This is a genomic window from Dysgonomonas sp. Marseille-Q5470, from assembly GCF_951230145.1.
Lineage (GTDB): Bacteria > Bacteroidota > Bacteroidia > Bacteroidales > Dysgonomonadaceae > Dysgonomonas.
On sequence record NZ_CATNVE010000002.1, the window covers coordinates 115,344 to 173,014 of the forward strand.

The 57,671-nt window shown below is 37.9% G+C and carries 51 protein-coding genes (2 of these 51 cut by a window edge); 21 read left to right on the forward strand and 30 right to left on the reverse strand.

Features of this window, described 5'->3' with window-relative positions; genetic code table 11:
* The 11 genes from QOX35_RS03765 to QOX35_RS03815 all read left to right on the forward strand — a co-directional run.
* Positions 1-497: the 3' portion of a Fur family transcriptional regulator gene (locus QOX35_RS03765; protein WP_283685844.1), read on the forward strand. 16 nt of this gene lie to the left of the window's left edge; the window shows 497 of its 513 coding nt (coding positions 17-513); its start codon lies beyond the left edge, outside the window; it ends in the stop codon at positions 495-497.
* A complete protein-coding gene (locus QOX35_RS03770) occupies positions 494-1,759 on the forward strand; it encodes an adenylosuccinate synthase (protein WP_135104756.1) in 1,266 nt (421 codons plus the stop codon). The genes QOX35_RS03765 and QOX35_RS03770 overlap by 4 nt, the downstream gene beginning before the upstream one ends.
* A 264-nt stretch (positions 1,760-2,023) precedes the next feature.
* A complete protein-coding gene (locus QOX35_RS03775) occupies positions 2,024-2,707 on the forward strand; it encodes a zinc metallopeptidase (protein ID WP_135104757.1) in 684 nt (227 codons plus the stop codon).
* A gap of 151 nt (positions 2,708-2,858) precedes the next feature.
* Positions 2,859-3,992, forward strand: coding sequence for a metallophosphoesterase (locus QOX35_RS03780; protein WP_283685845.1), 1,134 nt, complete (start codon positions 2,859-2,861; stop codon positions 3,990-3,992).
* On the forward strand, positions 3,989-5,182 hold the full coding sequence (locus QOX35_RS03785) for a metallophosphoesterase (protein ID WP_283685846.1): 1,194 nt from the start codon (positions 3,989-3,991) through the stop codon (positions 5,180-5,182). The genes QOX35_RS03780 and QOX35_RS03785 overlap by 4 nt, the downstream gene beginning before the upstream one ends.
* A 10-nt stretch (positions 5,183-5,192) precedes the next feature.
* Entirely contained in the window at positions 5,193-6,857 is a 1,665-nt protein-coding gene (gene recN / locus QOX35_RS03790) for a DNA repair protein RecN (protein ID WP_283686183.1), read from the forward strand.
* A gap of 5 nt (positions 6,858-6,862) precedes the next feature.
* Positions 6,863-7,966 (forward strand): DegT/DnrJ/EryC1/StrS family aminotransferase, encoded by a 1,104-nt coding sequence (locus tag QOX35_RS03795; protein WP_283685847.1) that lies wholly within the window; start codon positions 6,863-6,865, stop codon positions 7,964-7,966.
* 336 nt (positions 7,967-8,302) lie between these two features.
* Positions 8,303-9,646, forward strand: a complete 1,344-nt coding sequence (gene purB, locus QOX35_RS03800) for an adenylosuccinate lyase (RefSeq protein WP_135104762.1) — start codon at positions 8,303-8,305, stop codon at positions 9,644-9,646.
* A gap of 77 nt (positions 9,647-9,723) precedes the next feature.
* Positions 9,724-11,136: a pseudouridine synthase gene (locus tag QOX35_RS03805; protein ID WP_283685848.1), complete on the forward strand. Its 1,413-nt coding sequence runs from the start codon at positions 9,724-9,726 to the stop codon at positions 11,134-11,136.
* 99 nt (positions 11,137-11,235) lie between these two features.
* Complete coding sequence (gene asnS / locus QOX35_RS03810) at positions 11,236-12,636, forward strand: asparagine--tRNA ligase (RefSeq protein ID WP_283685849.1); 1,401 nt, start codon at positions 11,236-11,238, stop codon at positions 12,634-12,636.
* 126 nt (positions 12,637-12,762) lie between these two features.
* Positions 12,763-13,431 (forward strand): HD domain-containing protein, encoded by a 669-nt coding sequence (locus tag QOX35_RS03815; RefSeq protein ID WP_283685850.1) that lies wholly within the window; start codon positions 12,763-12,765, stop codon positions 13,429-13,431.
* Between the two features lie 71 nt (positions 13,432-13,502).
* Here QOX35_RS03815 and QOX35_RS03820 read toward each other — a convergent pair whose 3' ends face one another.
* The 6 genes from QOX35_RS03820 to lon all read right to left on the reverse strand — a co-directional run bounded on the left by QOX35_RS03820 (position 13,503) and on the right by lon (position 19,215).
* Entirely contained in the window at positions 13,503-13,754 is a 252-nt protein-coding gene (locus QOX35_RS03820) for a DUF4834 family protein (RefSeq protein ID WP_006843346.1), read from the reverse strand.
* A 128-nt stretch (positions 13,755-13,882) separates the two neighbouring features.
* Positions 13,883-14,461: a manganese efflux pump MntP gene (locus QOX35_RS03825; protein ID WP_283685851.1), complete on the reverse strand. Its 579-nt coding sequence runs from the start codon at positions 14,459-14,461 to the stop codon at positions 13,883-13,885.
* Positions 14,458-14,976 carry a nitroreductase family protein gene (locus tag QOX35_RS03830; RefSeq protein ID WP_283685852.1) on the reverse strand — a complete coding sequence of 173 codons (519 nt, stop codon included), beginning with the start codon at positions 14,974-14,976 and terminating at the stop codon, positions 14,458-14,460. Before QOX35_RS03830 ends, QOX35_RS03825 begins: the two co-directional genes overlap by 4 nt.
* A gap of 86 nt (positions 14,977-15,062) precedes the next feature.
* On the reverse strand, positions 15,063-16,013 hold the full coding sequence (locus tag QOX35_RS03835; RefSeq protein ID WP_283685853.1) for a glycosyltransferase family 2 protein: 951 nt from the start codon (positions 16,011-16,013) through the stop codon (positions 15,063-15,065).
* A 7-nt stretch (positions 16,014-16,020) separates the two neighbouring features.
* Entirely contained in the window at positions 16,021-16,575 is a 555-nt protein-coding gene (locus QOX35_RS03840) for a DUF4199 domain-containing protein (protein ID WP_135104769.1), read from the reverse strand.
* Between the two features lie 150 nt (positions 16,576-16,725).
* Positions 16,726-19,215 (reverse strand): endopeptidase La, encoded by a 2,490-nt coding sequence (gene lon / locus QOX35_RS03845; RefSeq protein ID WP_283685854.1) that lies wholly within the window; start codon positions 19,213-19,215, stop codon positions 16,726-16,728.
* A gap of 199 nt (positions 19,216-19,414) precedes the next feature.
* Between lon and QOX35_RS03850 the strand changes: the two genes are divergently transcribed.
* A complete protein-coding gene (locus QOX35_RS03850) occupies positions 19,415-20,125 on the forward strand; it encodes a tRNA1(Val) (adenine(37)-N6)-methyltransferase (protein WP_283685855.1) in 711 nt (236 codons plus the stop codon).
* A gap of 40 nt (positions 20,126-20,165) precedes the next feature.
* Here the strand turns inward: QOX35_RS03850 and QOX35_RS03855 are convergent, their stop codons facing one another.
* Genes QOX35_RS03855 through panC form a run of 3 tightly spaced genes read right to left on the reverse strand, consistent with a single transcriptional unit; the run spans position 20,166 to position 22,802 of the window.
* Complete coding sequence (locus QOX35_RS03855) at positions 20,166-21,521, reverse strand: MATE family efflux transporter (protein ID WP_283685856.1); 1,356 nt, start codon at positions 21,519-21,521, stop codon at positions 20,166-20,168.
* A gap of 60 nt (positions 21,522-21,581) precedes the next feature.
* Positions 21,582-21,935: an aspartate 1-decarboxylase gene (panD, locus tag QOX35_RS03860; RefSeq protein ID WP_006843338.1), complete on the reverse strand. Its 354-nt coding sequence runs from the start codon at positions 21,933-21,935 to the stop codon at positions 21,582-21,584.
* Between the two features lie 15 nt (positions 21,936-21,950).
* Positions 21,951-22,802, reverse strand: a complete 852-nt coding sequence (gene panC, locus QOX35_RS03865) for a pantoate--beta-alanine ligase (protein WP_283685857.1) — start codon at positions 22,800-22,802, stop codon at positions 21,951-21,953.
* 229 nt (positions 22,803-23,031) lie between these two features.
* Between panC and QOX35_RS03870 the strand changes: the two genes are divergently transcribed.
* The 5 genes from QOX35_RS03870 (at position 23,032) to QOX35_RS03890 (ending at position 29,189) form a co-directional block, all read left to right on the forward strand.
* Positions 23,032-23,838 (forward strand): glycogen/starch synthase, encoded by an 807-nt coding sequence (locus tag QOX35_RS03870; RefSeq protein WP_135104774.1) that lies wholly within the window; start codon positions 23,032-23,034, stop codon positions 23,836-23,838.
* 97 nt (positions 23,839-23,935) lie between these two features.
* Positions 23,936-25,351: a DUF4270 domain-containing protein gene (locus tag QOX35_RS03875; RefSeq protein ID WP_283685858.1), complete on the forward strand. Its 1,416-nt coding sequence runs from the start codon at positions 23,936-23,938 to the stop codon at positions 25,349-25,351.
* A 17-nt stretch (positions 25,352-25,368) separates the two neighbouring features.
* Entirely contained in the window at positions 25,369-25,749 is a 381-nt protein-coding gene (locus tag QOX35_RS03880; protein ID WP_283685859.1) for a DUF8478 family putative metalloprotein, read from the forward strand.
* 197 nt (positions 25,750-25,946) lie between these two features.
* Entirely contained in the window at positions 25,947-28,232 is a 2,286-nt protein-coding gene (locus tag QOX35_RS03885; RefSeq protein ID WP_283685860.1) for a TonB-dependent receptor, read from the forward strand.
* A gap of 309 nt (positions 28,233-28,541) precedes the next feature.
* Positions 28,542-29,189 (forward strand): LysE family translocator, encoded by a 648-nt coding sequence (locus QOX35_RS03890; protein WP_135104778.1) that lies wholly within the window; start codon positions 28,542-28,544, stop codon positions 29,187-29,189.
* A 12-nt stretch (positions 29,190-29,201) separates the two neighbouring features.
* On the opposite strand, the gene QOX35_RS03895 is transcribed toward QOX35_RS03890, so the two are convergent.
* The 6 genes from QOX35_RS03895 to QOX35_RS03920 form a co-directional block, all read right to left on the reverse strand.
* Complete coding sequence (locus tag QOX35_RS03895) at positions 29,202-30,584, reverse strand: DUF3329 domain-containing protein (protein ID WP_283685861.1); 1,383 nt, start codon at positions 30,582-30,584, stop codon at positions 29,202-29,204.
* Positions 30,585-30,678: 94 nt separating this feature from the next.
* Positions 30,679-33,222: an adenosylcobalamin-dependent ribonucleoside-diphosphate reductase gene (locus QOX35_RS03900; RefSeq protein WP_283685862.1), complete on the reverse strand. Its 2,544-nt coding sequence runs from the start codon at positions 33,220-33,222 to the stop codon at positions 30,679-30,681.
* Between the two features lie 328 nt (positions 33,223-33,550).
* Positions 33,551-34,306, reverse strand: a complete 756-nt coding sequence (locus tag QOX35_RS03905; RefSeq protein WP_135104781.1) for a zinc ribbon domain-containing protein — start codon at positions 34,304-34,306, stop codon at positions 33,551-33,553.
* Between the two features lie 111 nt (positions 34,307-34,417).
* Complete coding sequence (locus tag QOX35_RS03910; RefSeq protein WP_252638566.1) at positions 34,418-35,512, reverse strand: Nif3-like dinuclear metal center hexameric protein; 1,095 nt, start codon at positions 35,510-35,512, stop codon at positions 34,418-34,420.
* A gap of 151 nt (positions 35,513-35,663) precedes the next feature.
* Positions 35,664-36,800, reverse strand: coding sequence for a molecular chaperone DnaJ (gene dnaJ / locus QOX35_RS03915; RefSeq protein WP_283685863.1), 1,137 nt, complete (start codon positions 36,798-36,800; stop codon positions 35,664-35,666).
* Between the two features lie 15 nt (positions 36,801-36,815).
* Positions 36,816-37,370, reverse strand: a complete 555-nt coding sequence (locus QOX35_RS03920) for a nucleotide exchange factor GrpE (RefSeq protein ID WP_135104784.1) — start codon at positions 37,368-37,370, stop codon at positions 36,816-36,818.
* Positions 37,371-37,767: 397 nt separating this feature from the next.
* On the opposite strand from QOX35_RS03920, the gene QOX35_RS03925 reads away from it, so the two are divergent.
* Entirely contained in the window at positions 37,768-38,184 is a 417-nt protein-coding gene (locus QOX35_RS03925) for a hypothetical protein (protein ID WP_283685864.1), read from the forward strand.
* A gap of 581 nt (positions 38,185-38,765) precedes the next feature.
* Positions 38,766-40,595 carry an SLC13 family permease gene (locus QOX35_RS03930; protein ID WP_283686184.1) on the forward strand — a complete coding sequence of 610 codons (1,830 nt, stop codon included), beginning with the start codon at positions 38,766-38,768 and terminating at the stop codon, positions 40,593-40,595.
* Positions 40,596-40,601: 6 nt separating this feature from the next.
* Here the strand turns inward: QOX35_RS03930 and msrC are convergent, their stop codons facing one another.
* The 12 genes from msrC to QOX35_RS03990 form a co-directional block, all read right to left on the reverse strand.
* A complete protein-coding gene (msrC, locus tag QOX35_RS03935; RefSeq protein ID WP_283685865.1) occupies positions 40,602-41,084 on the reverse strand; it encodes a free L-methionine (R)-S-oxide reductase MsrC in 483 nt (160 codons plus the stop codon).
* On the reverse strand, positions 41,077-41,793 hold the full coding sequence (locus tag QOX35_RS03940; RefSeq protein WP_283685866.1) for a WecB/TagA/CpsF family glycosyltransferase: 717 nt from the start codon (positions 41,791-41,793) through the stop codon (positions 41,077-41,079). Before QOX35_RS03940 ends, msrC begins: the two co-directional genes overlap by 8 nt.
* A gap of 9 nt (positions 41,794-41,802) precedes the next feature.
* Entirely contained in the window at positions 41,803-42,954 is a 1,152-nt protein-coding gene (locus QOX35_RS03945) for a glycosyltransferase family 4 protein (protein WP_283685867.1), read from the reverse strand.
* A gap of 34 nt (positions 42,955-42,988) precedes the next feature.
* Positions 42,989-44,089 (reverse strand): glycosyltransferase family 4 protein, encoded by a 1,101-nt coding sequence (locus QOX35_RS03950; protein WP_283685868.1) that lies wholly within the window; start codon positions 44,087-44,089, stop codon positions 42,989-42,991.
* Positions 44,086-45,318, reverse strand: a complete 1,233-nt coding sequence (locus QOX35_RS03955; RefSeq protein WP_283685869.1) for a hypothetical protein — start codon at positions 45,316-45,318, stop codon at positions 44,086-44,088. Before QOX35_RS03955 ends, QOX35_RS03950 begins: the two co-directional genes overlap by 4 nt.
* A gap of 2 nt (positions 45,319-45,320) precedes the next feature.
* Positions 45,321-46,115, reverse strand: a complete 795-nt coding sequence (locus QOX35_RS03960) for a glycosyltransferase family 2 protein (RefSeq protein ID WP_283685870.1) — start codon at positions 46,113-46,115, stop codon at positions 45,321-45,323.
* On the reverse strand, positions 46,108-46,950 hold the full coding sequence (locus QOX35_RS03965; RefSeq protein ID WP_283685871.1) for an SGNH/GDSL hydrolase family protein: 843 nt from the start codon (positions 46,948-46,950) through the stop codon (positions 46,108-46,110). The genes QOX35_RS03960 and QOX35_RS03965 overlap by 8 nt, the downstream gene beginning before the upstream one ends.
* Entirely contained in the window at positions 46,943-47,671 is a 729-nt protein-coding gene (locus QOX35_RS03970; protein ID WP_283685872.1) for an acyltransferase, read from the reverse strand. Before QOX35_RS03970 ends, QOX35_RS03965 begins: the two co-directional genes overlap by 8 nt.
* A 15-nt stretch (positions 47,672-47,686) precedes the next feature.
* Entirely contained in the window at positions 47,687-49,051 is a 1,365-nt protein-coding gene (locus tag QOX35_RS03975; protein WP_283685873.1) for a lipopolysaccharide biosynthesis protein, read from the reverse strand.
* 62 nt (positions 49,052-49,113) lie between these two features.
* Positions 49,114-50,187: a Wzz/FepE/Etk N-terminal domain-containing protein gene (locus QOX35_RS03980; protein ID WP_283685874.1), complete on the reverse strand. Its 1,074-nt coding sequence runs from the start codon at positions 50,185-50,187 to the stop codon at positions 49,114-49,116.
* A gap of 1 nt (position 50,188) precedes the next feature.
* The gene (locus QOX35_RS03985) at positions 50,189-52,606 is read right to left on the reverse strand and encodes an SLBB domain-containing protein (RefSeq protein ID WP_283685875.1); all 2,418 of its coding nucleotides are present in this window, start codon (positions 52,604-52,606) and stop codon (positions 50,189-50,191) included.
* A 301-nt stretch (positions 52,607-52,907) separates the two neighbouring features.
* On the reverse strand, positions 52,908-53,498 hold the full coding sequence (locus QOX35_RS03990) for a D-sedoheptulose-7-phosphate isomerase (RefSeq protein ID WP_283685876.1): 591 nt from the start codon (positions 53,496-53,498) through the stop codon (positions 52,908-52,910).
* Positions 53,499-53,630: 132 nt separating this feature from the next.
* Between QOX35_RS03990 and QOX35_RS03995 the strand changes: the two genes are divergently transcribed.
* On the forward strand, positions 53,631-54,554 hold the full coding sequence (locus QOX35_RS03995; RefSeq protein ID WP_283685877.1) for an HU domain-containing protein: 924 nt from the start codon (positions 53,631-53,633) through the stop codon (positions 54,552-54,554).
* A gap of 72 nt (positions 54,555-54,626) precedes the next feature.
* Here the strand turns inward: QOX35_RS03995 and upp are convergent, their stop codons facing one another.
* The 3 genes from upp to QOX35_RS04010 form a co-directional block, all read right to left on the reverse strand.
* Complete coding sequence (gene upp, locus QOX35_RS04000; RefSeq protein WP_283685878.1) at positions 54,627-55,283, reverse strand: uracil phosphoribosyltransferase; 657 nt, start codon at positions 55,281-55,283, stop codon at positions 54,627-54,629.
* A gap of 63 nt (positions 55,284-55,346) precedes the next feature.
* Positions 55,347-56,093: a shikimate dehydrogenase family protein gene (locus tag QOX35_RS04005; RefSeq protein ID WP_283685879.1), complete on the reverse strand. Its 747-nt coding sequence runs from the start codon at positions 56,091-56,093 to the stop codon at positions 55,347-55,349.
* An 80-nt stretch (positions 56,094-56,173) separates the two neighbouring features.
* The gene (locus QOX35_RS04010) at positions 56,174-56,791 is read right to left on the reverse strand and encodes an OmpH/Skp family outer membrane protein (protein WP_006843300.1); all 618 of its coding nucleotides are present in this window, start codon (positions 56,789-56,791) and stop codon (positions 56,174-56,176) included.
* Positions 56,792-57,001: 210 nt separating this feature from the next.
* Between QOX35_RS04010 and QOX35_RS04015 the strand changes: the two genes are divergently transcribed.
* A protein-coding gene (locus tag QOX35_RS04015) for an aminoacyl-histidine dipeptidase (protein WP_283685880.1) crosses the window boundary here: on the forward strand, positions 57,002-57,671 show its start. 788 nt of this gene lie beyond the right edge of the window; 670 of the gene's 1,458 nt are visible here — the first part of the coding sequence; it begins with the start codon at positions 57,002-57,004; its stop codon lies beyond the right edge, outside the window.

The following is a 57,671-nucleotide window of genomic DNA, read 5'->3' on the forward strand; positions in this document are numbered from 1 at the left end:
TAAAAGACCAAGTTAAGAACGAATTCACAGATTATCTGAATTTAAACAAGCATCGTAAAACTCCCGAAAGATACGCAATACTGGATCACATCTATTCTACTAAAGGGCATTTCGATATGGACTCCCTTTACAATTCTATGAAGCAGTCGTGTTTTAGGGTTAGCCGAGCCACATTGTACAATACTATAGAGCTGTTGCTGGATTGTAATCTGGTAGTCAAGCATCAGTTTGGAGCAAATGTGTCTCAGTACGAACGTGCTTATGGAAATGAGAACCATGACCATCTGATCTGTCTTAGTTGCGGCGAGGTGAAAGAGCACAAAAATGGCAACCTGTTCACTCCTGCACAACAGAAAAAACTACAACGCTTCAAGGTTAGCTATTACAGCATGTATATTTATGGTATATGCAACAAATGTATGCGGGCTAAGAAGACCGAAGAAAAAAAGAATAAAGTAACAGAAAGTAAGAATACTCGTATTAATAAGAAAAAATGAAAGTAGATGTATTGCTCGGCCTGCAATGGGGCGACGAAGGTAAAGGAAAGATAGTAGATGTTCTAACGCCTGATTATGAAATTGTAGCCCGTTTTCAAGGTGGTCCAAATGCAGGGCATACACTTGAGTTTGAAGGCAAAAAGTATGTTCTCCGTTCAGTGCCATCCGGTATATTTCAGGGAAATAAACTGAATGTTATCGGCAACGGTGTTGTGCTCGATCCTGCTTTATTCAAAGGAGAAATAGAAGCATTGGAAAAATCGGGACATGATCTCAAATCGAGACTATATATCTCAAAGAAGGCTCATCTTATCCTTCCTACACACCGTTTGCTCGACGCATGCTACGAAGCATCGAAGGGAGACTCTAAGATAGGAACCACAGGTAAAGGTATTGGCCCTACATATACCGACAAGGTTAGCCGCAACGGCTTGCGTGTAGGCGATATTCTCCACAACTTTGAAGAAAAATACAATGCTGCCAAAGCAAAACATCTGAGAATTCTCAATCAATATAATTACGATACAAATGCGCTGGCTGATATCGAAAAAGAGTGGTTTGAAGGAGTGAAGAAACTCAAAGAATTTACTTTTATCGACAGCGAGCACTTTATAAATAATGCTACCAAGTCGGGCAAAAAAATATTGGCAGAAGGTGCACAAGGTACAATGTTGGATATCGACTTCGGGTCGTATCCGTTTGTTACTTCTTCCAATACAATTACAGCCGGAGCGTCTACAGGTCTGGGTGTTGCCCCTCGAAACATCGGTGAGGTGTATGGTATCTTCAAGGCATATTGTACACGCGTGGGTAGCGGGCCGTTTCCTACCGAACTGCATGATGCTACGGGAGATAAGTTGCGTGAATTCGGATTTGAGTTTGGCTCGGTAACAGGTCGTCCGCGTCGTTGCGGATGGATCGATCTGGTTGCATTGCGCTATGCTATAATGATAGATGGTGTGAGCCAGTTGATAATGATGAAGAGCGACGTGCTCGATACATTCGAAACTATAAAAGCCTGTGTGGCTTATGAAGTAAACGGAGAGAGAGTAACCGAATTCCCTTTCGAGATAGATGATAGTATCAAACCCATATATCAGGAAATGAAGGGCTGGAAAACCGATATGACAAAAATGCAGAAGGAAGACCAGTTCCCGAAAGAATTCAGCGATTATGTTGCATTCCTCGAAAAAGAACTGGGTGTGCCTATCCGTATTGTTTCGCTCGGACCTGACAGAGCGCAGACCATTATTCGTAAATAATTTCTGATAAGAAATATATCGACCTCTTTGTCATGCTGAATGAGAATAAGGCGTCTTGAAGATAGAAAAAGACGATTTTGTTTCATTCTGCATGACATTAGTTTTTTTAATAGAGCCGACTGAAACGAAAAATAAGTCAAATTTAATTAAGAAATGTGATTGTCATTCAAATACATTATATGACAAAAACTCAGGTGGCACATTTTTTGTTTAGTTACTAACAAGTAAATTAGTAGAAAAAATCATTTTAAAAAGAAATAGACTATGCCTATAGGTTGGATATTATTTGGACTAATAGCAATAGCCAGTTTTGCAGTTCAGCAGATGCTGAAAAGCAAGTTTAATAAGTACTCTAAAGTTCCGTTGAGTAGCGGAATGACAGGTCGTGATGTAGCCGAAAAGATGCTTCATGACAATGGAATTTATGATGTGAAAGTTGTATCTACAAGCGGTATGCTTTCGGATCACTACAACCCTGCCAATAAGACAGTCAACCTGAGCGAAGGTGTATATGCCAGCAATAGTGTGGCTGCTGCTGCCGTAGCTGCTCACGAATGTGGTCATGCGGTACAGCATGCTCACGAGTACGGACCGTTGAAAATGCGTTCGGCACTTGTACCTGTTGTAAGCTTTTCATCAAGCATTGTGATGTGGGTTATTCTTGCCGGAATATTTACGATTAATATATTCCCTGCCTTGATATGGATTGGTATTGCGCTTTTTGCAATGACAACGATATTCAGTTTTGTTACACTCCCTGTAGAGGTGAATGCCAGCAGCCGCGCTTTGGCATGGCTTAATACTGCCGGAGTGACAAATGTAAACAATCATGATATGGCAAAGGATGCTCTCAAATGGGCAGCTTATACCTATGTGATAGCAGCTATCGGCTCATTGGCTACACTTATATATTACATCATGATAGCCATGAGTGGCAGACGTAGCTAATCGTTTATACGATAGAAAGATATTCGAAAGAGTGGTCATTGGCGACTGCTCTTTTTTCACATAAACCGAAAGGTTAATAGCCCGTACTTTTTACCTATGCATCTTTTGCATCTGTATATACATACACACAATAAACGTATAAATGAAATCGATGTTTTTTATTATAGTATTTACAGTATACCTCTTAGCTAATTTTTATGTATTCAGGCACTTTTGGATTGCGATGCCTCCGAGTAATGTGGGGCGTATAGCACTTTTGTCGTTTGCGGTTATAGCGGTTACTTCATTTTTCATATCCTTCTTGATCGGGGACTCCTTACCGGTAGGGCTTACTTCGTTGCTATACAAAGTGGGCACAGCATGGTTTTTCATTCTTCTTTATTTCCTTATGATAATTGCTGCAAAGGATTTGCTGGGGCTTAGTAATAAGTTGCTGCACTTTATGCCGAGCGATTCCATTACCCGTTATACGAGAGACAACTGGGTTGGTCTGGGGCTCATGGTAGGCTTTGTTGCACTGCTGATGACCTGCGGCTATCTTAAATATCAGTGGAAAGTAAGAGTCGATCTTCCTGTTCAGATATATAAAACCTTTGGTGATACCATTTCGCCACGCTCGTTACGCATTGTTGCCATTACCGACCTGCATTTGGGGTATGGCATCGGTGAAAAAGAGTTTGAAAAATGGGTAGACCTAATAAATGCCGAAAATCCTGACATTGTACTCATTGCCGGAGATATTATCGACAATAGCGTGCGTCCGCTCAAAGAAGGGCATTTTGCAGAAGTTTTTCATAAGATAAAAGCACCGATGGGCATTTATGCTTGCCCCGGAAATCACGAGTATATAAGCGGAGCAAAAGAAAGCTTCGATTTTATTACAAAAGCAGGAGTACATCTCTTGCGTGATTCTGTAGCCGAGGTAGATAGTTGTTTTTACGTGGTTGGGAGAGACGATAAGTCTAACCCGAACCGCAAATCATTGAACGAGCTTGTCGCCGGGCTTGACCATACCAAGCCAATCATAATGCTCGATCATCAGCCTTATCACCTCGAAGAGGCTGAAGCCAACGGTATCGATATACAGATTTCGGGACATACCCACCAAGGGCAGGTGTGGCCTATATCGATGATTACCAAAAAGCTATATGAGAGAGATCATGGTTTTGTGAAAAAAGGGAATGCAAATATATACGTAAGTTCGGGTATTGGTCTTTGGGGCGGAAAATTCCGTATAGGTACACAATCCGAGTATGTTGTAATAGATGTGAATAAAAAGAAATGAGAGTCTTTTTCAATGCCATAATGATTCAGATATTCTTCAGTGCATACATCTACTGGAGAGGATGGCAGGCATTGCCCGATAAGAAGTATATTAAGATTCCCTACACTGCCATATATGTTGCAGAGTTGATAATATACTTTATCGGATTCTTTACCTCAAAACACTTATCGTTCGACGCTCTTCATACATTCGCCTGGACGGGTACAACGTGGATGTTGTTTACTATCTATATGACGTCATTGCTCTTATTGTATGATTTAGTGAAATATATAAATAAAAAGAAAAAAATATTTTCGCTCGATTTTGCAGCAAAAAAGCCCCGACTTGTTTATTTTTGTACAGCATTGCTTTTGGTAGTGGCTGTGATGTGGAATGGGAACTACCGATTCTGGCATCCTGTGATAACGGAGAAGAACCTCACGATAGAGAAGGATTCGCCCAATGTGAAAAACTTGCGCATCGTGGTAGCTACAGATATACATGCGGGATATCTGATCGACAAGAAAATTATTTCCATGTATGTGGATAAGATAATGGAGCAGAAACCCGACCTGATATTGTTGGTGGGTGATATTGTCGATTATGATGCCAAATCGCTATACGAGCAGCAAATGGAAACAGAGTTTCATCGGCTAAAAGCTCCTTATGGGGTGTATGCGTCTACAGGAAATCATGAGTATATAGAGCTGGACGAGCCTAAGGACGAAAAAATCTTGTGGTTGAGCCAAAAGGCCGGAATAAATGTTTTGCGTGATACTACTGTTATGATCGCAGATTCTTTCTATCTTGTAGGCAGGGAAGATGATATGTGTAAAAACCGTAAACAATTACCCGAAATAATGCAGGGGGTAGACAGGCAATATCCTGTCATTGTGATGAATCACGAGCCGCATCGCTTGCAGGAAGAGGTTGCAGCCGGTGCAGATATCGCTCTGTATGGTCATACGCACAACGGTCAGTTTTTTCCAAACAATGTGATTATGGCTGTTTCGTCTATGATATACAACTCGGGGATATTGCCGGAAAGCATTTCTTCCAAAATGAGGTTTATGTATGAGATTCCCTACGGATATAAGAAAAAAGGAGATACACACATATATGTGTCCTCCGGACTTGGATTGGCGGGACCTCAATACAGGATTGGCACAGTGTCGGAGATTGTAGTTCTCAATGTCAACTTTAGTAAATGATATATTAGCCATGCTAAGATCGCTATACATAAAAAATTATGCTTTGATAGACAGCCTCGAAATTGACTTCGAGCCTGGCTTTTCTGTTATTACCGGAGAAACAGGAGCCGGAAAGTCTATTATTCTGGGGGCACTGTCTCTTATACTTGGGCAGCGTGCCGATATCAAGGCTATCAAGCAGGGGGAGAGTAAATGTGTTATCGAAGGATCGTTCGATGTTTCGGCATACGATCTCAGAGCTTTCTGCGAAGAGAAAGGCATAGAGTACGATCCCGATAGTTATATCCTGCGCAGGGAAATACTCTCTACCGGAAAATCAAGAGCATTTATCAACGATTCGCCTGTCTCACTCACTGATCTGAAAGAATTGGGTGGTCAGTTGATCGATATACACTCGCAGCATCAGAACTTGTTGCTATCCGACACCCGTTTCCAAATGCAGGTGGTAGATGCTTTGGCGGGCAACAAAGAGTTGCTGAGTAGATACCAACAAGCTTTTCATCAATACAAGCAATCGGAAAAGGTATTGGCAGAGCTGCGTGAAGCAGTGAGGAAAAGTAAAGAGGAAGAAGACTATCTTCGTTTTCAGATCGAATCCTTGACAGAAGCCGCTCTTGAGGGAGGGGAGCAGGAAGAACTGGAAAACGAGCTGGAGACACTTACTCACGCTGAAGATATAAAGTCGGCATTATTCAAAATGCACTCTTTGTTGTCTGACGACGATAAGGGAATCGTGCTGGGTCTCAAAGAAGGACTCAATACGTCTCAACAGTTAGCAAAGGTATATGCCCGTTCGGAAGAAATATCCGAGCGTCTGCAAACAGCGTATATCGATCTTAAAGACCTTGCCTCCGAAATGGATAAGCTTGCAAACGACGTGGAATTCAACCCTGAGCGTTTGGCTTTTATCGAATCACGGCTCGATCTGATCTATACATTGCAGAAGAAATATCATGTAAATGCTGTGTCCGAGTTGTTGGCTTTGTATGAAGAATTCAAACAAAAGATAGAAAATATAGAGTCATCCGATCAGCAACTAGAAGCTCTTGAAAAGGAAGTCCACGAAAAGTCGGAAAAGGTATTCGCTCTTGCGAAGCAGTTGACCGATAGTCGTACGTCGATAACCGATAGTTTCGAGAAAGATCTCACCGATCGGGTTGCTTATCTGGGTATGCCTAACATTCGTTTCAGAAGTGAAATTATAACAGAGAAACATCCCAATATATATGGATTAGACAGTGTGCTGTTTCAGTTCTCTGCAAACAAAAATGTACCTCTACAGCCTGTTGCGGAGATAGCTTCGGGGGGTGAAATTTCCCGTCTGATGCTCTGTCTCAAATCCATGATTGCAGGTGCAACCGCATTGCCTACTATTATATTCGATGAAATAGATACAGGTGTTTCGGGCGAGATAGCAGACAAAATGGGAGAGGTGATGCGTGAGTTTGGCAAGAATATGCAAGTGCTGGCAATAACACACTTGCCTCAGATTGCCGCCAAAGGGAAAGCGCATTACAAGGTTTATAAATCGGATGACGAACATACCACAACTACAAATTTGGTGCGCTTGTCCGATGAAGAACGTTTAACGGAAATAGCCCGTATGTTGAGTGGTTCTACGGTAACAGAGGCGGCTATACAAAATGCGAAAGTTATGTTGGGCAAAAAAGTCTAAACAGCATGAACGAAATTTTATTCCTTAACTTAAAACGAGAAAACGAACGCTATGCAACTGAACTGAAAGAAGCAACTGCTCGTATTATACACTCAGGCTGGTATATACGAGGAGCGGCGAATGAATCCTTCCAGTCTCAATTTGCTTCTTACTGTGGTGTCTCTCACTGTGTGGGTGTGGGCAACGGTCTTGATGCCCTGCGTCTCATTCTGATGGGATATATGGTGATGGGGCGTATAAAGGAGGGTGATGAGGTAATTCTTCCTGCAAATACATTTATTGCTACTGCCTTAGCTGTTTCGCAATGCGGGCTTGTTCCTGTTTTGGCAGATTGCGACATTGTGACATACAATATCGATCCTGCTTCAGCAGAAGAAAAGATAACAAACAAAAGCCGTGCTATAATTGCCGTTCATCTATATGGGCAAGTCGCAGATATGGATAAGCTCAACCAATTAGCTCTCAAATATAACCTTCTGCTTATCGAAGATGCAGCACAAGCACATAGTGCCGTTTATAAAGGCAGAAAAGCGGGTAGTATTGGTGATGCGGCAGCATTTAGCTTTTATCCTGTAAAGAATCTTGGCTCGTTGGGCGATGCAGGAGCTGTAACGACAGACGATGCAGAATTGGCAGAGGTGGTGAATAGTTTATCGAATTACGGTTCAGATGAAAAATATATACATAACTACAAGGGACTGAACTCCCGTCTTGATGAAATACAAGCTGCAATCCTCTCAGTCAAATTAAAATATTTAGATGCGGATAATTCACGCCGTCGGGAGATTGCAAAGTATTACTTGGATAGCATAAAAAATGACAGGTTTGTTTTGCCTGAAATAAAAAATTGGGATAGCCATGTGTTTCATTTGTTTGTGTTGCGTTGCAAAGATCGTGAAGAACTCCAACAGTACTTATCGCAAAACTCCATCCAGACTCAAATACATTACCCTTATGCTATACACAAACAGCCGGCTTATGCTGAACTAAATCATTTGCATTTGCCTGTTTCGGAACTGCTGCAAGATGAGGTGTTGAGTCTTCCGCTTTATCCGTCTTTGCGAGAAGATGAATTGGTAAAGATAGTTGATACTTTAAATAGCTTTTGATATTCTTTGATTATTACGTTTTTATCTTCAGTGTGTGGTGTTCGCTTCTCTCGTGTTTTAAAGAAAATTGTAAACGCAAATGGAGAAATTCGAAGTGAATTTTTTATCTCGGAAGAAATGCGGTACAATGTTTTTATAAATGCTCTTCAGGTAAAGAACTTCAGGGCTGTTTTGTTTTGTCTTAAAAAGATAAAAAAAACGATGATTTACAGTCTATAAAAACCTTTTAGAACTATATTTTGTTGTATATTTGTAGTTCAAAGTAAGTAGTGATATTGAAAGAGAGATTTTTTAAGAAAAGACTAATTAAAAACACATAAGTACTTATAACATAAAATGAGACTAACTCCCTTAACTGCCATTTCGCCAATAGATGGTCGTTATCGCAATAAGACAGAGAAACTAGCCGATTATTTTTCAGAGTATGCCCTTGTAAAGTATCGCGTGCGAGTAGAAGTAGAATACTTTATAGCTCTATGCGAATTGCCGCTACCTCAATTGAAAAATATAGATAAAGAAGTTTTTCCTAAACTGCAGTCTATCGTAGATAATTTTTCGGAAGAAGATGCTTCACGTGTAAAAGAGACTGAAAAAGTAACAAATCATGATGTAAAAGCTGTCGAATATTTTATAAAAGAGAAATTCGATGAGCTTGGGCTTGAACAATACAAAGAGTTTATTCACTTTGGACTTACCTCGCAGGATATAAATAATACATCTGTACCATTATCTTTAAAAGATGCTTTGACAGACGTGTATTATCCTTTGCTCGACGAGTTGATCGTGAAGCTCACATCTCAGGCTGAGGCTTGGGCAGACGTAGCTATGCTGGCTAAAACGCACGGACAACCGGCATCGCCAACACGCTTGGGTAAGGAGATTATGGTTTTTGCCAGCCGCCTTCAGGCTCAGTTGCAATTGCTCCGATCGGTGCCTTTGTCGGCTAAATTTGGAGGAGCTACAGGAAATTATAACGCACACACGGTAGCCTATCCCGAATATGACTGGAAAGCTTTTGGAAACAAGTTTGTATCCGAAAAGTTGGGCTTGGTGAGAGAAGAGTGGACAACACAGATATCCAATTATGACAACTTGGCAGCGGTGTTTGATGCTTTGAAACGCATCGATACGATAATGATAGACCTCAACAGAGATTTTTGGCAATATATTTCGATGGAGTATTTTAAGCAAAAGATCAAAGAAGGAGAAATAGGATCATCGGCAATGCCGCACAAAGTAAACCCTATCGATTTTGAAAATGCAGAAGGTAACCTGGGTATAGCAAATGCAATATTGGAACACTTGGCTGGTAAACTGCCTGTTTCGCGCTTGCAAAGAGACTTGACAGACTCTACTGTATTGCGTAATATAGGTATACCAATGGGGCATATCGTGATTGCTATTCAAAGTACATTGAAAGGGTTGGATAAATTATTATTGAATAAAGAAGCATTATATAGAGATCTGGACAATTGCTGGGCAGTTGTAGCAGAAGGAATTCAAACGATTCTTCGTCGTGAAGGATATCCGAAACCTTATGAAGCACTGAAGGCTCTTACTCGTACGAACAATGCAATTACAGCAGAATCAATTGCAGAATTCATCGATGAGCTGAATGTCAGTGATGCTGTGAAAGATGAACTGAGAAAAATTACACCTCATACTTACACTGGTGTATAAATTTTTACGTTGTATAATAACCGTGAGGTTGTTTTGAAAAAAATGAATGTAATATAATTAAACAAGAAAAAAATCAAATGGTGACAGAAAATGGAAATGATAGAGACGGCCGGGATGGTTACTCTTCATCAGAAAACAAATCAAATGGAAATGATCCTGTAAAGAAGAAGCGAGCTCGTGTAGGCGATCTACGCAAACAATCTTACGATAGCCCTGACCGTGGAAAAGAAAGAAATCCGTATAAGGCTGGTGGCGACAGACAAGGCTCTTCTTACGATAGAGGAAACGAAGAACGTCGATCATATAGCGGTGGCGGTTATTCCGATAATAGAGACAGAGACGGCGGTGGCTATTCAGGCAGTCGTGGCGGTAACTACGATTCTGGTAATCGCGGAGGTAATTACAATAGCGGTAACCGTAGCGGTGGTAACTATAGCAGCGGTGGCAACCGTGGCGGTAACTACGACTCGGGCAATCGTGGCGGTAATTATAATAGTGGTAACCGTAGCGGTGGCAACTACAGCAGTGGTGGCGGTAGCTATGGTGGCGGTAATCGTACCGGAGGCAGCAGTTATGGCGGCGGCAATCGTACCGGAGGTGGTAGCTATGGCGGTGGCAATCGTGGCGGTGGCGGTAGCTATGGCGGCGGTAATCGCAGCGGCGGTAGCAGTTATGGTGGTGCTAACCGTGGTGGCAGTGGCTATAATAAGGCAGCCGAAGGAGTTAAAAGACTTGTTAAGCCTGTAAAGTACAAAGAAAATATAGATCCAAGTACACCTTTACGTTTGAACAAATATCTGGCTAATGCCGGAGTATGTTCTCGTCGCGAAGCTGATGCGTTTATCACATCGGGTGTAGTGAAGGTAAACGGTGAGGTAGTAGATCAGTTGGGAGCAAAAGTTACACGTGGTGACTTGGTTACATTCCACGATCAACCGGTACGCTTGGAAAGTAAAGTATATGTATTGCTCAACAAACCGAAAAATTGTGTGACAACATCAGATGATCCGCAAAACCGTCTTACTGTGATGGACTTGGTGAAAAATGCCTGCCCTGAACGTATCTATCCGGTTGGTCGTCTCGATAGAAACACAACAGGTGTTTTATTGTTGACAAACGACGGAGACCTTGCGTCTAAACTGATGCATCCTAAGTTTAAGAAAAAGAAAATCTATCAGGTTACTCTCGACCGTGATGTAGCTATCGAAGATATGCAGGCTATAGCCGACGGAGTAGAGCTGGATGATGGAGAGATACATGCCGACTCAATCGCATATCAGGCAGAAGATGTACTGAATGTAGTGGGTATTGAAATACACTCGGGACGTAACCGAATTGTTCGTCGTATATTCGAAAAGTTAGGTTATCAGGTGGTGAAACTCGACCGTGTATACTTTGCCGGATTGACAAAGAAAAATATACCGAGAAGCAAATGGCGTTATCTGACCGAAAAAGAAGTGAACATGCTTCGTATGGGAGCTTTTGAATAAAATAATTATATTAAATGAAGACTTGGCATAACCTGAAAAAGGCATTATGCCAAGTTTGTTCAAAATAGACAAATTGAAGATTTAATACACATTACAAAAATGGAAAGTATTCGTAGAACAAAAATTGTAGATCTGCTCCGAAAAGAGAAAGAATTTGGAGCTACAGTCGCCGTAAAAGGATGGGTAAGAACTATTCGTGGTAATAAATATGTGAATTTTATTCACCTGAACGATGGCTCTACAATTCATAATCTTCAGATCGTAGCCGATGTGGAAAAATTTGGAGAGACGTTCTTCAAACCTGTAACTACCGGAGCATGTATCCATGTTATCGGAAAGTTGGTAGAATCGCAGGGTAAGGGACAAACAATGGAAATTCAGGCAGATTCAGTAGAGATTTACGGAACAGCAGACCCTGAAACTTATCCCTTGCAAAAGAAAGGGCACTCACTCGAGTTTTTGAGAGAGATTGCTTATCTGCGCCCTCGTACAAATACTTTCGGTGCAATATTCCGTATACGTCACCATATGGCTTATGCCATTCATAAATATTTCAATGATAATGGATTTTTCTATTTCCATACACCTATTGTAACTGCTTCGGATGCAGAAGGTGCAGGATCTATGTTTCAGGTAACTACACTTGACTTTAATAATGTTCCACGCAACGATAAAGGACAAGTAGACTATGCCGAAGATTTCTTCGGACGCCAGACCAACCTTACCGTATCGGGACAGCTCGAAGGAGAGCTTGGAGCAATGGCTCTTGGTGCTATTTATACATTTGGTCCGACATTCCGTGCCGAGAATTCTAATACTCCACGACATCTTGCCGAATTTTGGATGATAGAGCCCGAAGTAGCGTTCTATGATATCCACGACAATATGGACTTGGCGGAAGACTTCCTTAAATATCTGATACGTTATGCATTGGAAAATTGTAAGGATGATCTTGAATTCCTGAGCGAGCATTTTGATAAAGAATTGATAGACCGTCTGAACTTTGTTACAGCTAACGACTTTGTGCGCCTTACATATACCGAAGGGGTAGAAATACTCGAGAAGAGCGGACACAAGTTTGAATTCCCTGTTTATTGGGGAGCTGATTTGCAATCGGAACACGAACGTTATTTGGTAGAAAAGCACTTCAAACGTCCTGTTATCCTGACCGACTATCCAAAGGAGATCAAGTCTTTCTATATGAAACAGAACGAAGATGGTAAAACTGTTCGTGGAATGGATGTACTTTTCCCTAAGATCGGAGAAATTATCGGAGGTTCGGAGCGTGAAGCTGATTATGATAAACTTGTTACTCGTACCAAGGAGCTGGGTATGAATACAGACCCTATCTGGTGGTACCTTGAAACACGTAAGTTCGGAACAGCGCCTCATGCCGGTTTCGGATTAGGATTTGAGCGTCTTATCCTCTTTATTACAGGTATGGCGAATATCCGTGATGTGATTCCTTTCCCTCGTACACCAAACAATGCCGAGTTTTAAATCAGGCAATCAAGTATATGGAAGAGCAGCAAAATATTTTGCTGCTCTTTTTATTTCGAAGAGTTAGTTCTTTGTATTACTTAAAAAATAATATATTTGTAGCCCCACACCCTACAAATACTGAATATGAGTATTAAAATAACATTTGCAGACGTAAAGAAGTCTCAGGAAATAAAAACATATATCAAGCAGGCCGACGCATCATTGGCTGTGATGGGATACACCGAACATAGCTTTGCCCATACAACCAAATGCGCCGAAGTTGCAGGACAATTACTAAAAGATCTGGGCTATGACGATCGGGATATAGAATTGGCAAAGATAGCTGCTTATATGCACGATATAGGGAATGTAATAAATCGTGCCGACCATGCGCAAAGCGGAGCAGTGATGGCTTTTAGGTTATTAGAAAAAATGGGTATGCCAGCCGAAGATATTGCAACGATTATCACTGCTATAGGAAACCATGATGAAAAAACAGCCTTCCCTGTCAATGCTGTAGCGGCAGCACTCATTATTGCCGATAAAACAGATGTGCGTCGCAGCAGGGTACGCCGCAAAAGAACTATACATACCGATATACATGATAGAGTAAACTATGCGGTAGAGAAAGCGGATTTAAAACTCGATACAGAGAATAAGACGATAACGCTTTGTCTTACAATTGATACGAAGATAAGTGCTGTGATGGAATATTTTGAGATCTTTATAGAGCGTATGCTCCTATGCCGTAAGGCGACAGACTATTTCGGGTTCAGCTTTAAATTGAATATAAATGGTAATGCGATAATGTAGACATTTAATGTATAAACAAATAAAGCAGAAAATCGTTAGACTTTCTGCTTTGTGTTTATGTTTACTTTTTCCTATTCTTTTATCTCTTCAAACTTTACATATTCGCCTTCGTTCTTCGAAAAGACTTTGCGCTGATCGTTTTTTGATGAGTGATTGTATTGCTCGTTATTATTCGATGAATAAGTATTATTTGCCCTTTGTCCCGAAAAAGGAGAAGACGATGGTCTTCCGAATATAAAAGACGCTACTCCCCTGATCAGAGAAAAGACAAACATTATCCCTAAAATAGCAATGGAAAATATCAGAAAGAATATAAGTGTCATTTGTTTTTAGTTTTATAAATTATAACCAAAGCAAATATAATATTTGCCTTACTAAAGATAACACGTATATAAGCCTTTAGATGTAATAGTTTTATTTATTTAACAAGACTTTAGCATTGTAAACAATATCAGATAATAGCCAGCCCTTCGTGATGAAAAACTGTATGTTGCATAAGTATACTGCATCCGATAATGATGAGGATAATACCTCCTATAATATTTATTCTAAGGTTGTACCGTTGCCCTACTTTGCTTCCCGATATTACGCCAAACGAGGCTACAAGCATTGTGACTACACCGATAACTATTGCCGGAAAGAATATATTTATATTGATCAGCGACATGGATAGCCCTACGGCTGTGGCATCGATACTGGTTGCAACGCCCAGACTAAACATGGTTTTGAAATTAAGCGGATTGAATGGTTTACTCTCTCCTTCGTTTTTGATACTCGAGTATATTACTCTTGTGCCTAAGAAAACGAGAATGATAAATGCCAACCAATGATCGTACTCGTCGATATATTCAGCAAATGTAGAGCCTATAAACCATCCGAAAACAGTGAGGCTCATTTGCATGAATGCGAGCATACCCGCTATTTTCAGGATGTTGATGGTATCGTGATTTTTTATTATAGCCCCACTGGTAAGTGCTATAACGAGGCTGTCCATCGACAGGCCTATTGCTAATATAATAATTTGGATCATATCCATTTGGTAATCTCGTTCAGTCCCTTGCGGTTTTTGTTTGGGCTAATACTTTTTTCTTCGTCAATATATCCAAGGGGGAATATGGCTATGGCTTCCAGATGAGCCGGTATATCGAGAGCCTTACGCAGAATATGAGGGTCGAAGTTACAAACCCAACACGTTCCTAAGCCTGTTTCAGCCGCTGCGAGGCATATATGCTCGGCAGCAATGGCTGCGTCTACATCACCAAAGTCTTTATAATCAGTGTTTTTTCTTTTCCACGATTGCTCAGAGTCCTTGCAAACGATAATATGCATAGGTGCCGATTTGAACCACTCTCTGTTGTACGATTCCTGTATTTTTTCTATTGCATCCTTGTTGGTAACAACATAAAATACCCAAGGCTGATAGTTACAAGCTGATGGCGCCAGGCGTGCACAATCAAGAATGTAATTCACTTTTTCCGCTTCTATAGGTTGAGGCATGTAAGCCCTAACCGAATAGCGGTTTTCGATAAGATTTTTTAGTCGCATTAGCTTTATGTAGTAGTCTTAACTGATATCCTTTTATTCTTAATGTAATGAAAAGGATACAGCTATAGGCTGATATTCAGACTTACTTATAATTCTTCTTCTACTTTATAATTGTTCCTTTCGCTCGAACTGCGTGAGATAATCTCTCCCAGAAATCCCGCAAGAAAAAGTTGGGTTCCCAGTATCATCATTGTCATAGCAATGAAAAAGTACGGTGAACTAGTCACCAACGGGTGCGCTATCCCTTTGCTCATAGCATACAATTTGCTGCAACCTAAAATAACAGCAGCTATGAATCCGATAAAGAACATGACAGTACCCCATAGTCCAAAAAAGTGCATTGGTTTTCGTCCAAATACCGATAAGAACCAAAGGGTTAGCAAATCGAGATAACCGTTTACAAAACGGCTGAATCCAGCGAATTTGCTTTTGCCGTATTTTCGGGCTTGGTGGTGTACTTCTTTTTCTGTAATTTTTGTAAACCCTGCTATTTTTGCAAGGTATGGTATATAACGGTGCATATCGTTATATATCTCTATGCTTTTCACCACATCTTTGCGATAGGCTTTCAGCCCGCAGTTGAAGTCATGGAGCTTCACTCCCGAAACTTTTCTGGCTGTGGCATTAAATAGCTTTGTAGGCAATGTTTTCGACAGTGGATCGTAACGTTTCTTTTTCCATCCCGAAACAAGATCATACTTGTCTTCCTTTATCATCTTGTAGAGTTCCGGTATTTCGTCCGGACTGTCTTGCAAATCGGCATCCATCGTGATCACAACATCGCCGGTTGTACGTCCGAAGGCACAATGCAATGCAGGAGATTTACCATAGTTGCGTCTGAATCGGATTGCTTTTACATTTTCGTCCGATTTTTTCAAATCAGCTATTATTTCCCACGAACGGTCATTGCTGCCATCGTCAACAAAAATGATCTCGTACGAGAAGCCGTTCTCATTCATAACCCTTTTTATCCACGCATGGAGCTCGCTTAGCGATTCTTCTTCATTATATAAAGGTATAACAACAGATATATCCATAGATGCTTTAGTTATTCTTTTTTATTTTGACTACAAAGTTGAGAACAAAGCTAAGGAAAAATCCTAAGAATATGTTCTTTATAAATTCCATTACGATATATGTCAGTTTGTTAGAAAATATTACTCTCATAATGTCTTTTGCCCGTTCGTAGTCGGCCTCAGGTACTTTTATTATAGGGGCAACTTCTATGCTTTTCATCACTGGCTCTATCATGCGGCTAAAGAATGCCGGGTCGATAAACTGATAGTGAGCAAACATGATTACGCCTTCGAGAAAAGAGGCGTAAAAGCACATCAATACCGTAAAGGCGATGCAATGCCATGCGCTTTGCGGATTGTCGGGGTCGGAAGTCTTAAACCTGTAATAGAAAATATACACTACCAGCAATGTGACAATGTTGAGCAGATAAAAGATGAATGCAAACCTGTCTGATACACCTATGCCTGCTACAATTAGAAATATGTATCTGATAACCCAGAATAATCCGAGCAACAGACCATAAAACATAGCATATCTGTTGATTATAGAGAAGCTTTCGCCTAAACGTTGATTTTTTGCCATAAGTGATACAAATGTAAGAAAATTATCAGATTCTATAAAGCAGACCCATAAACAATTACCAAGAAATAAGTAAGAGGGTAGAGTATTATAGAAAGAGGCTATCCAAAAAATTAGACAGCCTCTTTATGTATTCAGAAATTTCTTTACCTATTAGTTCCCTTTGTTCTCTTTTTCTTCTTTTATGGTTAAGTCTAAAGGGTGTTTCACCTTCTCTTTTAGCAAAGCTATATCGAGAACCTCCTTTATGTCATCTACATAGTGGAAAGTCAATCCTTTGAGATATAGAGGTTTGATTTCGTCTATATTCTTTTTGTTTTCTTTGCAAAGGATGATCTCTTTTATTCCGGCACGTTTTGCAGCCAGTATTTTCTCACGGATGCCACCCACAGGAAGAACTTTTCCACGCAGGGTTATTTCTCCGGTCATTGCCAGATTTGGTCTAACCTTGCGTTGGGTGAAAGCCGAAGCCAGCGATGTAACCATTGTTATACCTGCTGACGGGCCATCTTTCGGAATAGCTCCTTCAGGAACGTGTACATGTACATTCCAGTTGTCGAATACCTTTTCGTCAATACCGAGCAACTGCTGTCCGTGCGACTGTAAGTATTGGAGTGCAAGTATGGCCGATTCTTTCATCACATCCCCCAGATTTCCTGTCAGGGTTAGTTTGCCGCCCTTGCCTTTGTTTAGCGATGTTTCTATAAACAGAATTTCTCCACCTACCGAAGTCCAAGCCAAGCCTGTAACGACTCCCGCATATTCGTTGCCCTGATATTGATCACGGGTATATTCTACTGCTCCCAGATACTCTTGCAAATCATCCGGATCGATCACTTTCTTATATTCATCGTCAGAAGCTACCTTACGAGCCAGTTTACGCATAATCTTGGCAATCTTCTTATCCAGTTCACGCACTCCCGATTCGCGGGTATAGTTTTCTACAATTTTTTCTATTGTCTTTTTCGGAATATCGATAGCGTCTTTTGTCAGTCCGTGATTTTCCAATTGTTTAGGTATGAGGTGACGGCGAGCTATTTCTATTTTCTCTTCTATAATGTATCCGCTTACGTCTATCAGTTCCATACGGTCGAGCAATGGCTGAGAGATGGTCGATAGGTTGTTTGCAGTAGCAAGGAACATTACTTTCGATAAATCGTAATCGATATTCAGGTAATTGTCATGGAATGTTGAATTTTGTTCAGGGTCAAGGACTTCTAATAGGGCAGAAGACGGATCACCTTTAAAATCACTACCTATTTTATCGATTTCATCAAGCACAAACACAGGATTTGAAGAACCGGCTTTCAGTATATTCTGAATAATACGCCCCGGCATCGCACCTATATATGTACGGCGGTGTCCTCGTATTTCCGACTCGTCGTGCAATCCTCCCAAAGACACTCTCACATAGTTGCGGTTGAGTGCTTTTGCTACAGATTTACCTAAGGATGTTTTCCCCACTCCCGGAGGGCCATAAAGACAAATGATCGGCGATTTGAGGTCACCTTTGAGTTTCAGTACGGCAAGATGCTCAATAATACGCTCTTTTACTTTCTCCAAACCAAAGTGATCTTGATCGAGCACTTTCTGAGCATTTTTCAGATTGAAATTGTCTTTCGTGTACTCACCCCAAGGCAAGTCGAGTATGGTTTCTATATATGTATATTGAGTAGAGTAGTCGGGCGACTGCGGATGCAGGCGTTCGAGCTTTGTTATTTCTTTTTCGAAAATAGCGGCTACATCTTTACCCCACTTCTTCTTTGCTGCTCTCTGTTTAAACTCTTCGAGGTCGGCTTGTTGAGGGCTTCCGCCCAATTCGTCCTGAATTGTTTTTATTTGTTGTTGAAGGAAGTATTCTTTTTGTTGTTGGTTGAGCTCTTCACGTGTTTTCATTTGTATGTTGAGCTTCATCTCCATCATCTGTGTTTCACGATTGAGGATAACCAACAGGCGGTAAGCACGTTCTTTTTCGTCGTCTATTTCCAACAGAGCTTGCTTCTCCGATCCTGAAACAGGCAGATTTGCACAACAGTAATTTACCAATACCGAAGATACACTATCCGATTTTATTCGCTGTATGAATTCCTTTGGTGGTTCGCCATACATACGCAGCATGAGTATCATCTGGTCGCGAATAGAATCTAACAGTGCTTTGTATTCTGTGTCTGTCTTGAGAACAGGAACACTTTCCTTAATTTCGTATCTTCCTTTAAGGAACGGTTCGGTTTGTGTCAGTTCTGTCAGGCGAAAACGTTTTTTTCCTTGAAAGATGACAGTCACGTTCTCATCGTCTGGAAGCTCGATTACACGTATAATTTCGCCAATAACGCCTATTGAATACAGGTCGTTGATTTCGGGTTCTTCGTTGTCTGCGTCTTTTTGGCAGACAAGCCCCACGTATTTCCCTTTCAGACGGCTTACACTTTTTATCAGCTTCAACGATTTTTTTCGTGCAACGGATATCGGCATGCTCGTCCCCGGAAAAATAATCGTGTTTCTTAGCGGAAGAATCGCGATTTCTTCTTTCAGGTCGTTTTCATTTATATAGCAATCTCCATCATCGAAGTCATTAGCTATGATCGATATAACCGGTCCATTGTTTTCTTCGAGACTGAGAAAATCTTTCTTTTTACTAAACATATTTATAATCCTTGTTTTTGTTTTTATGCTCCTTTTTACAAGAAGCAGATAAAAATATGGAATAATAACTAACTTTGCTTACATATATAACAAAATTTATGCCATAAATGGTTATAGATTTTTTGAATGAGTGATAGTATAATACATGTAATAAGAAATTATACATTGATTTTACTATAAAAATGTTACTTATATAAATATGCCGAATCTTTATTTTAGGTTCAAAAAGTTTACAGTTTATCACGATCGTTGTGCCATGAAGGTAGGTACAGATGGTGTTTTGCTTGGTGCATGGGTCAATGTTTCAGGCGATAATATTGTAGATATAGGTACAGGTACGGGACTCATTTCGTTGATGATGGCTCAGCGCAACGAAAAAGCTGTAATAGACGCAATAGACATTGATAGCGATGCTGTAAGTCAGGCAAAGGATAATATTGAAAATTCTCCATTTGGTAACCGTATCAATTCTTGGAATGCTTCGTTGCAAGAGTTTTGCTCAAAAGCAGAGAAACGATATGATGTGATTGTTTCCAACCCTCCTTTTTTTGTACAATCCTTAAAGTCGCCAAACAAAGAACGTTCTTTGGCAAGGCATACCGATAGTTTGCCTGTCGCAGATTTGATCGGCTTGTCTGCTTCACTTTTGTCTCAAAGGGGGCGGATGTCTTTTATCTATCCTTTTGATTACAAAGCAGAGCTTATAAAGCTTGCCGAAAAATATAAACTATCAGTGTCACGTATTACCAATGTGTTTCCTACCCCTGATTCTCTACCAAAACGCATTCTGATAGAGCTGTCGAAAGATGAAGCCACACCAATCGAGAATGATTTGATTATAGAAAAAGCAAGACATATATATTCAGATGACTTTACTGCTTTATTGAAAGATTTTTATCTGAAAATGTAAATTGACTTTTCGGATTATACGTTTCGCTATAACTGTTTTCTTACACTACTTTATTTTGCCATCGGGCTCGTGTGAGATATATGATTGAGAATATTAATAGAGGTCCCCAATAAAAGTATTCTACAGTCCAACACCACGCTACAGACATTTCCTTATATATTACTATCCACGACATAGCCACAATGTATATTACCATTGTTATCATTTCCAATATAAGGGCGGCTTTGGTGTTTCCTGTTCCAGATATGGAGTTGAATACTACAATACTTAGTGCTGATATCGGTAGCGAGAAAAGTAATACGATAAGAGGTGTCACCGTTTCTCCGATAAGTGTTTTCTGATCGATAGGAGCTATGATTGATATCCAAAACTCTGGAGAAATAAATGTTATTCCCATCATGAGAACGATTATTCCCATATTTAATAAGCATATTTTCTTCACAAGGGGAATAACTCCTTTTATATTCCCTGCGCCCATCGTATTGCCCACCAGTGTGTTGGCGGTGGTGGCCAAAGCATTCATCGGAATAAAGTAAACCATATAGAAACTTCGGACGAGGTTTGTTATTTTAAGCGCATCTTCGGAGTGTTGTTCTATGGCAACGAAGAAGATAAACCATGTAGACATGGAGATAAAATACTGCACCATCGTAAAGGATGATATATTCAGGATGCTTCGGATAATGGATAGCTTGAATTTCATCTTTGCAAAACCATATTTCTTGAAGTCGACGGTTGCAAATGTATATATGGTAAAAAATAGCACAGAGGCTATCTCTGACAATACAGCAGCGATGGCTGCACCTTCAATTCCCATCTCGGGGCAACCGAAGTTACCGAATATAAGAGCATAGTCGGCTATGATATTCACAACAGCCATTGTGATTGCATTGAATGTCAATACCTTTGTGCGGGCGACTCCGACATAGAATGCACGGAACATTACGTTGAATGCCGCAAAGAAGAATCCGTAGATGCGTATAGATAAATATCTGTCGATAGCGTCGAATACGTCCGGCGATTTGAGGAATGTAGACAGCACTTGATCGATCAGTAGCTGTGACATGAAAAACAGAATAAGAGCAAATACCTGTAAAAACATAAGCCCCTGTATCACGATAGTACCTATCTTATCGTAATTTTTTTCACCATTGCGGCGGCTGATCATAATCTGCCCACCGATACTGAAACCGAAGCAAAGCGTAAAAATAGCTACATAATATATTCCCGCAAGTCCCGAAGCACTTTGGTATATACCCGCCAAACCGGGGTGATCGGGGTTGACAACATGTCCGAGGAAAAAAGTACCTGTGAGTTGTATAATATTCTGGGCAAGTAATCCTAACATAATAGGAATACTTACCTTCCATATATCTTTATATGTATATGAATGCATAAGTTTAGCTGTTTGCTATTTGCCAATAGCAGAGTTAATACAAATTCCTAAAAATAGGTCTTATTTGATAATCTTGTTAGTCTTAGTGTCAGGAAATACAACCCATGGCTTGAAAGATTTAGCTTCTTCAAACTCCATTTGGGCATAAGACATTATAATAACAATGTCTCCCGGTTGTACTTTGCGGGCGGCAGCTCCATTCAGGCAAATAGCACCCGATCCACGTTCGCCTCTGATGACGTATGTTTCGAGGCGTTCGCCATTGTTGTTGTTGACTATCTGGACTTTTTCGCCTTCTATCAGGTTTGCCGCGTCCATCAAATCTTCATCTATCGTGATACTTCCGATATAATTCAAGTTGGCTTCGGTTACAGTAACACGGTGTAACTTCGATTTTACAACTTCTATGATCATTTTTTATCTTTATAATTAAGCTTTCGCTTTGTATACAATATTATCTATCAAACGTACATCGCCACAAAATACTGCGATGCATCCTACTATATAATCAGATTCTTGCCAGTTGTTTACCGACTGTAAAGAATCGCCGTCTACTATTTCGTAGTATTCCACATCCAACTCTTCATGTGAATTGAGCTGATTGGTTACTTTGTCTATTACCTCTTTTACGGTTTGGGATTGCATCCATTCCTTACTTTCGAATAAGGTTTTAGATATATTTACAGCCACCTGTTTTTGAGCTGCGTTCAGCCTTTCGTTCCGACTGCTTAGTGCCAGTCCGCTGGGTTCCCGTACTATCGGCATTGGTACAATCTGTACCGGCAGCTCCAGTTGTTTGACCATAGCCCTGATTACAGCCAATTGTTGGAAATCTTTTTCGCCAAAATAAGCTTTGTCAGGTTTTACAATGTCGAACAAACGGCTTACAACTTGTGCTACACCGTTGAAGTGTCCGGGGCGATGCACGCCTTCCATCACTTTGTCAATCTGTCCAAAATCGAACTCTCTTGTATCCGGCTCGGGGTATATTTCTTTTTCGGAAGGAGCAAAGACGAAGTCTACGCCTGCTTTTTCCAGAAATAGGCAATCTTGTTCCAGGTTGCGCGGATATTTTACAAGATCTTCTTTGTTGTTAAACTGTGTCGGGTTTACAAATATGCTGACAATAGAGATGTCATTGTCTGCGATACATTGTTTTACAAGAGAAATATGACCGTTATGCAGTGCACCCATGGTGGGTACGAATCCTATTTTTTTGTCTTTCAGGCGCAATGGTGCAACAACATCTTGTACCTCTTTTACAGTATTTAATAATCTCATCTTTTTCAAAAATCAAAAGCGGATACAAAGCAACTAAATATTTGTGTAACGACGAAACAATCAGGCTTTTTTGTTTCAATTTTAACGAATAAATCTTCACCAAAACAAGGAAGAAAGACCTTAAATTAAAGGGTTGCAGGATTTTGTCTTGTAAAATTTGCAAAAAACAAGATTTTTTTTTATTATCTTTGTACTTTCAATTCAAGAAACAGAAGAGGATTATAATTAAATGGGTACTAAAAAGATTTTATACATCACGCAGGAGATCACTCCTTACTTGCCGGATTCACCAATAGCAACTAATTGTAGATACTTACCTCAAGCAATACAAGAAAAAGGACAGGAAATAAGAACGTTTATGCCGAAGTTCGGCAGTATAAACGAACGGCGTAATCAGTTGCATGAAGTTATACGCCTATCGGGAATGAATCTTATAATAGATGATACAGACCATCCTCTGATAATAAAAGTGGCATCGATACAGGCTGCTCGCATGCAGATCTACTTTATAGATAATGATGATTACTTCAAACGTAAATATACTGTGGCGGATGATCACGGAGTGGAGTTTGACGACAATGACGAACGAAGCATATTCTATGTGAGGGGTGTATTGGAAACAATAAAAAAACTTCGTTGGATACCTGATGTAATCGATTGTCATGGTTGGATGACAGCACTTACAGGTCTTTATATTAAGACAGCATATGCTGATGACCCTTGTTTCAAAAACTCAAAGGTTGTTTACTCTCTCTATAATGATGACTTTAAGAAGCCGTTCAGCAATAAGTTTATCGACAAATTAAAGTTCGACGGAATAAAAGATAAGGAAATCACAGACCTAAAAGGTGTTGTTGATTTCGAAACTCTGGCTAAATTTGCGATTAAAAATGCAGACGGAGTAATACAAAGTGAAGATTTGATCAATAAAGATGTACTCGATTACGCAAGTAAATCAGGTAAAAACTTCCTTCCTTATCAGGGAGATCTGGAAAATTCTGTTGATGCAATCAATAATTTTTACGAGAATCTTTAAAGTATCTAAAATAAAAATAGAAAAATGCTGTTTTATTTCATGAGAACAGCATTTTTTTGGATATTTGAAACCAATTTAATTTAACCCTTAATTTTGAATGAAGAGTAAAGCTTTACTGAGTCTGATAATTACAATCCTGATGGTTGTTTTTATTTCTTGTGATGACGATTTGAACAAGATAGGAAATTCTATACTGCCCGAAGGAGACGATATATTTGTATATGTTGATACTGTTGCCATAACAGCAAGAACCGTATCGCTCGAAGATTCGGTATATGCCAAATCTCAAATGGGGTTATTAGGAAATTATGTGGATCCTGTATTCGGGAACATAAAGTCTGACTATTTATCGGAACTATATTGTCCTGAAAATACTGAGTTTCCACCAAAGACGCTTTCTATCGATTCGACTTTTCTTGAGGTGATTTCAGATCAGTATTTGGGTGATAGTATCGCTCCGTTTGGTATAGCTGCATACAAAGCAACACAGCCTCTTACCGCTAATTTCTTTACGAATATAGATCCGAAGAAATATTGTGATATGTCGCAACCTCTGGGTCAAGGTATATTTACAGTGACTTCTGCTCCGAACAATAGCGGTCAAAGGACGTATTCACTTCGTCTCAAAAAGGATATGGGGCAAGAGTTTTATGATGAATGGGTGAACTCGAAAGGTGCAACATTCAAAAACTCTGATTCTTTCCGTAAATTCTTTAAAGGTATGTATCTTACATCTACCTTTGGTTCGGGAACAATGATTAGCGCGAGTACTACAATATTTAAGGTATATCTTAAATATAATGGCAGAAATGTAGCTGATACTGAAGACTCTGTTCGAGTAGGGGTGTTCAGAATGGCATTTACGCCCGAAGTGATACAGTTGAACCACATTCAGAACAAAAATCCGGACTACTTGTTTACTAACAATGATACACGTACATACATGAAAAGCCCGGCGGGAGTATGTACCGAATTGACAATACCTTTGGCTGAAATAATGAAAAAAGCCGAAGAGACGGGCAAGAAAAATAATAAATTGAACGCTGCTAACTTTAAGATTAAAGGATTCACCGAAGAGGAAGAAAAAACCAATTTGGGAAGACCATCAACTCTTTTGTTTATAAATAAAGATTCTTTGACTAATTTCTTCTCAGATAGGAATAAGAATAGACCGGATGCTAAAACCAGTTTTGTCATGGAGCGGTCATCGACGACTAATATTTATAACTTCGTCTATGGAAATATAGCGAGTAGTACAGTGAATAATATCGCTAACCTGATTAATCACTATATGGATTATTATAAAGGAAAAGACAATATTCCTGATCTTAAATATTTGGTTATACCTGTTTCGACTAAGACTCAATCGTCTACAACGTCTTCAGGGTCGAGTGTTACTATGTACACAAATGTTTACAACTTAATGACTCCTGCTTCAGCTATATTCAGAACAGATGTTAATAATATGAAGATGGGGCTTATATTCAGTAACTATAACAGCACCTCGAAATGATTAGCTAAAAAGATATAGTGTCGAGAAATAAAATAAGATACACAGCCAGAGTATTATTCCTATTGTATATAGGATATCTGGGCTGTGTATCTTATTTTGTACATAGCCACGTCTACAATGGAGTGGTGTATGTACATTCCCACCCATACAAAAAGCTGGCAAAAGGTGGTGACAATAACAGGCAACTTCCATTCGAAACTCATCATCATACCTCAGCCGGTTTCTTTACTTTCAATCAGGTATCCAATCTAGCTTCTTTTGAGGCTGTGTCTTCCCATATCGGTGATATATACATTACCGAGATAACCTTTACATACAAGCAGGTAATACTAAAGGATGTAATTCCTCCTGTTCTGTATTCTGCCAACTATAGAGCACCTCCTTCGTTTCTATCCTGAGACAATATAAAGTCTAATTATGAGGAATTGATTTCCTCCTTATGATTGAAGTGTTCATGCTTCAATCTTTATTCAGTTGACTTATTCCCAAAAAAGTGTAATGCAAATTTCTTCGACGAGATTTGTGTTGCCAATACATCATACAAAATGGTGCATTACTGCATTGTTATTGTACCATTACTATATATTTAATCAATATGAAAAAGATTATACTTTTATCATTCTATATACTATATGCTATAAGTTCTATAGCGCAATCGAAAACTTCATCAATCAAAGGGCATGTCCTCGATGGTCAAACCGAAGAGCACCTTCCGGGTGTAACTGTTTATATCGATAAAACCAAGCATGCTGCCGTAACAGACGAAACAGGGCATTTCTCTATCGACAAAATGCCCGCAGGGACATATATTCTGGTAACTCAGTATATCGGATATGCTCCCATAAGGCAAGAGGTAACTATAGGGCAGGGTGCTACCCGAAATGTAACCATGTACATAGAACCTGAGAATCAGCAGCTCGGCGAAATTGCAGTAACTGCATCTTTGAGGGCTCTCAATCGGAAGATTTCGCCTGTGGTGGTGAACGAGCTTACAACAAAAACATTTGAGGCTACCAACTCCGTATCGCTCTCGCAAGGCTTGAATTATATGCCGGGCTTGCGTGTAGAAACCAATTGCCAGAATTGCGGTACACAAGAAGTCCGCATCAATGGTTTGGAGGGGCAGTACTCGCAAATGCTTATTGACGGACAAGCTGTATTTACATCCCTATCTAAAATGTATGGATTAGAACAGATGCCGACTAATATGATAGAACAAGTAGAAGTAATCAGAGGTGGCGGTTCTGTACTTTATGGAGCAAATGCAATTGGTGGAGTTATTAATGTGATAACAAAAGAGCCGGAGAAAAATTCTTATCAGGCAAAATACAATATGTCTTTGATAGACGGAAAATCGGCGGATAATATCCTGTCTCTCAACTCTTCATTTGTAGACAGGACAAAGACTTCGGGTATTTCATTATTTGCTAATATGCGCCATCGTAATGCATGGGATGCCAATGATGATGGTTTCTCCGAAATTGGAAAAAATAAGGCGACATCTATTGGTTTCCGCAGTTTTACAAAGCCTACTTTAAATGATAAGCTCACGCTCGAATATCACTATATCTCCGAGTACAGAAGGGGAGGAGATAATCTCAATCGCCCACCCCATGAAGCGGAGATAGCCGAGACTACAGATTATAGTATACATGCAGGGAGTGTAGGTTATGTACATTCGAGTGACGATAACAAACGTAAGCTGACGGTGAATGGCTCTATTCAAAAAACAGGTAGAGATAGTTACTATGGCGGCGGTCGTGATCTGAATGGGTACGGTAATACATCCGAACTGGCAGCTACAGGTACTGTTCGCTACGAGGTGAACACCGATAAACTGCTGTTTATGCCTGCTAAATTTACTGTAGGTTTTACACAAGAGTATACAAACCTTCATGATACGATTCATAGCCGGAATATAAAGCAAATTTTGAATGTAAGCAGCCTCTATGCGCAGAATGAGTGGCGCGATGACAAGCTGACCTTCATTGTCGGAATAAGAGGTGACAAGCATAATAAGCTGAGTAATGTAAATATCATTCCCCGGTCAAGCATTAGATACAGGGTGGGGGAGAAAGTGAATTTACGTGCAGCGTATTCGATGGGATACAGAGCTCCCGAAATAATAGCTTCTGATCTGGATGTGCCTGTTATCGGAGGAAAGGCTACGATTACTGTTCTTGGTGAAAACCTGAAACGTGAATATTCGAATGCGATCAACGGAGGATTCGATTATACTTTGTTTAATAATAAGTTTTATTCCTATTTTCTTGTTGAAGGATTTTACAATAAGATAAACAGGGTGTTTATAGTAGAAGAAACAGGAACCGACGCTATGGGTAATATTATAATGACCCGCAAAAATGGTGATGGTGCATACGTATATGGGTTAAATATGGAAACGACAATACAGCCTATCGACTGGCTTGAGCTGCAAGGTGGATTTACTTGGCAGAGAAGCCGCTATACAGAGCCTGTAAGCTGGTCGTCAGAGTCGTATGTAGAACCTGTGAAGAAGATGCTCCGATCACCTGATACGTACGGATTCTTTTCGGCAACCGCTACGCCTAAGAAAAGCTATGCCGTTTCCTTGTCGGGTGTGTATACAGGCTCTATGTTGGCTCCCCACTTTGCCGGTGCAGAGGGTGTTGATAAAGATGTGACTGTAAAAACACGCAGCTTTGTGGATATGACCGTGAAGTTGTCTTATTTCTTCAATCTGAATGCTACTAACAAAGTGGAGATTAATGGCGGAATACAGAATATGTTCAACCAGATACAGAAAGATTACGACAAAGGCCCTAACAGGGATTCTGAGTATATTTATGGACCATCATTGCCTCGTACATTCTTTATTGGTCTTAAGATAAGTTCTATATAAAAAAGAAGGTGTCTCAAGAATGCCCTAAGACTCTTGGGGCACCTTCTTCAAATTTCCTTTTATTCTCCACTTTTCAATTTTTTATTTAACAAGATAAAAGAAAATATAAATTGATATTTTTAAACCACCGATGATGATTCGATTAGATTAAAAATCCTTAATCTCAAACTCGGTTTTACCGCATTTGTGTCATATTCTAAGATTTTGATACTATCTTTGTGAAGCTGAGAGGGACTCTTAACTATAAAAAAATGAAACCTTATAGTTTTTCCCTGTTGACAGACAGGGTGTTCCACTAATATATAGTTAATGGTATATATCATTATAAAAGGATTATTTATTGGTTTTTTATCTTCTGCTCCTATGGGACCTGTTGGTATGCTGTGTATTCAGCGTACTCTGAATGAAGGAAAGAAGCAAGGGTTGATAACCGGACTCGGAGCCGCTGTGGGTGATATGCTGATAGCATTACTTGCTATTATTGCAGCTTTAGGTCTAGGGTTCAGCACCGAATTTATTCAACAACACGAAGGCCCTCTTAAGATTGTGGGTAGTGTCGTCCTCATTGCTTTCGGGTATGTAGTTTTTAATAAAAACCCGTCGAAAAGCCTTACTAAACTAAAAGAAAATGCCATGTCTTTCTGGAAGGTCTTTGCATCTTCGCTAGGACTTACCGTTTCCAATATCGCTACGTTATTTCTTTATATAGCCCTGTTTGCTCGCTTCAATGTGATTGATGCAGATAAGCCTTTCGGGTACGATCTTCTTACCATATCTTTTATTGGTATCGGAGCTATGCTGTGGTGGTTGCTGGTTACTTACTTTGTTAATAAACTGCGATCCCGCTTCAATCCCAGAGGGCTTCAGATATTTAATAAGATCATAGGGGTACTATTGGTAGGTCTGGGTGTAGCCGGTATTATTACAGGTACACTGATGGGAATAGATATCTTCTAGCTTAATCCCGTTTCAATCTTTTAATTTGATCCTTATCCCATAATAGCGAGACATTAGCTCCTCTGAATATGGGTCTTCTCCGTGTATGTACGAACTTCCGTTGTATCGTGTAAATTCACAATAATCTAAACCTTTTTCTTTCGCTTGTTTTATAGCAACTTCCCGTTGTGCTACTATCTTGCTGTATGAATTAATTTCTTTCCAGCCCAGATAAAAGGTAAATAAAAAGGCTATCAGTGATACTGATACTACGATAAGTCTTATTTGCCTCAAAAATACGTTTTTATAATCCAGGTTGTAAAAGCAGATGCCTATGGCAATAATAAGGAAGGTGACAACGCCGAAAAGTGCTCTGCGGGGGAATGTAGGTGAAGCCAGCATGGCGTATACCGCTGCAATAGCAGCTACTGCATATATAAGCACAAGCTTCATTTTGTCTTTTTTATCTCCTCTCGAGAAACGACTGAAAGTGATAACGGAAATGAGAGTAATAAGAAAAAGAGGTCCGCTATAATAAAAAAATGTAAGCGTCCACATAAATAGACGGTAACTTAAGTTGTATAGGCTGAATGATGTGGATTCACCCGCTCTTACAAAGTTTCCCGGAGCAGTTATCATGATGATAAAGCCTATAATAGCTCCGGCAAATCCAGCAATAGCCCAAACAGGAATAGACCACTTGTGCGAACGGTAATATATGAAAAAGCCTATAACAATCACTAACATTGCAGCCGCTGTGTTTTCGTTTGTCCATCCGGCTAGTATTCCCGGTATGAAAATACACATAGAGTAAAAAGCTTGTAATATAGGCCTTGATACTCTTCCTGTATACAGCCTGAAGGGCAAAAGGAATAGTAAAATCAGCCATGTTCCCCAAAGGTAGTTGGCAGAGCCCGTTAGCCAAAAGATGGTATCGCCAATTACGGGTTGTGAAAACCATACTCCAAGATTGACGGTTAAGAATAAGAAGATGCTATTTTTTGTTCTTCCTTTGATGTGCAGGTAGATTAAGAAGATATAGCTTAAATAAACTAGTGTATTTAGTAGATCTGCTACATCGGTAGGGAGCATTAGCAGTATTTGTGCGATAAAATGAACAACGGAGCGTCCTCCCCACATGTAGTAATGGTTGACTTGAGAATGTATAATGTCCTTGATCGAAGTGATACGACCTTCTTCTCCGTAGATAAAGAGATATGCAAAGTCATCGGATATAATAGGAGTCAATCTGTTTAGTGAATATAGAGCTGTGAAACAGATTAGTATCACAACTATCCAACACGCCCTTATCTTTGTTTTGGTGTTGCTGATAGAATATAAGAGTCTCTCCGTCTTGCTATATATTTTTCGAAAAAGAGATACTCCATGGTCGAAACTGTTGTTCTGGGCGTACATGAAGTTATTGTAAGTTTGCTACAAAAATACAATAAAAAACAAAAGCAGCAAGAGGATTTGTCTTGCTGCTTTGTTATTATTATTGAAAAATGCTTTATCCGCATTTCGATGCACCACAGTTTGTACATTTCATACAACCTTCTTGATATACCAATGTCTCTAGTCCACAGACAGGACATTTTTGACCTTTGGCTTCTGTTTCATTCGGTAGGTATTTCTTCAGTGCACGTTCAACACCATTCTTCCATGTGTTGATAGTTTCGCTATTGAGTTCAAGTCCCTGAACAAGTTTTACAACCTGATCGATAGGCATTCCGTAACGCAACACTCCTGATATTAGTTTGGCGTAGTTCCAAAACTCTGGGTTGAACTTGCCGTTCAGTCCTTCGATTGTTGTTTTATAACCTCTCTTATTCTTAAATTGGAAGTCGTATGAACGTTGACCTTCGTCGTTCATTGTTTTGATAATCACACCTTGATTGATGTTCTTCGGAAGCACAAGGCCTTCGTCGTCGTCCGACAATCCGGTAAAGATCTCGTAAGGGCGTCCGTCTAATAAGCCGATGAAAGCAATCCATTTTTCCTTGTTGTTTTGGAATTTGATGACATCCGCAGCCAGTTCGCGAGGGCGTTCCATTACTATCTGAGGGCGTTCGTAGCAGTCTCCGCAGTCTTCTTCTTCCTTTTTGCTGTCGTTAGCAATAAGAACTCCGGCGCGCGATCCGTCACGGTATACAGTACATCCTTTACATCCGCTTTTCCATGCTTCTATATAAAGTTGGTTCACGAGGTCTTCCGAAACATCAGATGGCAGGTTGATGGTTACGCTGATAGAGTGGTCTACCCACTTTTGGATGCGTCCCTGCATTTTTACTTTCTGTAGCCAGTCTACATCGTTTGAAGTAGCCTTGTAGTAAGGCGATTCGGCAACCATCTTGTCTATTTCTTCATTTGTATATCGCTTGGCAGCAGGATATCCTTTGCTTTCCATCCATGTTACAAACTTATGGTGGAATACGACATATTCTTCCCAAGAGTCTCCGTTTTCGTCAACAAAGTCTACACGTACTTCCTTGTCGTTCGGATTCACTTTGCGGCGACGTTTATACACCGGGAGGAATACCGGCTCGATACCTGATGTCGACTGTGTCATCAAGCTTGTTGTTCCTGTAGGTGCTACTGTAAGACATGCTATGTTGCGACGTCCATATTTTTCCATGTCTTTGTATAGTTTCGGATCAACTTCAGCCAAACGATTGATGAAAGGATTGTTTCTTTCACGTTCGATGTCGAATATTTCGAATGCTCCACGTTCCTTCGCCAGTTCCACAGAAGCACGGTATGCAGCAATAGCCAGTGTGCGGTGTACTTCTTCGGCAAAAGTTGTAGCTTCTTCTGTTCCGTAACGCAAGCCCATAGCGGCAATCATGTCGCCCTCGGCTGTGATACCTACTCCTGTACGGCGGCCTTGTAGTGTTTTCTTACGGATTTTTTCCCATAGATGTCTTTCAGGCCATTTTACTTCTTCGTTTTCAGGGTCAATTTCTATCTTGTTCAGGATCTTATCTATCTTCTCGGTTTCAAGATCGATAATATCGTCCATGATTCGTTGTGCGAGTCCTACGTGTTTTTTGAATAGTTCGAAGTCGAAATATGCATCTTCCTTGAATGGATTCACTACGTATGAATATAAATTGATTGCCAATAGACGGCAGCTGTCATAAGGACAAAGAGGGATCTCACCACATGGATTTGTAGATATAGTCTTGAATCCAAGGTCTGCATAGCAGTCCGGCACAGATTCTCTGATGATGGTATCCCAAAACAATACTCCCGGTTCGGCCGATTTCCATGCATTGTGAACTATCTTTTTCCACAGGTCGGTAGCGTTAGTGTCTCTTACTGTAGTCGGGTTGTTCGAGTCTATCGGGTATTGCTGAGTATACGGTGTTCCGTCTACTACTGCTTGCATAAAGGCATCGTCTATCCTTACCGAAACATTGGCGCCTGTAACTTTCCCTTCTATCATTTTGGCATCAATGAACGATTCCGAGTCAGGGTGCTTGATAGATACGCTAAGCATGAGGGCTCCGCGACGTCCATCTTGAGCGACTTCACGTGTAGAGTTGGAATATCTTTCCATAAAAGGGACAAGTCCGGTAGATGTAAGAGCTGAGTTCTTTACCGGAGATCCTTTAGGACGTATGTGTGATAAATCGTGTCCAACACCTCCACGGCGTTTCATTAGTTGTACTTGTTCTTCGTCGACGCGTATAATAGCTCCGTACGAATCCGATGATCCATCCATGCCGATAACAAAACAGTTCGACAATGATGCTATTTGATAGTCATTGCCTATTCCTGTCATTGGGCTTCCTTGTGGCACAATATATTTAAATTGGTCAAACAAGTCGTATAGCTCTTGGGTAGTGAGTCCATTTTTATATTTTGATTCTATACGGCCTATTTCGTTCGCCAATCTCCAATGCATATCTTCGGGCGATTGTTCGTAGATATTGCCTGTCGCATCTTTTAGGGCATATTTGTTAACCCATACTTTAGCGGCTAGCTCATCACCGTTAAAGTAATCAAGTGCGGCTTTATACGCCTCGTCAAAAGTGTAAACCTTCTGTGCCATTTGTTTATGTTTTTTATATAAATTATTTTGTCTGTTTCTCTTGATTTTTTTTTGTTAATGCAATATTACAGATTATGTGATGATGAAACAAATTTTGCAATATATATTTATTAACAAAGTAAAAAGTTTTCCATTTTAAAATTTAATTATCTGAAAATTAGATGTGTAAAAATTATATATTGGAGAAAAGTTTTCCATTTTGTTTTTCACTGTATAGTAAATAGAACAAGATGTGGAAGATAATGTTTAAGAAAAAAGCAAAAAAAATAATCAGAAAGATCTTTTTAACCTTTCCGATTATTTGTAAAATATGTTATTTTCTGATAAGTTACTCTGCTGCTATTAGTTCCGGATCAATCATGATACGACCACAATATTCGCAAACGATAATTTTCTTACCGATTTTGATATCCATTTGTTTTTGTGGTGGAATTTTGTTGAAGCAACCCCCGCAAGCACCACGCTCTATACATACAACAGCCAAACCGTTGCGTGCACTTTTGCGAATTCTCTTGAAGGCTTGTAATAAACGAGGTTCTACTTCGGCCTCGATATCTTTCACTTCGTCGCGAAGTTGTTCTTCTTGTTGCTTTGTTTCAGATACAATGCCATCCAGTTCTTCTTTCTTTTGAGCAAGGTCGGCAGCACGTTCGCTAAGAAAAGCTTTGCTCTTTTCTATTTGCTCAGCAAGGCTTTTAGAATCCTGGCTAAATTCGCGGATACGTTTTTCTGAAAGCTCAATTTCCAATGTTTCGAACTCTATCTCTTTGCTGAGGTGATCAAACTCACGGTTGTTGCGAACATTATCAAGCTGTTCTTTATATTTTGCAATTTTGAGCTCGCTGTCTTTTGCTTTTTGCTTTTGATGCGAAATTGCAGTATCAGCTTCTTTTAATTCAGCCTCGTGTTTTTTGATACGAGTTTCCAATCCGATGATTTCATCTTCAAGGTCGGCTACTTCAAGAGGAAGTTCTCCACGTAGGATTTTGATATTATCTATTTCAGATAGTTTCAGCTGTAGATGATAAAGCGTATGTAGCTTTTCTTCTACCGTTACTTCTTTTTCTGTAGATTTTTTTGCCATAAGATATTTTTGTTTATTGAATTTCTATCATAAAAAAATGCAGTAATCGAATAGCTTCAACTATCTTCTTACTACATCATCCGTAATAAGCGGGAGTAGGTCACCGCCTGATTACAAATATTTTACAGGATTTACGTCAAACCCTGACATATATACTGCAAAGGTAGGATATTTTTTTGAAATAATATCGAAAAAAATATTCTTTGTGAAAATTTCAGACTCGTAATGTCCTATCACTGCAAGCAATATTTTATCTTCTACGTCATAGAAGTCGTTATACTTAGCCTCTCCCGTGATGAAAATATCGGCGCTGTAAGAAACTGCTTTCGGAATAAGAAATGCCCCACTGCCGCTGCATATAGCCACATCGCGTATGGGTGTGCCACGCAAAGGCGAGTGTTGCAGCATATTGAGGTGGAATGTGTCTTTGAGCAAGTATAAGAAATCTTCTTCGTCCATCTCTTCGGGCAGCGTACCCACGATACCGCTTCCGGCTTTACTCCACTCGTTTTGTAAAGCGTAGAAATCGTATGCGGGTTCTTCGTAGGGATGTACGGAGATGAGTGCGCGCAAAACTTCCGACCGCTTGTATACAGGCAATACCATTTCGATGCGTGTCTCGGGTTCGGTGTGCAATTCGCCTATTTCGCCGCAGTAAGGCTTGGCTTCATCACCTGCTCTGAATGTTCCTTCTCCTGTAATATTGTAGCTGCACGAGTCGTAGTTGCCTATCGATCCGGCTCCTGCATTGAACAATGTATTGCGCAAAAGCTCGGCATGTGAATGTGGAACAAAGGTTACAAGCTTAAGTAGTTTGTCCTTTTGCGGATCAAGAATCCTTACATGTTGCAGGTTGAGCATATCAGCCAAATACTGATTAATTCCTTCCGAGGCATTATCCAGATTGGTATGGGCTGCATATACAACGATGTCGTGCTTGCATGCCTTTATCATGCAGCGTTCGATATAATTTTTGCCTGTGAGAGATTTGAAGCTGCGGAACGCCAGAGGATGGTGCGATATGATCAGATTGCAGCCTAAGGCTATCGCTTCGTCCATTACGGCCTCGGTGACGTCTATACAAACAATTGCGCCTTTGGCTTCCTGATGTATATCTCCTATTTGCACTCCACTATTATCAAATCCTTCCTGCAAAGGAATAGGGGCAATCTGTTCTATGACATGCAGAATATCTTTAATCTTCATCGCTCGCTGTATTTGTATAAACATTAGGTTATAACAAAGATATAATAGAAAATGAAATATTACATCATTTATATAGATCAGGAGAAATAAAAAAGCAACTCTCCCTTATAGAAGGAAGAATTGCTTTTTATTTATCTAAATAATATTGAGATTAATCGAACATTTTTCTGAAATGAGTGAATATTTTCTCTTTTACCGATTTGCTAGGCTGAAAGTTAGGAGAGTTTTCCAATCCTGTGAGGGTCTCTTTCTCTCTGTCGCTCAGGTTTTCGGGGATATAGACACTGATATTTATCAACAAGTCTCCCGTGCCGTATCTGTTGATGCTTGGCAAACCTTTATTTTTGAGTCGCAAAACCTTACCCGGTTGTGTTCCCGGTTCTATCGTTACCTTTACCTTTCCGTCTATAGTAGGTACAACGACATTACCACCTAGTGCGGCTGTAGAAACACTTAACAGTAGGTTGTAAACTATATCATTGTCGTCTCTGAACAGCTCAGGATGCGGTTCTTCTTCTACCAAGATAAGCAAGTCGCCATTTATACCACCATGGCGGGCTGCATTTCCCTTACCACTCATCGATAGTTGCATGCCTTCTGCTACTCCGGCAGGAATGTTGATGGTTATCACTTCTTCTTCGCGGGTGATACCTTCTCCGGCACAGTGAGCACATTTTTTTGTAATGGTCTTTCCTTCACCGTTACATGTCGGGCAGGTAGACTGTGTCTGCATTTGCCCCAAAATGGTGTTCATCACACGAGTAACAACACCCGAACCTTTACAGGTCGAACATGTTTCGTAGGCTGTACCTTTGTCGGCTCCTGTACCTTTACAGTGCGTACAAGAAACAAATTTGTTTACTTTTATTTTTTTCTCTACGCCCGATGCGATATCTTTCAGAGATAATTTGACTTTTACACGAAGGTCTGAACCTCTGTTTGTTCTAGGGCCACGTTGCCCGCCAAATCCGCCAAATCCTCCTCCAAAGTGCCCGCCGAATATATCGCCAAACTGAGAGAATATGTCATCCATCGAGAATCCTCCTGCGCCGCCAAATCCGCCCGGAGCTTCGTGTCCGTATCTGTCATATTTGGCACGTTTCTGCTCGTCGCTCAGTATTTCGTAGGCTTCGGCAGCTTCCTTAAATTTTTCTTCTGCCTCACTGTTTCCCGGATTTTTGTCGGGGTGATACTGAATTGCTTTTTTGCGATATGCTTTTTTTATTTCCTCAGATGTTGCGGTCTTGGTTACCTCCAGCACTTCGTAGTAGTCTCTCTTTGTTGCCATCGAAATATTCTTGTTTTATTTTGCAACAATTACTTTAGGATATCTGATGATTTTATCATCGAGTGTATATCCTTTCTGTATACTGTCTATGATTTTGTCTTTGTCTTCTTCGCTCTGAGCCGGAATAGTAGTTACCGCCTCATGCTTATCGGTGTCGAATGCATGACCAATGGTTTCTATCTCTTTTACTCCGTGCTTGGTGAGGAAGTTTGAAAACTTGCTGTATATAAGATCTATACCTTCTTTTACAGCATCTATGTCTTCCGTTTTTGAGATGTTGTCTAATGCTCTCTCAAAGTCATCGACTACCGCTATGATGTCAAGCAACACTCTTTCGCTACCTGATTTAAGCAGCTCGGCTTTTTCTTTCAATGTACGTTTGCGATAGTTGTCGAATTCAGCATTAAGGCGCAGGTAAGAGTTGTTGAGCTCATTGTATTTTGCTTCCCAATCGGTCACATTGTCACTTGCTTCGTCTCCTGCATTTTCTTCTGTCTGATTATTTGTCAGATTGTCTGTTTCTACAAATTCATCTCTTTCAAGATCTTTATCAGAAATATCCTCTTTCATATTTTATATTTATTTTATTTTCAGCTAATAACAAAGATATTGTCAACAAATTAACAAGCGTAATTTATTGTATCCAAATTGATGTTGATAAGTATATAGCAAAAGGCTTGCCAAAATTCTGATGGAGTCTCAATTCTTAAATAAAATATCGATTGTATTGCAAAGGAATATATAGAGTATCTTTGTTGTGCTGAACGGATTGATATATCCTTAAATTGTCAAGTTTTATTTTTTTGAGATATATAAAAAGTAAATGCAACGAAAAAGACTCGTATTGCATCATAATATTATAGGAGATGAACTTGCTTATTTCTATTCAGAAAGTGTTGCTAAAATAAAAAGATCTAGTTTGAAAAAATAATATATTGCTAATAAATAACCCCAAAGTGTATAGACGATGAAACATAAAATGCTACTAATACTATTGTTCGTTGGTTTTGCTTTTACATCTTGTGATAAAGGCGATTTTGAATATGAAGATAAATTCAAGGATAGTCAGGAAGCTTGGAATCGTTTTAAGAAACAAACCAATAACACTTATGGATATACAACAACAGGAAGTACATGGGTTGGTTATTCGTGGCAAACCACTATTAGTGTTTGTAATGGCAAAGTAAATCAGCGAAGCTTTAAATATACCGGCTATCCGAGTGAAGTAAATCCTAATCTTGAATTGGAGTGGACTGAAACAGAATTGGAACTAGGTAGTCATAAAGATACGCCGGCATCGGATGCTTTAACTCTTGATGAAGTTTATCAAAGGGCGGAACAAGACTGGTTGAAAAAAAAGGAAGGGCACAGAAACTTACTTTGAAACAAAAAATAATGGAATGATTTCCTTGTGTGGTTATAATGAGAAGGGTTGCCAAGATGATTGTTTTACAGGGATAAGTATCAGAAGTATTATCGGAGGTATTATTGATTAAAAATATATTTTTGACATTCGTGTAACATTTTAAAAATATTAGCGTATAACATAATGTGTGAACATTCTTGTTTTTGTAGTGTTTTAGAGTATAATTTATAGAAAGATATTCCTTTTTCACATATAAGTATCTTTGTACACAGAAGCGTGTTTGTATGTTGTTGTTTTCTGAACGGAACGGAGTCTTGCTTGTAGACTGTTAAGCCTTAGGCGCTTCATTCTGTTCGGAGACAACTAAATTTCTCTCCTTAACAAGCCGTAAGAGAATCCTTCGTATAATATCCCTTTTTCTATAAAAAGACTTCGTACTCAACGAAAGTGAAAAAATACAAACAATTCTTATCTTTTTATTGTTGTTGTTAGAAACAAGTAGGTGGATGAATCAGTATTTTTTATCTTTGCATTGTTTACAAACTGGAAAGGAATTATAAACAATTACGCAAATGGAACTTTCGTCTTTACTATCTCCTATCAATATAACATTAGCAACTTTGTTGGTCGCTTCTTTTTTCTTCATGCGGGGAAAGGTTCGCTCAGACCTTGTGGCTGTATGTGCTTTGCTCATATTGGCATTAACCGGAGTGTTGACTCCTACCGAAGCATTAGCCGGTTTTTCTAATTCGGTTGTAATTATGATGATTGGTCTCTTTGTGGTAGGAGCAGGTATTTTCCGCACGGGGCTGGCAAAGATGATAAGTAGCAAAATACTTCAGACTGCAGGACAGAATGAGAATAAACTCTTTATTCTGGTCATGTTGGTTACGGCCTCTATCGGGGCTTTTGTGAGTAATACGGGCACTGTGGCCGTGATGATGCCTATTATTGTGAGTATGGCTGCGAGTGCCAATATAAGTCCACGTCGTTACCTTATGCCTTTGGCTTTTGCCAGTAGTATGGGTATGTTTACGTTGATTAGTACACCTCCCAATCTTGTGATTCAGAATGCGCTTGTTGATGCAGGATATGAGGCATTATCCTTTTTCTCGTTTGCGCCTATCGGTTTCATTGCGTTGGGTATTGGTGTTGTAGTTCTTTTCTTCTTGAGTAAGCTGCTTGTTTCAAAGAGTGATTCATCATCGGGCAAGAAGAAAGAAGGAAAATCTTTGGTTGAATTGGCTCAGGAATACCAACTGCAACAACAATCGTACAAGGTAGAGGTAAAGTCTGATTCGCCTTTGTTGAACAAAACGCTTGCCGAACTAAAGATTGCTTCAACCTACGATATCAGTATCAGTAAAATTATACGCAAGAATGTTAATTCGAGATTCAGAAAAAAGTTTGTAGAGGAGGTTGCAGGCCCCAAATCGGTAATATTGAAAGATGATGTATTATATTGCCTCGGAGATATAGAAAATATAGAAAGATTTGTTTCTGATAATGATCTCCATTTGGAGAAAAAATCCGATGAAACTCCATTCGCAGGATTTCAGGAGTCGGGTATTGCAGAGATATTTATTATGCCTAATTCCAGATTAATAAATCGTACAATTTCTGAAATTAGTTTCAGGGAGGAATATAACGTAAATGTGTTGGGTATTCAGCGTCAGAATGAATATAAGATGCGGGACATTAAAGATACTAAGTTGCATTCGGGGGATGCTCTTCTTATACAGGGTACTTGGAAAGATTTGGCAAACTTAGACAACAGGCAGGATGATCTGGTGCTTGTAGGTCAACCACTGAAAGAGGCAGCTAAAGTAACATTGGATCAGAATGCTCCTATTGCAGCCGGTATAATGATATTGATGGTATTGGCAATGGTGTTAGAGATTCTACCTTCGGTGATTGCTATTATGTTAGCTGCTGTGCTGATGGTGGTAACGGGCTGTCTTCGTAATATGGAAGAAGCGTATAATAGCATAAACTGGGAAAGTGTAGTACTGATTGGTGCAATGTTACCGATGGCTACTGCTTTTCAGAATACAGGAGTAGATACTCTTATCTCAGGTTCTTTGGTTAATCATTTGGGAGATATGGGCCCTTATGCGTTGCTTGCAGGGATTTACTTTTGTACGTCTTTGCTCACTATGTTTATAAGTAATACTGCCACAGCGGTGCTGTTTACGCCTATAGCCTTAAAGGCTGCTGAGGGGATGGGCATAAGTCCTTATCCGTTCTTGTTTGCTGTAGCAGTTGCGGCCAGTATGTGTTTCGCTTCTCCGTTTTCTACACCGCCCAATGCATTGGTGATGACTGCGGGGCGTTATACCTTTATGGATTATATGAAGGTCGGCTTGCCTTTGCAAGTGATTATGGGAATAATTATGATACTGGCCCTTCCTTTATTGTTTCCTTTCTAAAACGATTTAATTGATTTTATCTTCAAGGAGCTTCACTATCTGCTCAAGGTAGAGAGCGTCCGTTTTGTCGAAATGATTCAGGTATTCACTATCTACATCTAAAACAGCGATTACGTCGTTATGGTTGAATAGAGGCACTACAATTTCGGACAGCGAAGCGGCATCACAAGCTATATGTCCGGGGAATTCGTTAACATTCTCTACTATAACTGTTCGCTTTTCTTTCCATGCTGTGCCGCAAACGCCTTTGCCATATTTGATACGGGTACAGGCTATTGTTCCTTGGAATGGGCCGAGTACAAGTTCTTCTCTTTTTACTATATAGAATCCTACCCAGAAAAATCCAAATGTCATTTTCAAGGCAGCAGATATATTTGCCATATTGGCAATAGTGTCTGTCTCCCCTTCGAGTAAGCCTTTTAGCTGGGGTAGGAGAGTGATGTATTTCTCTTCTTTGGAAGAGGAGGATATGTGGAGGTGTTCAGCCATTTATTTTTTCTTTAATAATATAAAAGATAAATTTAGTATTTCCTATGATGTATCGTTTCCACATTCTACGAGGTTCTTTGATTAATCTATATAGCCACTCTAATCCATTTCTTTGCATCCATTTAGGAGCTCTTTGTATGTTGCCTGCATAAAAGTCAAAAACAGCTCCTATGGAGCATATATGATCTACCTCTAAATTATCTTTATTTTCAAATGCCCATTTTTCTTGTTTTGGTGCTGTCATACCAACAAAAAGAACATTAGGTTTAAACGCATTTATTTCATTTATCATAATTCTATTTTCTTCTATAGAAAATAGAGATTTATATGGTGGTGAGTATGTTTTGATTTTAACATTGGGATATTCAAGAGCAGCTTTAACTAATATTTTTTGTAATATCTCGTTTTTGCTACCTAAGAAAAAACAACTTCCACAGATATTGTTCAATCGATTCATTTCCCATTGAAATAAATCAAATCCTGCAATCCTTGTTAATTTATTTCCTGATAGTATTCTTTTGGCCCAAATAATACTTTGTCCGTCTGGTAATACATAATCGGATTGCAATAATACTTTAGCAAATTGCTGATCTTTTTTTGCTACATTATATGAATGGGCATTAATTGTATTTATTAGAATACTCTTCTTTTCTTTAGAAGATATATCATTAAGATTTCTTAGGGTATTGATTGTCTTTAAGTTGAACATAGATAGTGCTTATTTAATAGAATTACTATATATATTTAGCAATATTTTTTTATTTATTTCAGGAGTGTATTTATTTAGATAAGAGTCTCTAGAATTTAAATAAAACTCTCTTTTTTTTTCAGAAGAAATGCTTTCCCATTCCTTTAATTTTTTTACTAAATCTTTTGGGTTATTTGTTTCAAACAAAAGTCCATTAAATTGATCCTCAATCATGGATGGCATTGCTCCAAGATTACTGGCTAGAACAGGAGTCCCTAAAGCTAGAGCTTCAATAATAGTCATTGGCATTCCTTCGTAACAAATTGAAGGGAAAACTAATATAGAACTATTTTGCATATAATAAACTACGAGCGTTTTTTCTAATTTTCCTAAATATTGTATATTTGGATGTTCCTTCCCAGCTAATATTACTTCATTTACAAGCGGACCGTCTCCCCCAATCTTAATAGTATAATGAACTTTCTTGAAAGCTTCAAGTAAACATTTTATACCTTTTTCCTCACAGATTCGCCCTATGAATAAAAAGTCCGATTTTACTGAAGTATATCCTAATGATGGATTTTCTGAAAAGTTTGGTTTTATTATAAATCGGTCTTTATCTATGCCAATATAGGATTCTGTAAATAGTTTCTTCGCAAATTCAGTTAATACAATATATTTTTGAGGCATATTCCATGTGCCTAATATTTTATGAAACCAAACAATGAATGCAAGCCAGAATGTTTGTAAATAAGAGTCTCTATATACCTTATCTTTTATCGCTTGGAGAGGAAAATATGTTTTTATACTTTTGGTGTATATTTGCCCTTTATGCATTAATATTGCAGATGGACAGATTAACCTATAATTGTGTAGAGTTATAATCAGTGGAATATTATTTTTCTTTATGGTTCTAATAATTAATGGACCTGTGGCATAATGCCAATTGTGTAAATGTACAATATCTGGCTGAAATGATTTTATTTTCCTTCTAACTTCAATTGCTGCAAAAATATTCCATATAGAAAAAAGGAATTGGAACAATCCTTTCAATCCTTTTTTATTTTGAAAGGAAATCTTTTGAATATTATTGTCTTTTGCTAATAAGGAATATTCCTGTTGAAAAACAGAGTCTTCACCTCCTTCTTGTTGATAGTGTGTATGAATAAGAAGTATTTTCATTTTAGTGACAAGAATTAAATAATTAAGAGCTAGTTTATACTTGTAATTTATATAGTACTTGTATGTATTCGGATGCTATTTTATGCCAGTCAAAACGATCACGTTCTTTAAAATTATGCTCTCCTATTATTTTTAATTTTTCTTTGTTTTTTGATATGTTGATTAATATATTTCTTAAGTCTTCTTTATTGTTGAAAAAATACCCATTGACTCCATCTTTTATAATGTCATCAGCCACTCCGATGTGTCGAGTTATTACGCATCGTCCAAGAACGTAAGGCTCAGCAATACATAATCCAAAAGTTTCTGAATTAGAGGATATAACACCTATATTAGACTGTAAGTAGAACTCTTTTATTTTATCCATAGAGCATTGACCAGGAAATATAATTTGCTTTTTTACTCTCATATCATGGGCTAACTTCTTCATTTTATCAAGTAACTCTCCTTCTCCTGGTAGGTATAAACGAGAATTAGTATCATTTGTTTCGTATACATACTCAGAAAAAGCCTGAATAAGTATATCTTGATTTTTTCCAGGCCTGAATTGAGCAGGGAAAACTAATTTTAAGTGATCAGTATTACATTCTTTATAGTCATCGAAGAAATAATTAGAAACTCCTATTGGTAATAGTATTATTTTAAAATTCAATAATTTAAATTTCCTTTTCAAAAAAGTACAAGAACATATAATCTTATCAGAAAATAAAAGTAATGCAGAACCGATCAATAATCTTCCAATGAAAGCTTTTATTGGGTGCAAATTATTTCTATACGAATGAATCGAGTAGATAACTTTAAAACGATAACGTAAATATAATTTGATTCTAGCAATTGTTATCAATGCCAATTGCCAATTTGTTTGAACATGAATTAATTTTATATTGTTGTTGACAATATAATCGATTATCAGCTTTGTATGATGTTTATAATTACTATGTGTTTCCAAGCCATCTAGATGAAGTATTGGTATATTCAGATCTTTTAGAGCCTTAATCAAATTAGCTTCTTGTTCTTTCGAACTTGTTACCGCATGTATGTTTTTATACTGTTTATGTATAGCTTTTATTTGTTCAACGAGTAGTGCTCCTACACCATTATTGAAACCTCCATCAACAAAAAATAAGATTTTCATATAGTTGTTAGATTTTGTCTTTTTACATATAAATAGATATATACAGCCAAATAGGAAGAGACTAAAGGACTAGTATATGCATGGCCTCCATATATGGCATGTAAAACATATAGACTTAAGCCTATTGTAAGCCAGTATGATAGTAAGTCTTTATTTTTTAAATAACTTTTTATTGTTTTGCATAGGATATTTAAAGGGAATATCAGAATTAAGATTGAGAAAAGGAGACCATAAGTTCCTATTAAATCTAAGGGATCTACTTCTACCCCTTTTGGTCCATTTAATCCTAATATATATTGTATAGAGATACTAAATTGTACTCCGATACCAAGTAACCAATCAAATAAAGAGAACTTCTCAAATGTTTCAAAAGATGCTTCTATAAGATAATCTCTTCCTGACATTTCCATGAAAATTCCTATAATATCACTATATTTTTTAGATAAGTATGAATCGCTAAGAATTGAGTTTACGATAAAGCTAATAGATTCAATAAGACCAATGGAGAAAATGAAGATAACTATTATTTTTTGTTTAAAAGAACTTCTGTAATCTTTTGTATTATTAAAAACTATATTAAAGAAGAAACATAGCATTATTGCACCTGTTCCAAAATAACAAGCCATTGAACCAACGAAAACAGTCCCGATTGACATAATTAGAGTTGCTATTAAATATAATACCTTTTTTGTTTTCAAAAAACAAAAACAAGACAAAGCATTTAATAGCAATATTGTTAATCCCACATCATTCATTGCGATGAAAAAACCTTTAGTGCCAAAAGAGTCTTCTAAATATGCATTATAACCAAAACCAAGAAAATAACTTAGTATCAATACTAAAGCGGCAGCTAAACCATAGCCAATTGCACAGTTTAAAATAGTCCAAATATTGTCAAAATATTTGTTCTTCAGTAAAATGCTTAATACGCAAAAGATATATAAAACTTTGATGAGATTAGAAATTGAAGATATTAAAAAATATCCCATTATAATGTGATAACTGAAACTAATAAAAGAAATAACTAAAATAAAAAAAATATATTTTGAGAATATGTTTTTAAGTAGATAAGGCAAGGCATAAATAACCACAGCACCCCTATAAAGAATACCAACCATACTCTCCCCTTCTCCTGATGCTCCTTTAAGATAACCGTTAAGACAATCTATAATAATAGGAAAGAACAAAAGTAGGAACGGGTACAAATATCTTTTTTGTAAAATGCTCATTTTTAGCCGTTTCTTCTTGTATAGTATTTTTGTACAATACCTTTGGGTAATATGTTTTTTAGAAATACTCTAATCTTCCAAGTAATATAACTTGTAATAAAAGATATTTTCCATGAAATTTTATTTTCGATACCATGTATTCGTGCATCCTCATATCGATTTATTTTAAAATTATTTGACATGCCTGTTCCATAGTCGAAAACAGAGATTACAATAGGAATATATTGAAACGATTTATGATTTCGATAGCATTGTATAAAAAAATTATAGTCACCACTACTCTTAAAGGATGTATCAAAAAGCATTGTTTTCAATATATTTGCTTTTACAAATGATGATGGGTGCCCAAAGACCATCTTTTTTTCCATAAGTTCTATTGGTTCGGGTTTGTGTATATATGAAGTTTTTATATTAGAGATACTTATTTTTGTATCTCCATAAATAATATCGGCACTGGGATCATGTAATTGTATAAATTTTGAAATAACATTGTTGTCTAATAGGCAATCTCCGCTATTAATAAAATTGATCCAATCACCAGTAGCTTTTTTAATCCCTTTATTCATTGCATCATAAATTCCATTATCTGGTTCACTTATCCAGTATGTTATATAGCTTTCATATTTTTTTATAATATCAATAGTCCCATCTGTACTTCCCCCATCAATAATAATATACTCAATATTAGAATAGGTTTGTTTAATGACGGATAAAATAGTGTTTTCTATTACTTCTACTGCATTATAAGCAATGGTTATAATACTAATAAGAGGGACAGATGTTATTTCTTTAATCATTATATTTTAATCGGATTTGATTTTCAACATATGCTTTTAATAACTTTTCACCTTCTTTGTTAGGATGAAGTTGCATATCATCGAGGTATTGTTTTGTATTTGTTGAATTTATTCCACACTCATTGTAAATATCAACTACAGCTATATTATTTTTTCCCGTTATGCTTTTAATTATCTGGTTTATCCTAAGGATAACTCCTGTTTTATAGTTTTTATTATTTGTTTGTTGTGGTGTCATAATGATAATGCATGATTGAGGGAAGTGTTTTTTCAAACATTCGATAATATATCTCATAGAGCCATAAACAGATTTTCTTAATTGTAAATATTTAGAATCAGAGTTCCATTCTGTGATATTTATGTCAGCTATTTTGTCAATCCTATATGAATCTATACAAGACCCAGTAATGCATCCTGTAGCATCGTTTAATCCACACATGATAGTTATAAGATCTGGATAATATCCGGTTTCATCTTTATCTTTTAGAAGCCTTATTAATTGATTTGACATAATATTATCCGAATTTTGTGATATTATTGTCCATCTGGCTCCAGGGGTTGCATAACATCGATATTCTTTTGCGACGGCTGTTGCAACGTTTTTTTGCCATTCCATACTAGCCGTTGAAGCACCTAATGCACAATACTTGTCCATAATTATACCACTTTGTTGTTTGGGGTTTTTCATGTATGAGACTGATACTCTATTCCTAGAATTCTTTTGCTCACATAGACTTTCTTCATCTATGGTATCTATAGAAGTTTCTTTACTACATGAAATTAGTGTAAGGAGTAGTAAAAATGTATAAAATTTTTCATAAACATATTTATTCATAGTTTGGAATATTAAGTTCTTTTTTTACCGTTTGTAGTAGGATTCTATCTTCCTCCGAAATATGTGATATCCCAATATTTTTTTTCTCTTGAAAATGTTCTGCGAATAATTGTACTAGATATTCTTTAGAGAATCTTTCATTCTCAGGGTATATGGCCTTTTCATGTTCTATAATCTGGTCTATAGTAAATGTGCTAGCTATGATTTTGGCAGGTATTCCTACTACTACCGCATAAGGTGGGATTTTTTTATTCACTAAAGAGCAAGATCCGATAACGGCTCCTCTCCCGATACTGGCACCAGGAAGTAGTGTGACATTAGCTCCTATCCAGACTTCTTCGTCAATAATCATATCTTCGTGCACATCATTTATATGATAGGGGCCAAGTATCGAATGTGGTATACAAGCTGTAGGAATATGCTTCGCTAATATTGCCACAAAATTGACTGAGATTGCCGTGTGTTTTTTTATGATAAGTTTCTCCTTCAGGCTATTATATACTATAGAGTTTGTATGTATCTGTACATAATCATCTATAAAAATATTTTCAGAAACAGCCAAAAGAGTTGGCAGACTAATATAAGAATGATTCCCTAGTTTTCCTATTTTTTTTTCACTAATGATATATTGTTTTTTTATTGCTCTAATGGCATTCCAATATGATGATATAGTTGGAAGATAATTTTTGATAAAACGTTTTATTTTCTTTTTTGATCTCATTATTTTAGTTTTAAATTATTTTATCCAAATTCCAGACGCTTTGTTATATATTATTTTTCTTAACTGAATAGTAAATATTATGCTGTAAACAAAAACTATAATAGACATGGAGTATATTACTCCTAAAGCACCCAAATATTGGCTTAAAAAAAAAGAAAGTGGAATATGTATAACAGAACCTATTAATGTCAGGTACATTTGTAATTTAATACTTCCGATTCCATTTATCATATAGACCTGCAGTGAATCCCAAGAATGAATTAAGGTATATATACCAATAGCTATTGACATGCTTATGGGTATAAATAGCTTTTCTCCTAGCCATATCTTATATATCCACGGAGAACATATTACCATAAATAAAATTAAGAGAATAATAAATAAGTAGACTTTTGTCAATTTTTTGTATATGGATTGCATCCATACAAAATCTTTTTTTGCATAGGCTTCTGTGAAAGAAGGCCATATAGGAGTAAGTATTATAACTAAAATCATCTCGGCTGAAGTTATATATTTATAAGCCGTATTATATTGTGCCACAACCTCAGGATTGGCGAGATGAGAGATTAAAATATTGGTTGATTGAAATAATATTATTATTTGTATTTGGATTATAAAAAATTTAACTCCAATTCCGAATAAATCTTTGACATATAGTTTATCAAAATAGCTAATTGATGGAGCTACAACTTTAAACCTACTTTTATACATAAAAATAGATGCTATCGATAAAACAATTACCGGAGCTCCCATAAAAGCAATGCATAAAGCAACTAAAGAGGGTGGGCATAATTTTGTTAGACAAAAAATAATAATTAAGGCTAGTAATTGTCCAAGCAGAGTAAAAAGAGAAGATAATGCTGTCTTCTGAAATGCGGCAACTACTACACCTAATGTGTTCAGTATCATTTGTAAAAAGAAAAATGCAATTATGACATAAAGAACACGTTCAATTTCTTCCTGGTATGACATGTTTATGTTCATAAAAGAGCACCAATCAATGTAAGGAATGAGAATTAATACAAGCAAGCATAGAGGTATAAACAATATGCATAATGAACCATAAGCAGTCGAGACTAGATGCCTCCCTTTCTTGTAATCATTTAACGAGATTGCTTCAGCTAATTTATTTTTCAGTCCGGTCGTTAACCCCATGTCGAAAAAGGTAAACCACGTTATGACAGAAGATAAAACCAGCCAAATTCCATATAGTTCCGGAGAGACATATCCTAATGTGATTGGAACCAACATAAAGTTAATAGCTATGCTAAGCCCTTTAATTAGAAAAGAGTAAAATATATTTTTTAGTACATTAGTACTTCTAGAACTTGAACGATTTATCTTCTTTTTAATGAAAGACTGTACTTGATTAATTAGCATGTATTCAAATTAGGTATTTATTCTATTTGTTTATGAACCTAGCCTCGATAATTTTGACCTTTTTAAGAAGCTATAATTTTCCATATATCCTTTTTTAAAATCCAAATAGAAGCAGAAACAAGAGACAAAAATATGAATCCCAAAATGATTGTTTTTTTTGAAGGTTTAGATGGATGTAAAGGTTCTATAGCTGTTTGTATAACCGTGAATACAGGAGTTGTATTTTGCACTTTAATTTTTGCGAGTTGAACCTGTTGTGCTGTTTGGTTATAAATTGAGTATGTAAGGGTTGCTTCATTTTGTAATTTTTCCTGAGTTGTCCTATATTTAGCAGAAACTACATTCATATTGTTATCGATAAATGAAGCTAAATTAGCTTGTGCTTTATAATAATTTTCTTTTGCCTCTTGATTAAGTTTTTCTGCGTATGATAAATCTTCTCGAGCTTTTTGTGTTCGATATTTTATAATATAAGATTGGAGATATGATGTCAGAGTGTCTGCTATAAATGCTGATACTTCAGGGTTCTGCATCGATACCTCTATTGTAACAATACTTGTTTTTTTATCAGAATCGACTATTAATTTCTTCCTTAATGATTTTATTACATCTGTCTCTTGCTTAGATAATGCTCTTGGTGATTTGTCTTTAATTTCACTTTCGGGATTGGAGGGTATTACAGTTTCCTTTAGATAAAATGGAGCACTTAATATATATTCCCACCAAGGACTTCTCTCATAATCTTTTATATAATTATACAGGGTTGTGTTTATGTTATTATCATTGCTCTTTAATGGAATATCAAATAGTCCTTTCAAAAATGAAGTTGAATTAAATATTGTAGGATATAAATTGGGTGAAGCTAAAATATCTTCCCCTAGATTAGTGTTGAGATTAATTCCTGCTAATGCTGCTAAAGAACTCATCGTTCCTGTATTGCTGGATTGTGATTCGGGAGTCAGAATAACTGTTGTCGTATATTCTTTAGGTATACTAAACGATATAATAATACCTATAGTTAAGCCTATCAATGAACATTTAAGTATAAATCTTTTCCCTTGCCAGATTTTCTTTCCCAATGCCAATAAGTCAATTTCCTTTTCTTCTGATATATTATCTTGTATTTCTTCTTTCATTTTACTTGCTCAAATTATTTATTAATAAAGCAACGACAGAAGCCATAGAAGTAACACTGGTACCTAGGCTTAATATCTGAGCTAATGACATTTTCTCTTTCTGTTCCTTAGATGGGATAACAATATTACATCCCGGTTGGATGGCATCTCTATTAGAACCCTTAGCTTTTGCAACGGTCCCATTCATATACACTATATACACTCTTTTCTTTTCTGCCAGGTCACTGTATCCCCCTGCCTGATTGATATAATATGATACCTTTTCACCTTTTTTATATAGGACGGTATTCGGATACATTACCGATCCATTAATTCTTACGGTATTATCATATTCCGGTATAATAAGCTGATCCCCTTCCCGAAGTACAAGGTCATATTCAGACTTTGGATTTGCAATAGCTTTGTCCAATTCTATACCTACTGAGTAATATGGATCGATATTTAATAAGTCTGTAGAGATAGAATCTTTCAAACCTCTCGAAAGAGATCGCATTGCCTTTCTCTCTTCAGACATTTCCATAATTGTTTTTTCTCTTAATAACCTTGCTCCGGCAGAAAATGCGTGGGGGGTTAAATTTCCTGCTCGTTTTACAATATCTGAAAGTCTTTCAGTTTTCTCCTTCAAAGCATATCTGCCCGGAAATAGAACTTCGCCCGCAATCTCTATATTTCTTTGTTCTATATATCCGGGACTACGTCGTACGTAAACCTGGTCGTATGGACTCAATACAAAATCCGGCGGACCATCTACTACCAATCCATTTTTTATATTAAATGTATAAATCTCGGCTATAACATTTGGGCTCTCAATACTTAAAGGGTCAACAATCCTTCTCGAAACATCCACTTTTGCTAAAGAGGCTGACTTTAGAAGCCCTCCAGCCTTGATGATTAAGTCTTCTATACTTGTTCCTTCGGCATAGTCGTATTCACCCGGAGTCTGTACATCGCCATAGATCGTGAAGTTGCCTAATTCAACTAATACGCTATCTGAAGCTATGAGGAGCATATCATTTTTCTTCAGGTTTATATCAGCCGTACGGCCTTCAAGAAGATTTTTCAGGTTGATGGGAACTGTTTCGCGAGTTAAGTCTACTCTTTCCCTTGTGAGTATCGCTCTGTTGAGGAATGCATTTTCTTTAATACCTCCGGCTTTTTCGATTAGATTCTTTATTGTTTTTATTTGTTCGCCCACTTCATAGTAACCGGGTCTGAATACTGCACCTTTTATTTCAACTCTATTGTCAAATTGATTTAGGCCTGCACTAACAAGTATCTTATCTTTATCGTCCAATATGAAGTTCTCAAAGTCTTTTGAACTAACAGTATAGGCTTTGTCATATTTTCCTGTTTTTCTGGTAATATCTATTTTTTCTTTATATGCATCGCCCGTAAAACCTCCCGAGTATTTGATCAGGTCTGAAAGGGTTTCAGTTACTGTCATCTCATAAAACATAGGGCGTTTTATTTTTCCGACTATTTCTACGAGGGAAATATATGGAGGAACCATAATAATATCTCCATCCATCAAACGGGTTTCTCCACTTGCATTCCCATTCAGTAAATACTGATAAATATCTATTGTTTTTATGAGCTTACCTTTACGATACAGTTGAATAGAACGTAAAGAACCGATGTTATTTATCCCTCCTGCATTGTATAAAGCATGAAATACAGATGAGAGAGAAGATAAAGCATACGTACCCGGTACGGCTACTTCTCCTAATATGTTTATCTGGATAGTACGTATTTGGCCTAAGCTAAGTTTTATTTGTGAAGATCCTCCTTCGCTACCGATGCCTGAATAGACACTCGAAAACTTTTGTTGAATATAAGAGTTTGCTTCTCTTATTGTCATTCCGTTTAAGTAAACAGGACCAAGTCTGTCTACGACAATACTCCCTTCCGGAGAAATTACTTGTTGAAGTGATGTTTGAGATGCCCCCCAGATATCTATGACTATTTCATCGCCGGGTCCCAATTTATAATCTTCGGGCGTCGGGATATTCATATTGGGCACAAATGAAAGATTCTTCTGATTGAATATATTTTTACCAAAAATTACAGGCTTGTTATCCTCTAAAAGGCCATGTTCTCGTTGGTATTCCAACAGTCTGGCTATGGAGTCATTTCTAAGAGCATACGTTTCATTCGTTACGTCTTTTCTTAGTGTTGGTCTATTTGTCGAGTTATTTATATTGGAGGTATTCTGATTTTGCTGATTTACCTGACTTTTTATTCTTAATAGCTGATCTTGAGTTGCTCCCCGCTTCAAAAGTTCGGTAGCGATCATTTGTTGGGAAGTTCCTTTGGCTGCCTCTGTTTTAACATATTCTATAACCTGCGAATCGGACATCTGGGCAAACAAAAGGTTTCCTGAAATTAATGAAATAAAAAAATAAAGAATAACTCTTTTCATATATTTAAAATATTAAAGGCTTAAAAGCAATGACTCTAGATTTTCTATGTTAATTTGTATTCAAGGTTTATATTTTAGTACACAATTTAATAATATATAAATATCCTTTTGCAATAGCCGCTAGTATGCATTTTGTTGGCAGTCAGATGGTTGCAGGATGATTTGTTTTGATATTGTGTCTTGATCATACAATGTTTGTTCTTTTTAACGTTACAAATGTAGCTAATTTTTAAATTAAAACAATTTTAGATAATATATATATTGGTATCCGGAGTAGGTTTCAATACAATCAAGATTGAGTCTACTTTAGATTCCCAAATAATTCTTCTTCAACGATACAGCAAATAATATGAGCTATCAGTATATGTGATTCTTGTATTCTTGGAGTTTCCTCCGACGGAACTTTTATACAAATATCACATAGATCAGAAGCTTTGCCTCCCGATTTACCTGTCAAGATTATAGACTTTATACCTTTTTCTTTACATGCATGCAGTGCTCTGACAATGTTTTCGGAGTTCCCCGATGTTGTAAGGCCAATGAAAATATCTCCTTCTGAACCTTGAGCATGAACTTGTCTCTCAAAAAGTCTGTCGAATCCGTAGTCGTTTCCTATTGCTGTTATAATAGATGTATCAGTTGATAATGCTATGGAAGGGATTCCCGGCCTATCGAAATAAAATCGGCTAACAAACTCCCCGGCTATATGTTGTGCATCTGCAGCACTTCCTCCATTTCCTGCAATCAGTGTTTTTTTCCCTCTTTTATAAGCATCCACTGTTGCTGTGGCAGCATCTTTGATACTTGCCATGATCGCCGGATTGGATAGTATAGATTCCTTTACAGAGATAGACTTTCGGATGTGCTCTGTAATAATTTGTTCGAGTTCCATATTCTGTTTTAGCTAATTAGTCTCAAAAGTAACCTTTTTTTAACAATCTTCACGATTAATTGTTAGTAACTTTTTAAATAAAAGACAACGTCATCTTTTTCATTTCTACAACTTATAATTATCTTTGCCTCTATGGAAAACAAAGTCTTTACATATTTAGAATTTGCCTTGCCAATCCATAACTGTGTGATTATACCAGAATTGGGTGGTTTTATTGTCAATCAGGTGGAGCCATTACATCATATTGATGCTAATGTGTGCGTACCCGGATATATGATAACTTTCAACCCTGATCTGAAACATGATGATGGTGTAATCGTCTCTTATTATATAAGAGACGGGAAAATGACATATAATGCTGCATTGCAAAAAATAAAAGATTTTGTCAAAGGGTTAAAACAAGAGCTTTCTACTCAAAAGCCTGTAACTTGTGGAAGACTGGGCAGCCTATACATGAATAAGGAAGGTAAACTTCTGTTCGAGGCTAATCCATCTTTTGTATTTCCATCTCTTTATGGTCTTACCGCTGTAGGGTTAAGCAACCTGTCGGATATAAATAGGCGTGAGTCTGCTTCGAGGAAAAGCTTTCCGGTTAAATATACCCTCGGAAGTGTTGCTGCTGCTGTGGTTGCCATGTTTTTATTCACTGTACCATCAGCAAATGTAAGTAATAATACAGGTTTGCAAGGAGGGATACCTCAGCAATCGGGCTTTATCTATTCTCTTGCAGAACAAGTAAAACCATTGTTGGAGGTTGATTCTGTTAAGGTTGTAGAAGCCAAGGTAGAGAATAAAGAGTCTGAAGCACAGCCTCAATCTTTACGTACATACTATATCATTGTAGGAGGAGAGGATACGCAATCGAGAGCAGAACGTTTGTTGGACAAGATTAAGAAGAGTGGTCTTCAGAGTGTAAATATCTTAGAGGCAGGAGGGCGTTTTCGTATTTATGTAGCTTCATTCTCTGATAAACCTGAAGCCGAAGGCTTTTTGGACACATTCCGTAAAGAGAATCCAAAATACGAAACAGCTTGGTTGTATTCCAAAAGGAACTAGTTTGTAGAACAATATATAGCAAAAAAGAGGAAAGATTATCTTTCCTCTTTTTTGCTATATATTGTCTTGTTTTTATTCTTTTTCCCCGTATGCCAAATCTCCGGCATCACCTAATCCGGGAACGATATACGCCGACTCGTTCAGTTCGGGGTCGATAGCCGCAGCCCATATTGTAGTCTTTTCCTGAGGAAAGTTTTTTGCACAATATTCAATGGCTTGCTTGCTTGCTATTATAGTGGCTATATGTACATGGCTAGGCTCACCTTTAGTCAGTAGCGCCTGATAAGATAAATCCATACTGCCACCTGTAGCTAACATCGGGTCGGTAAGGATCAAAACCTTATTCTCTATTTGTGGAGAAGCGATGTATTCGATGTGGATATGAAAACTTTGATGGTTTTCTCTGTATTTCCTGTAGGCAGAAACAAAAGCATTCTCCGCTTTGTCGAAGCATTCCAGAAATCCATGATGAAAAACAAGTCCTGCACGAAGTATTGTAGCGATAACGATAGGGTCGGTAGGCACATTTGTGATCGATGTACCCAGAGGTGTTTGAGTTTCGAGCGGCGCGTAATTCAGTGTTTTACTGATCTCATAAGCCATTGTTTCTCCTATGCGTTCAACATTCCGTCTGAAACGCATGCTATCCTTCTGGATGTCTACATCGCGCAATTCGCTGACAAAACGATTGAGGATAGTGTTTTGCTCTGAAAGATTTATAATTCTCATCTTGATTTTTGACTTTAAAGGTATAAGTTTTCTTTCACATTTCTATTTGTCTTACCAAGGAATTTATTCATTCCATATTTTCCATGCCGCAATGGCTTGCAGCTCGAGCATTTGGGCTCCGTTTTTTATGCTAGCCTTATTCTCTTTGCCCAGCCTCAGAAACTTTGTTTCAGCCGGATTATACACCAGATCGAACAGTAGGTGTCTGTCTGTGAGTAGGGTGTATGGGATGTCGGGGGCATTGTCTACGTCCGGAAAAGTGCCCAGTGGCGATGTGTTGACCATGACGGTATATTTCTCCATTACCTGTGAGTCGATATCGCTGTATGATAATTGTCCTTCACTCGGAGTTCTCGATACATATATCCACTCTATGCCTAGTGCATCTAACGCTCCTTTTACCGCTTTGGATGCACCGCCTGTTCCTAATATCAATGCTTTTTTATGGATAGCCGTATTGATAAGTGGCCTGATAGACTCCTGAAATCCGATAATGTCGGAGTTGTATCCGATCAATCTTGTTGCATTGTTTTTGTCTCGGATTACTTTTACCACATTTACAGCCCCGATACTTTCAGCCCCTTTGTCGAGCCCATCGAGGTATGGTATTATTTTTTCTTTGTATGGGATTGTTACATTCAGACCTTTAAGGTTTGGATAGTTGCGGATAATATCAGTAAATTGAGAGATATCTTCAATCTCAAAATTGAGATACTCTGCATCAATCCCCTCCTTTTCGAATTTATCGGTAAAGAATTTCTTGGAAAATGAGTGTTTCAGAGGGTATCCGACTAGTCCATACGTGTCCATAATGCTAATTTTTTCTCTATACTGCAAAAAAATAGGATAACTCCAATTTGGTGTTACCCTATTCCTAAATCATTTACCTATTACTTAGAAGCTTCAGGTTTGTAGCGGCTATTCAACAGGGTTATCACCTTCTGTGTAATATCATAACCATCTTTGGCTAACAGAACATTATCCAAACCTGTATTGCTAAATATCATTTGATAGTTGGCTGTTTTGTTCATTTCCTTCAATATCAGGCGAACAGAATCGGCCATCTGTGTATTTACTTTTTGCTGTTCTCTCATGTAATCTTCTTGCAATTTTTGAGCCATTGCATGCAGGTCGCTTTCCAATTTTTGGATACGTGCAGCCTCTTGTTGTGCTCTTTCTTGACTTAAGAATGCATTGTTTTGAACTTTTCTCTGAAATTCTGCGCCTTCGGCTTCTAGTTGTCTTTGCTTTTGGGTAAGAGTAGCATTTGAACTATTGTACTTTTTCATCAACGCATCATTCGCATCTTTAGCATAATTGTAGTTTATCAAAAGTGAATCTACATTTACATAAGCTATAGGAAGCATGCCGGTAGAGTCTCCTTTGGTGAATGTGAGAGATGAGTCTTCAGTTCCTGTGTTTCCCTTATTAGATGTGAAAAATAAAATGAAAAGGACGATTATTGCAACAGCAAAAACGCCATTAATAATGTAAGAGATATTTTTCATTTATAAAAACATTTAGTTAATCTTATCCTGTAGCAAAAAACAAGGCACAATTATGCCTGTGTTTTTTAACGACTTGGCAAAGATATATCTTTATGTTAAAACAACATCAATTTTAAACCTTTAAAAGTTGTAAAAAAATTGCATTTTAAGGTATATCTCTTTAATTTTATATGTTATTATGAAAGTGTAAGTAATAATTAAAATATTAATATGACAATTAAAGATTTAAAACCGAGTGGTATATGGAATTATTTCCACGAAATAACTCAAATTCCGAGACCTTCTAAAAAAGAAGAAAAAATAATCGCCTATCTATTAGAATTCGCAAAAAAACATAACCTGCAAGCCAAAAAAGACGATGCAGGCAACGTTTTGATAACAAAACCGGCAACCAAGGGTAAAGAAAATCTACCTACCGTAATACTCCAAGGGCATGTGGATATGGTGTGCGAGAAAAATAGCGGAACCAAGCACGATTTCGACAACGATCCGATAGAAACCTATATAGATGGAGATTGGCTCAAAGCCAAAGGAACAACCTTGGGTGCTGATAATGGTATAGGGGTTGCTGCTGCTTTGACTATCTTGGGGTCTGATACAATAGAGCATGGCAAGCTCGAATGTTTGTTTACTGTAGACGAAGAAACAGGTTTGACGGGGGCGTATGCCTTAGGAAAAGATTTCCTTACCGGAGACGTGCTTATCAATCTGGATACAGAAGAAGAAGGTGAAATATATATAGGATGTGCCGGAGGGAAGATTACTACTGTTACATTTACATATAAGAAAGAAGAAGTACCCGCCAATTATTTTTGGTTCAAAGTTCAGGTAAATGGATTGAACGGAGGACATTCCGGAGCTGAAATCCATAAAGGATTGG

Excerpts from the sequence above, each read along its gene's own strand:
- QOX35_RS03770 (WP_135104756.1), top strand. The coding sequence starts at position 494 with ATGAAAGTAGATGTATTGCTCGGCCTGCAATGGGGCGACGAAGGTAAA.
- QOX35_RS03775 (WP_135104757.1), top strand. The coding sequence starts at position 2,024 with ATGCCTATAGGTTGGATATTATTTGGACTAATAGCAATAGCCAGTTTT.
- QOX35_RS03780 (WP_283685845.1), top strand. The coding sequence starts at position 2,859 with ATGTTTTTTATTATAGTATTTACAGTATACCTCTTAGCTAATTTTTAT.
- QOX35_RS03785 (WP_283685846.1), top strand. The coding sequence starts at position 3,989 with ATGAGAGTCTTTTTCAATGCCATAATGATTCAGATATTCTTCAGTGCA.
- recN (WP_283686183.1), top strand. The coding sequence starts at position 5,193 with ATGCTAAGATCGCTATACATAAAAAATTATGCTTTGATAGACAGCCTC.
- QOX35_RS03795 (WP_283685847.1), top strand. The coding sequence starts at position 6,863 with ATGAACGAAATTTTATTCCTTAACTTAAAACGAGAAAACGAACGCTAT.
- purB (WP_135104762.1), top strand. The coding sequence starts at position 8,303 with ATGAGACTAACTCCCTTAACTGCCATTTCGCCAATAGATGGTCGTTAT.
- QOX35_RS03805 (WP_283685848.1), top strand. The coding sequence starts at position 9,724 with ATGGTGACAGAAAATGGAAATGATAGAGACGGCCGGGATGGTTACTCT.
- asnS (WP_283685849.1), top strand. The coding sequence starts at position 11,236 with ATGGAAAGTATTCGTAGAACAAAAATTGTAGATCTGCTCCGAAAAGAG.
- QOX35_RS03815 (WP_283685850.1), top strand. The coding sequence starts at position 12,763 with ATGAGTATTAAAATAACATTTGCAGACGTAAAGAAGTCTCAGGAAATA.
- QOX35_RS03820 (WP_006843346.1), bottom strand. The coding sequence starts at position 13,754 with ATGACACTTATATTCTTTCTGATATTTTCCATTGCTATTTTAGGGATA.
- QOX35_RS03825 (WP_283685851.1), bottom strand. The coding sequence starts at position 14,461 with ATGATCCAAATTATTATATTAGCAATAGGCCTGTCGATGGACAGCCTC.
- QOX35_RS03830 (WP_283685852.1), bottom strand. The coding sequence starts at position 14,976 with ATGCGACTAAAAAATCTTATCGAAAACCGCTATTCGGTTAGGGCTTAC.
- QOX35_RS03835 (WP_283685853.1), bottom strand. The coding sequence starts at position 16,013 with ATGGATATATCTGTTGTTATACCTTTATATAATGAAGAAGAATCGCTA.
- QOX35_RS03840 (WP_135104769.1), bottom strand. The coding sequence starts at position 16,575 with ATGGCAAAAAATCAACGTTTAGGCGAAAGCTTCTCTATAATCAACAGA.
- lon (WP_283685854.1), bottom strand. The coding sequence starts at position 19,215 with ATGTTTAGTAAAAAGAAAGATTTTCTCAGTCTCGAAGAAAACAATGGA.
- QOX35_RS03850 (WP_283685855.1), top strand. The coding sequence starts at position 19,415 with ATGCCGAATCTTTATTTTAGGTTCAAAAAGTTTACAGTTTATCACGAT.
- QOX35_RS03855 (WP_283685856.1), bottom strand. The coding sequence starts at position 21,521 with ATGCATTCATATACATATAAAGATATATGGAAGGTAAGTATTCCTATT.
- panD (WP_006843338.1), bottom strand. The coding sequence starts at position 21,935 with ATGATCATAGAAGTTGTAAAATCGAAGTTACACCGTGTTACTGTAACC.
- panC (WP_283685857.1), bottom strand. The coding sequence starts at position 22,802 with ATGAGATTATTAAATACTGTAAAAGAGGTACAAGATGTTGTTGCACCA.
- QOX35_RS03870 (WP_135104774.1), top strand. The coding sequence starts at position 23,032 with ATGGGTACTAAAAAGATTTTATACATCACGCAGGAGATCACTCCTTAC.
- QOX35_RS03875 (WP_283685858.1), top strand. The coding sequence starts at position 23,936 with ATGAAGAGTAAAGCTTTACTGAGTCTGATAATTACAATCCTGATGGTT.
- QOX35_RS03885 (WP_283685860.1), top strand. The coding sequence starts at position 25,947 with ATGAAAAAGATTATACTTTTATCATTCTATATACTATATGCTATAAGT.
- QOX35_RS03890 (WP_135104778.1), top strand. The coding sequence starts at position 28,542 with ATGGTATATATCATTATAAAAGGATTATTTATTGGTTTTTTATCTTCT.
- QOX35_RS03895 (WP_283685861.1), bottom strand. The coding sequence starts at position 30,584 with ATGTACGCCCAGAACAACAGTTTCGACCATGGAGTATCTCTTTTTCGA.
- QOX35_RS03900 (WP_283685862.1), bottom strand. The coding sequence starts at position 33,222 with ATGGCACAGAAGGTTTACACTTTTGACGAGGCGTATAAAGCCGCACTT.
- QOX35_RS03905 (WP_135104781.1), bottom strand. The coding sequence starts at position 34,306 with ATGGCAAAAAAATCTACAGAAAAAGAAGTAACGGTAGAAGAAAAGCTA.
- QOX35_RS03910 (WP_252638566.1), bottom strand. The coding sequence starts at position 35,512 with ATGAAGATTAAAGATATTCTGCATGTCATAGAACAGATTGCCCCTATT.
- dnaJ (WP_283685863.1), bottom strand. The coding sequence starts at position 36,800 with ATGGCAACAAAGAGAGACTACTACGAAGTGCTGGAGGTAACCAAGACC.
- QOX35_RS03920 (WP_135104784.1), bottom strand. The coding sequence starts at position 37,370 with ATGAAAGAGGATATTTCTGATAAAGATCTTGAAAGAGATGAATTTGTA.
- QOX35_RS03925 (WP_283685864.1), top strand. The coding sequence starts at position 37,768 with ATGAAACATAAAATGCTACTAATACTATTGTTCGTTGGTTTTGCTTTT.
- msrC (WP_283685865.1), bottom strand. The coding sequence starts at position 41,084 with ATGGCTGAACACCTCCACATATCCTCCTCTTCCAAAGAAGAGAAATAC.
- QOX35_RS03940 (WP_283685866.1), bottom strand. The coding sequence starts at position 41,793 with ATGTTCAACTTAAAGACAATCAATACCCTAAGAAATCTTAATGATATA.
- QOX35_RS03945 (WP_283685867.1), bottom strand. The coding sequence starts at position 42,954 with ATGAAAATACTTCTTATTCATACACACTATCAACAAGAAGGAGGTGAA.
- QOX35_RS03950 (WP_283685868.1), bottom strand. The coding sequence starts at position 44,089 with ATGAAAATCTTATTTTTTGTTGATGGAGGTTTCAATAATGGTGTAGGA.
- QOX35_RS03955 (WP_283685869.1), bottom strand. The coding sequence starts at position 45,318 with ATGAGCATTTTACAAAAAAGATATTTGTACCCGTTCCTACTTTTGTTC.
- QOX35_RS03960 (WP_283685870.1), bottom strand. The coding sequence starts at position 46,115 with ATGATTAAAGAAATAACATCTGTCCCTCTTATTAGTATTATAACCATT.
- QOX35_RS03965 (WP_283685871.1), bottom strand. The coding sequence starts at position 46,950 with ATGAATAAATATGTTTATGAAAAATTTTATACATTTTTACTACTCCTT.
- QOX35_RS03970 (WP_283685872.1), bottom strand. The coding sequence starts at position 47,671 with ATGAGATCAAAAAAGAAAATAAAACGTTTTATCAAAAATTATCTTCCA.
- QOX35_RS03975 (WP_283685873.1), bottom strand. The coding sequence starts at position 49,051 with ATGCTAATTAATCAAGTACAGTCTTTCATTAAAAAGAAGATAAATCGT.
- QOX35_RS03980 (WP_283685874.1), bottom strand. The coding sequence starts at position 50,187 with ATGAAAGAAGAAATACAAGATAATATATCAGAAGAAAAGGAAATTGAC.
- QOX35_RS03985 (WP_283685875.1), bottom strand. The coding sequence starts at position 52,606 with ATGAAAAGAGTTATTCTTTATTTTTTTATTTCATTAATTTCAGGAAAC.
- QOX35_RS03990 (WP_283685876.1), bottom strand. The coding sequence starts at position 53,498 with ATGGAACTCGAACAAATTATTACAGAGCACATCCGAAAGTCTATCTCT.
- QOX35_RS03995 (WP_283685877.1), top strand. The coding sequence starts at position 53,631 with ATGGAAAACAAAGTCTTTACATATTTAGAATTTGCCTTGCCAATCCAT.
- upp (WP_283685878.1), bottom strand. The coding sequence starts at position 55,283 with ATGAGAATTATAAATCTTTCAGAGCAAAACACTATCCTCAATCGTTTT.
- QOX35_RS04005 (WP_283685879.1), bottom strand. The coding sequence starts at position 56,093 with ATGGACACGTATGGACTAGTCGGATACCCTCTGAAACACTCATTTTCC.
- QOX35_RS04010 (WP_006843300.1), bottom strand. The coding sequence starts at position 56,791 with ATGAAAAATATCTCTTACATTATTAATGGCGTTTTTGCTGTTGCAATA.